Annotated in this window: 45 protein-coding genes, 1 pseudogene and 2 riboswitches (1 of these 48 cut by a window edge); of the genes and pseudogenes, 29 read left to right on the plus strand and 17 right to left on the minus strand. The window is 56.7% G+C overall.

The features are described 5' to 3' along the window. The first annotated feature begins 99 nt into the window (after positions 1–99). The 12 genes and pseudogenes from CUC55_RS11020 to CUC55_RS11075 all read left to right on the plus strand — a co-directional run bounded on the left by CUC55_RS11020 (position 100) and on the right by CUC55_RS11075 (position 11,426). Entirely contained in the window at positions 100–732 is a 633-nt protein-coding gene (locus CUC55_RS11020) for a GNAT family N-acetyltransferase (protein ID WP_067645827.1), read from the plus strand. Continuing rightward, positions 729–1,310, plus strand: a complete 582-nt coding sequence (locus CUC55_RS11025; protein WP_103087859.1) for a GNAT family N-acetyltransferase — start codon at positions 729–731, stop codon at positions 1,308–1,310. The genes CUC55_RS11020 and CUC55_RS11025 overlap by 4 nt, the downstream gene beginning before the upstream one ends. A gap of 178 nt (positions 1,311–1,488) precedes the next feature. Further along, a complete protein-coding gene (obgE, locus tag CUC55_RS11030) occupies positions 1,489–2,556 on the plus strand; it encodes a GTPase ObgE (protein WP_103087860.1) in 1,068 nt (355 codons plus the stop codon). After that, a complete protein-coding gene (proB, locus tag CUC55_RS11035; RefSeq protein WP_103087861.1) occupies positions 2,553–3,722 on the plus strand; it encodes a glutamate 5-kinase in 1,170 nt (389 codons plus the stop codon). The genes obgE and proB overlap by 4 nt, the downstream gene beginning before the upstream one ends. Beyond that, the gene (locus tag CUC55_RS11040; RefSeq protein WP_170063867.1) at positions 3,715–5,001 is read left to right on the plus strand and encodes a glutamate-5-semialdehyde dehydrogenase; all 1,287 of its coding nucleotides are present in this window, start codon (positions 3,715–3,717) and stop codon (positions 4,999–5,001) included. The genes proB and CUC55_RS11040 overlap by 8 nt, the downstream gene beginning before the upstream one ends. Positions 5,002–5,043: 42 nt before the next feature. Further along, positions 5,044–5,628 (plus strand): nicotinate-nucleotide adenylyltransferase, encoded by a 585-nt coding sequence (locus CUC55_RS11045; protein ID WP_082760182.1) that lies wholly within the window; start codon positions 5,044–5,046, stop codon positions 5,626–5,628. A gap of 49 nt (positions 5,629–5,677) precedes the next feature. Then, positions 5,678–6,165: pseudogene (gene rsfS / locus CUC55_RS11050) on the plus strand (ribosome silencing factor). A gap of 102 nt (positions 6,166–6,267) precedes the next feature. Next, on the plus strand, positions 6,268–6,750 hold the full coding sequence (gene rlmH, locus CUC55_RS11055) for a 23S rRNA (pseudouridine(1915)-N(3))-methyltransferase RlmH (RefSeq protein WP_103087863.1): 483 nt from the start codon (positions 6,268–6,270) through the stop codon (positions 6,748–6,750). Positions 6,751–6,881: 131 nt separating this feature from the next. Beyond that, positions 6,882–8,282, plus strand: coding sequence for a murein hydrolase activator EnvC family protein (locus tag CUC55_RS11060; RefSeq protein WP_170063868.1), 1,401 nt, complete (start codon positions 6,882–6,884; stop codon positions 8,280–8,282). Further along, entirely contained in the window at positions 8,272–9,603 is a 1,332-nt protein-coding gene (locus tag CUC55_RS11065; RefSeq protein ID WP_103087865.1) for a S41 family peptidase, read from the plus strand. The genes CUC55_RS11060 and CUC55_RS11065 overlap by 11 nt, the downstream gene beginning before the upstream one ends. Before the next feature lie 66 nt (positions 9,604–9,669). Beyond that, positions 9,670–10,863 carry a divergent polysaccharide deacetylase family protein gene (locus tag CUC55_RS11070; protein WP_103087866.1) on the plus strand — a complete coding sequence of 398 codons (1,194 nt, stop codon included), beginning with the start codon at positions 9,670–9,672 and terminating at the stop codon, positions 10,861–10,863. Between the two features lie 50 nt (positions 10,864–10,913). After that, a complete protein-coding gene (locus tag CUC55_RS11075) occupies positions 10,914–11,426 on the plus strand; it encodes an RNA pyrophosphohydrolase (protein WP_067645845.1) in 513 nt (170 codons plus the stop codon). A 55-nt stretch (positions 11,427–11,481) separates the two neighbouring features. Here CUC55_RS11075 and bfr read toward each other — a convergent pair whose 3' ends face one another. After that, positions 11,482–11,973 (minus strand): bacterioferritin, encoded by a 492-nt coding sequence (gene bfr, locus CUC55_RS11080; RefSeq protein ID WP_157940947.1) that lies wholly within the window; start codon positions 11,971–11,973, stop codon positions 11,482–11,484. A 22-nt stretch (positions 11,974–11,995) separates the two neighbouring features. Here bfr and CUC55_RS22980 point away from each other — a divergent pair, with 22 nt between their 5' ends. Beyond that, positions 11,996–12,343 carry a hypothetical protein gene (locus CUC55_RS22980; RefSeq protein WP_173645924.1) on the plus strand — a complete coding sequence of 116 codons (348 nt, stop codon included), beginning with the start codon at positions 11,996–11,998 and terminating at the stop codon, positions 12,341–12,343. 149 nt (positions 12,344–12,492) lie between these two features. Here the strand turns inward: CUC55_RS22980 and phbB are convergent, their stop codons facing one another. Both phbB and CUC55_RS11095 read right to left on the minus strand, forming a co-directional pair. Next, positions 12,493–13,218, minus strand: coding sequence for an acetoacetyl-CoA reductase (phbB, locus tag CUC55_RS11090; RefSeq protein ID WP_067645847.1), 726 nt, complete (start codon positions 13,216–13,218; stop codon positions 12,493–12,495). Between the two features lie 75 nt (positions 13,219–13,293). Beyond that, on the minus strand, positions 13,294–14,475 hold the full coding sequence (locus CUC55_RS11095) for an acetyl-CoA C-acetyltransferase (RefSeq protein WP_067645848.1): 1,182 nt from the start codon (positions 14,473–14,475) through the stop codon (positions 13,294–13,296). Positions 14,476–14,705: 230 nt separating this feature from the next. On the opposite strand from CUC55_RS11095, the gene phaR reads away from it, so the two are divergent. Then, a complete protein-coding gene (gene phaR, locus CUC55_RS11100) occupies positions 14,706–15,281 on the plus strand; it encodes a polyhydroxyalkanoate synthesis repressor PhaR (protein ID WP_067645850.1) in 576 nt (191 codons plus the stop codon). Here phaR and CUC55_RS11105 read toward each other — a convergent pair. Beyond that, complete coding sequence (locus CUC55_RS11105) at positions 15,272–16,657, minus strand: MFS transporter (protein WP_103087868.1); 1,386 nt, start codon at positions 16,655–16,657, stop codon at positions 15,272–15,274. The genes phaR and CUC55_RS11105 overlap by 10 nt on opposite strands. Positions 16,658–16,733: 76 nt before the next feature. Next, positions 16,734–21,497: an NAD-glutamate dehydrogenase gene (locus CUC55_RS11110; protein WP_210200677.1), complete on the minus strand. Its 4,764-nt coding sequence runs from the start codon at positions 21,495–21,497 to the stop codon at positions 16,734–16,736. A 543-nt stretch (positions 21,498–22,040) separates the two neighbouring features. On the opposite strand from CUC55_RS11110, the gene CUC55_RS11115 reads away from it, so the two are divergent. After that, on the plus strand, positions 22,041–22,613 hold the full coding sequence (locus CUC55_RS11115) for a CarD family transcriptional regulator (RefSeq protein WP_103087869.1): 573 nt from the start codon (positions 22,041–22,043) through the stop codon (positions 22,611–22,613). A gap of 92 nt (positions 22,614–22,705) precedes the next feature. Here CUC55_RS11115 and CUC55_RS11120 read toward each other — a convergent pair whose 3' ends face one another. From CUC55_RS11120 to CUC55_RS11145, 6 genes are all read right to left on the minus strand, one after another. Then, complete coding sequence (locus tag CUC55_RS11120) at positions 22,706–24,229, minus strand: M48 family metalloprotease (RefSeq protein WP_425352821.1); 1,524 nt, start codon at positions 24,227–24,229, stop codon at positions 22,706–22,708. Positions 24,230–24,504: 275 nt separating this feature from the next. Then, on the minus strand, positions 24,505–25,221 hold the full coding sequence (locus CUC55_RS11125; protein WP_103087870.1) for a thiamine ABC transporter ATP-binding protein: 717 nt from the start codon (positions 25,219–25,221) through the stop codon (positions 24,505–24,507). Beyond that, complete coding sequence (gene thiP, locus CUC55_RS11130; protein ID WP_103087871.1) at positions 25,218–26,843, minus strand: thiamine/thiamine pyrophosphate ABC transporter permease ThiP; 1,626 nt, start codon at positions 26,841–26,843, stop codon at positions 25,218–25,220. Before thiP ends, CUC55_RS11125 begins: the two co-directional genes overlap by 4 nt. A gap of 9 nt (positions 26,844–26,852) precedes the next feature. Further along, on the minus strand, positions 26,853–27,866 hold the full coding sequence (gene thiB / locus CUC55_RS11135) for a thiamine ABC transporter substrate binding subunit (RefSeq protein WP_103087872.1): 1,014 nt from the start codon (positions 27,864–27,866) through the stop codon (positions 26,853–26,855). Between the two features lie 42 nt (positions 27,867–27,908). Then, positions 27,909–28,018, minus strand: a riboswitch (TPP riboswitch). Positions 28,019–28,075: 57 nt separating this feature from the next. Next, complete coding sequence (locus tag CUC55_RS11140; RefSeq protein ID WP_103087873.1) at positions 28,076–29,896, minus strand: ABC-F family ATP-binding cassette domain-containing protein; 1,821 nt, start codon at positions 29,894–29,896, stop codon at positions 28,076–28,078. 4 nt (positions 29,897–29,900) lie between these two features. Continuing rightward, positions 29,901–30,551 carry a thiamine diphosphokinase gene (locus CUC55_RS11145; RefSeq protein WP_067646228.1) on the minus strand — a complete coding sequence of 217 codons (651 nt, stop codon included), beginning with the start codon at positions 30,549–30,551 and terminating at the stop codon, positions 29,901–29,903. An 89-nt stretch (positions 30,552–30,640) separates the two neighbouring features. Further along, positions 30,641–30,717: riboswitch (SAM riboswitch) on the plus strand. Positions 30,718–30,795: 78 nt separating this feature from the next. Here CUC55_RS11145 and metA point away from each other — a divergent pair. Both metA and CUC55_RS11155 read left to right on the plus strand, forming a co-directional pair. After that, a complete protein-coding gene (gene metA / locus CUC55_RS11150) occupies positions 30,796–31,722 on the plus strand; it encodes a homoserine O-acetyltransferase MetA (RefSeq protein ID WP_103087874.1) in 927 nt (308 codons plus the stop codon). Positions 31,723–31,793: 71 nt separating this feature from the next. Next, on the plus strand, positions 31,794–32,819 hold the full coding sequence (locus CUC55_RS11155) for an aldose epimerase family protein (protein ID WP_103087875.1): 1,026 nt from the start codon (positions 31,794–31,796) through the stop codon (positions 32,817–32,819). 308 nt (positions 32,820–33,127) lie between these two features. Here CUC55_RS11155 and mtgA read toward each other — a convergent pair whose 3' ends face one another. Next, a complete protein-coding gene (mtgA, locus tag CUC55_RS11160) occupies positions 33,128–33,874 on the minus strand; it encodes a monofunctional biosynthetic peptidoglycan transglycosylase (protein WP_103087876.1) in 747 nt (248 codons plus the stop codon). 155 nt (positions 33,875–34,029) lie between these two features. Here mtgA and CUC55_RS11165 point away from each other — a divergent pair, with 155 nt between their 5' ends. The 5 genes from CUC55_RS11165 (at position 34,030) to CUC55_RS11185 (ending at position 39,194) form a co-directional block, all read left to right on the plus strand. Beyond that, positions 34,030–34,929: a polyprenyl synthetase family protein gene (locus CUC55_RS11165; protein ID WP_067645872.1), complete on the plus strand. Its 900-nt coding sequence runs from the start codon at positions 34,030–34,032 to the stop codon at positions 34,927–34,929. Positions 34,930–35,042: 113 nt separating this feature from the next. After that, positions 35,043–35,867: a DeoR/GlpR family DNA-binding transcription regulator gene (locus tag CUC55_RS11170; protein WP_082760190.1), complete on the plus strand. Its 825-nt coding sequence runs from the start codon at positions 35,043–35,045 to the stop codon at positions 35,865–35,867. After that, complete coding sequence (locus tag CUC55_RS11175) at positions 35,864–37,054, plus strand: MFS transporter (protein WP_103087877.1); 1,191 nt, start codon at positions 35,864–35,866, stop codon at positions 37,052–37,054. The genes CUC55_RS11170 and CUC55_RS11175 overlap by 4 nt, the downstream gene beginning before the upstream one ends. A 155-nt stretch (positions 37,055–37,209) precedes the next feature. Continuing rightward, positions 37,210–38,460, plus strand: coding sequence for a flavodoxin-dependent (E)-4-hydroxy-3-methylbut-2-enyl-diphosphate synthase (gene ispG, locus CUC55_RS11180; RefSeq protein WP_103087878.1), 1,251 nt, complete (start codon positions 37,210–37,212; stop codon positions 38,458–38,460). 68 nt (positions 38,461–38,528) lie between these two features. Next, entirely contained in the window at positions 38,529–39,194 is a 666-nt protein-coding gene (locus CUC55_RS11185) for a YiaD family glycine zipper/OmpA-like lipoprotein (protein WP_067645877.1), read from the plus strand. Positions 39,195–39,277: 83 nt separating this feature from the next. Here CUC55_RS11185 and pyc read toward each other — a convergent pair whose 3' ends face one another. Together pyc and CUC55_RS11195 are read right to left on the minus strand one after the other, a co-directional pair. Further along, positions 39,278–42,739: a pyruvate carboxylase gene (gene pyc / locus CUC55_RS11190; RefSeq protein ID WP_103087879.1), complete on the minus strand. Its 3,462-nt coding sequence runs from the start codon at positions 42,737–42,739 to the stop codon at positions 39,278–39,280. 116 nt (positions 42,740–42,855) lie between these two features. After that, positions 42,856–43,593 carry a helix-turn-helix transcriptional regulator gene (locus CUC55_RS11195; protein WP_103087995.1) on the minus strand — a complete coding sequence of 246 codons (738 nt, stop codon included), beginning with the start codon at positions 43,591–43,593 and terminating at the stop codon, positions 42,856–42,858. A gap of 372 nt (positions 43,594–43,965) precedes the next feature. Between CUC55_RS11195 and CUC55_RS11200 the strand changes: the two genes are divergently transcribed. Continuing rightward, positions 43,966–45,750, plus strand: a complete 1,785-nt coding sequence (locus CUC55_RS11200; protein ID WP_103087880.1) for a glucan ABC transporter ATP-binding protein/ permease — start codon at positions 43,966–43,968, stop codon at positions 45,748–45,750. 87 nt (positions 45,751–45,837) lie between these two features. Here the strand turns inward: CUC55_RS11200 and CUC55_RS11205 are convergent, their stop codons facing one another. After that, on the minus strand, positions 45,838–46,539 hold the full coding sequence (locus CUC55_RS11205; protein ID WP_103087881.1) for a DUF1013 domain-containing protein: 702 nt from the start codon (positions 46,537–46,539) through the stop codon (positions 45,838–45,840). 230 nt (positions 46,540–46,769) lie between these two features. Here CUC55_RS11205 and acs point away from each other — a divergent pair, with 230 nt between their 5' ends. The 4 genes from acs to CUC55_RS11225 all read left to right on the plus strand — a co-directional run bounded on the left by acs (position 46,770) and on the right by CUC55_RS11225 (position 52,497). Beyond that, positions 46,770–48,728, plus strand: coding sequence for an acetate--CoA ligase (gene acs / locus CUC55_RS11210; protein WP_103087882.1), 1,959 nt, complete (start codon positions 46,770–46,772; stop codon positions 48,726–48,728). A gap of 140 nt (positions 48,729–48,868) precedes the next feature. After that, on the plus strand, positions 48,869–49,759 hold the full coding sequence (locus tag CUC55_RS11215) for an NAD(P)-dependent oxidoreductase (protein WP_067645888.1): 891 nt from the start codon (positions 48,869–48,871) through the stop codon (positions 49,757–49,759). A 215-nt stretch (positions 49,760–49,974) separates the two neighbouring features. Then, positions 49,975–51,408, plus strand: coding sequence for an aldehyde dehydrogenase family protein (locus CUC55_RS11220; protein ID WP_103087996.1), 1,434 nt, complete (start codon positions 49,975–49,977; stop codon positions 51,406–51,408). 117 nt (positions 51,409–51,525) lie between these two features. Beyond that, positions 51,526–52,497: a threonine ammonia-lyase gene (locus CUC55_RS11225; protein ID WP_067645890.1), complete on the plus strand. Its 972-nt coding sequence runs from the start codon at positions 51,526–51,528 to the stop codon at positions 52,495–52,497. Here CUC55_RS11225 and CUC55_RS11230 read toward each other — a convergent pair. Then, a complete protein-coding gene (locus tag CUC55_RS11230) occupies positions 52,494–53,600 on the minus strand; it encodes an NAD(P)/FAD-dependent oxidoreductase (RefSeq protein ID WP_103087883.1) in 1,107 nt (368 codons plus the stop codon). The two genes, CUC55_RS11225 and CUC55_RS11230, sit on opposite strands and share 4 nt — an antisense overlap. A gap of 228 nt (positions 53,601–53,828) precedes the next feature. Between CUC55_RS11230 and CUC55_RS22880 the strand changes: the two genes are divergently transcribed. Beyond that, positions 53,829–53,972: a hypothetical protein gene (locus tag CUC55_RS22880; protein ID WP_170063869.1), complete on the plus strand. Its 144-nt coding sequence runs from the start codon at positions 53,829–53,831 to the stop codon at positions 53,970–53,972. A 21-nt stretch (positions 53,973–53,993) separates the two neighbouring features. On the opposite strand, the gene CUC55_RS11235 is transcribed toward CUC55_RS22880, so the two are convergent. Next, entirely contained in the window at positions 53,994–55,133 is a 1,140-nt protein-coding gene (locus CUC55_RS11235; RefSeq protein ID WP_103087997.1) for a M20 aminoacylase family protein, read from the minus strand. Between the two features lie 614 nt (positions 55,134–55,747). On the opposite strand from CUC55_RS11235, the gene CUC55_RS11240 reads away from it, so the two are divergent. Then, positions 55,748–57,671 carry the beginning of a glycoside hydrolase family 94 protein gene (locus CUC55_RS11240; protein WP_103087884.1) on the plus strand. Its footprint extends 6,569 nt past the window's final position, so only the first 1,924 of its 8,493 coding nucleotides appear in the window; its start codon is at positions 55,748–55,750; its stop codon lies off the right edge, out of view.

Raw genomic sequence — 57,671 nt, forward strand, 5'->3', positions numbered from 1 at the left:
TGACCCGGCTGACGACGTAACAGGTTCAGTCTTTAAAAAAGGGGAGTTGGGGCATCACCCAACTCCCCNTTTTTCTTAACCTCATGGAGGGACTGAACCATGCAAGCTGAATTGTTAAGGGAAGACCAATCACGGTCACCCGAAGAACGGCCGAGACCTGACCGGTCAAGGAGCGATTGCCCCGTCTTATTATCGCAAAGGCTCGTTTTGCGCGCGCCTCACGAAGAAGACATTGACGCCCTTGCCCATCTTGCCAACAACGCCAATATCGCGACCATGGTGTCGCGTATGCCGCACCCTTACACGGCCAAAGATGCCGCGGATTTCGTGCGACGTGCAAAAGTGGGCGAGATTGGCAAGTGCGTCTATGCGATTACCCGCATGGAGAACGGCGAGTTTATGGGCTGCTGCGGGCTGGAACCGCAGGAAGACCGCAAGACCCTGGAGATGGGGTACTGGCTGGGCGAGCGCTATTGGAATAACGGCTATACGACGGAGGCTGCCCACGCCCTGATCGACATGGCGTTTCGCACCCGCGACATCGAGCAGATCGATGCGCGCTGCCGGGTCACCAACATCGCCTCACGCCGGGTCATACAAAAGTGCGGTTTCCAGCTTCAGGGTTCCGGCATGGTCGGTTCGTTGGCACTCGGCGGCATGGTACCCGTCGAATGGTACAGGCTGGATCGCAAGACTTGGGTCTCGCTGAGAAGCTGGGGAGATACACGATGAGAACGGCTCACGCGATAACTCAACAGCGGGCAAAGACGGGCGATGTTTGCCCGACGCTGCAAACCAGCCGTCTGGTGCTGCGCCCGCAGCGCCTTTCGGATGCTGGAAGCATCGCAAAATCTCTCAGCGACTTTCAGGTCACGCGCATGCTCGCGCGTGTTCCGGCTCCCTATTATAAGCAGGATGCATTGGAGTGGCTCATCCTGCGAACATCCGGAACGTTACCGGATTGGGANTTTGCCATCACCTGCGGCGATGACACGTTGATCGGGGTTGTCTCGATCGAAAAGCTTCATGACGAGTGGCGTCTCGGATATTGGCTAGACCGCGTCCACTGGGGCAAGGGCTACATGACCGAGGCGGTGGCTGGCGTGGTCGAGCACTTCTTTAAGCAGATGCCCGCAGATGTGCTTTATTCCGGCGTGTTTGCAGATAACCCTGCATCGCTGCGGGTACAGGACAAGCTCGGTTTTCAGATCATCGGATGCCATGAAATCTACGCTGTTGCGCGGGCAAGCATGGTGACGCATCTGGATACCGCATTGACGGCAAAGGCTTTTCAAAAGCCGCGACCGTAAACAGCATGAAACAAGGCCGGTTGCATCAAACCGGCCTTGTCCCAATCGGCACCTGCACCACGATAATCTTTGACCTTGAGAGCCTGCACCTATATTTGGAGCAACAGATCCTTTTTTAAAAAGCAAGTCCGCAAACCTTTGCTGGAATTGCCACTAAGCTGACAGAACGGCCAAGACGATGAAATTTCTCGATGAAGCNAAAGTTTACATTCGCTCCGGTGATGGCGGCGCAGGTGCCGTGTCTTTCCGGCGCGAAAAATTTATCGAGTTTGGCGGCCCCGATGGCGGTGACGGAGGGCGCGGCGGCGATGTGTGGGTAGAGGTCGTCAATGGCCTCAACACGCTGATCGATTTCCGCTTCCAGCAGCACTTCAAGGCCACAATTGGCCAGCACGGTATGGGTCAGGGCCGCACTGGCGCGAAAGGTGCCAGCGTGGTGTTGCGCGTCCCCGTTGGCACGCAGATTTTTGAAGAAGACAATGAAACACTGATTATCGATCTGACCAAGGAAGGCCAGCGATTCCGTCTGGCTGCCGGCGGTAATGGCGGCTTCGGTAATGCCTATTTCAAGTCCTCCACCAACCAGGCCCCGACGCACGCCAACCCCGGCCTTGTCGGTGAGGNAAAGATGATCTGGCTTCGCCTGAAGCTGATTGCCGACGCAGGTCTGGTCGGTCTTCCAAATGCGGGCAAATCTACGTTCCTCGCGACCGTTACGCGCGCGCGCCCAAAAATCGCCAACTATCCCTTCACCACGCTGCATCCAAATCTGGGTGTTGCCACGATTGACGGGCGCGAATTCGTTCTGGCCGATATTCCGGGCCTGATCGAAGGGGCGCATGAAGGCGTTGGTATTGGCGACCGTTTCCTTGGTCACGTTGAGCGCACCCGTGTTCTGCTGCACCTCGTTTCGGCGCAGGAAGAAAATGTCGGCAAAGCTTATAAAACCGTCAAACGGGAACTTGCTGCCTATGGCGGCGGGTTGACGGACAAACCTGAAATCGTAGCACTTTCGCAGATCGACGTGCTGGACGAAAAGGAATTGAAGAAGAAGGCAAAGGAACTGGAAAAAGCTTGTGGTCGCCCGCCGCTTCTTCTCTCTGCTGCTGCCCATATCGGAATGCTCGAAACCCTTCGTCAGCTTCGTGATATCATCGTGGCTGACAGCCATGGCGGCGATACCGCTATGCCTGATCGCTCCATGCCGGTAGACGACGAGATCGAGGATGGAGACGACCGCCTATGACAACGGCGCGAAAGCCCCTCGGTCGCCACCACCGCATCGTTATCAAGATCGGCTCTGCCCTTCTGGTTGATCGTGCAAGCGGCCTCAAAAAGGAATGGCTGGATGCGATCTGTGACGATATCGCGGCGCTGAAAGCCAATGGTGCGGACGTGCAGGTCGTCTCATCAGGGGCCATCGCGCTTGGTCGCACCGTTCTGGGCCTGCCCTCCGGCGCGCTGAAACTTGAGGAAAGCCAGGCAGCAGCGGCGGTCGGCCAGATTGCGCTGGCGCGGGCGTGGTCTGAAAGCCTCTCCAAGCACAATATAATTGCCGGGCAAATCCTGCTGACATTGTCGGATACGGAAGAACGCCGCCGTTATCTCAATGCGCGCGNCACCATCAACCAGCTCTTGAACATCGGCGCCATCCCGATCATCAACGAGAACGATACGGTTGCGACGACTGAAATCCGCTACGGCGACAATGACCGTCTCGCGGCGCGCGTGGCGACGATGACCGGCGCTGACCTTCTCGTCCTGCTGTCGGACATCGACGGTCTCTACACCGCACCGCCGCATCTTGATCCCGATGCTCGTTTTCTGGACACGATTGCCGAAATCACGCCCGAGATCGAGGCCATGGCGGGCNGGGCAGCATCTGAACTGTCACGCGGCGGTATGCGCACCAAGATCGATGCGGGCAAGATCGCAACTGCTGCCGGTTGCGGCATGATCATCGCGTCGGGAAAAACGCTTCATCCGCTGAGAGCAATCGAGAACGGCACGCGCTCTTCCTGGTTCGTACCGTCAGGCACGCCCATTACGGCGCGCAAGACGTGGATCGCTGGCCAGCTACAGCCCGCTGGGGAATTGCATGTGGATGCTGGCGCGGAAAGAGCGCTTTATGCCGGCAAAAGTCTGCTGCCTGCCGGTGTAAAGCTCGTGAAGGGCAATTTCGGTCGCGGCGATGCCGTTGCTATTATCGGTTCGGAAGGTCGGGAAATTGCCCGAGGTCTGGCCGGTTATGATGCCGATGAGGCTAGACAGATCAACGGCCACAAGTCCAATGAGATCGAAGCGATCCTCGGTTACGTCGGTCGCGCCGCGATGATCCATCGCGACGATCTGGTAATGACGGGCGCGTCCGTCAAAGTNAAAAATGCAGNAAAGGATGATGTCGATGCCTGAACAGGCCGTAAAGCAGAGCCATGATATTGAAGCGCTGATGATGACCATCGGCGCTCAGGCAAAAACTGCTTCGCGACCGTTGTCCATCGCCAATGCTGATCAGAAAAACCGCGCTCTGCTGGCCATGGCCTCAGCCATCGAGGCATCGACAAGCAAAATCCTCGACTCCAATGCCAGGGATGTCGCGGCGGCTGAAACTGCAGGTGTTGCCGCATCCTTCATCGACCGTTTGAAGCTGGACAATGCCCGGATCTCAGGTATCGCCGAGGGCATCCGCTCCATCGCGGCACTTGCAGATCCAGTCGGAGAGGTCATCGCCGCCTGGGATCGTCCCAATGGCCTGNAAATCGAACGCGTCCGCACGCCGCTCGGTGTCATCGGCGTCATCTATGAAAGCCGCCCGAATGTAACAGCGGATGCCGGGGCACTGTGCCTGAAAGCAGGAAATGCCGTAATTCTGCGCGGCGGTTCAGACTCGCAATATTCATCGCGTGCTATCCATGCCTGCCTCGTAGAAGGGCTGAAGATGGCCGGACTTCCAGAGCATGCCATTCAACTCGTGCCGTTAACAGATCGCGCTGCGGTAGGCAGTCTGCTGGGCGGGCTAGGTGGCACGGTGGACGTCATCGTGCCACGCGGCGGCAAAAGCCTCGTCGCGCGCGTTCAGTCAGAAGCCCGCGTTCCTGTCTTTGCGCATCTGGAAGGCATCTGCCACATCTATGTCGATAAATCTGCTGACATCGACATGGCACGGGCGATCGTTCTGAATTCCAAGATGCGCCGCACCGGCATTTGCGGCTCGGCTGAAACACTGCTCGTTGATGCCGCCGCTGTCTCCACGCACCTGCATCCCTTGGTCAAAATACTCATTGACGGCGGTTGCGAAGTGCGCGGGTCGCAAGCTGTTCTTGATGCCGTTGACGGCGTAAGAGCAGCCACGGAAGAGGACTGGCGCACGGAATATCTCGATGCCATCATTTCGGTCTCTGTGGTGGACGGCATCGATGGTGCCATAGGACATATTGGCAAATATTCCTCCAATCACACGGAGGCAGTCATCGCTGAAGACACAGAGGTAGTCGAACGTTTCTTCAACGAGATTGATTCGGCCATTCTGCTGCACAATGCCTCTACCCAATTTGCCGATGGTGGAGAATTCGGCATGGGGGCTGAAATTGGCATCGCCACTGGAAAGATGCATGCGCGTGGGCCTGTCGGCGTCGAGCAACTGACCTCGTTCAAATACCGTGTGCATGGCACCGGCCAGACCCGGGCCTGATATTTGACCGCGGATCATGGATTAGACAAGCGCTACTTGACCATGCCGCACACCGAGCGCGGCATGGTAATTGGCTTGTTCGGCGGCTCGTTCAATCCGCCCCATGCCGGCCATGCGTTGGTTGCCGAAATTGCGCTGCGACGTCTGGGGCTTGATCAGCTCTGGTGGATGGTAACGCCCGGTAATCCTCTAAAAAACAAAGCCGATCTGGCGCCTTTGAAATCGCGGATAGACGCGTGTGAGACATTGATCTCCGACCCGCGGATCAAGGTCACCGCGTTCGAACAAACGTTCGGCTTGACCTATACCGCCAACACGCTTCGGCTGATCAAGGCGAAGAACCCCCATGTCCGGTTCATCTGGATCATGGGTGCCGATAATCTGCGCAGCTTTCATCGCTGGCAGAAATGGCGCAAGATTGCCGAAACCTTCCCCATCGCCGTCATTGACAGGCCGGGCGCTACGCTTGCCTATCTCTCATCCACCATGGCGCAGGCCTACAGCCATGCCCGAGTGGATGAGGACGACGCCGGTATTCTTTGGACNAAGACCGCACCGGCCTGGATCTTCATTCACGGGCCTCGCTCGACTCTCAGTTCCACGGCGCTTCGCAACGAGCATAGATGAAGTATGCTGGGTGCATCCTTCGCCCACATCTTGAAAAGTTAACGCTTTGATGCCAACTTTATCCTGTGGCGTACAGAATCGCGTCGCGCAGTATCTGGTTTGTCATTTCGGAAAGGNAAACCACTGACAACAGTACACACCAAGGGAAGAGCTTTCAGCGCTATCCCAAAGAGCATGGAGAGTGGCGTTGATGCTGCCCGTCGTGCCCTCGGAACCGTCCTCGCAAGTGTCGAGGACTCCAAAGCAGAAGACATCGTTTACCTGAATATTGCCGGAAAATCGGCGCTTGCAGACTATATGGTTGTGGTCTCCGGGCGCTCCAACAGACATGTCTCGGCAATCTGCGAACATCTCATGTCCGACATGAAGGATGAGGGCTTCGGCCATTCGCGCATTGAAGGCCTCGAAAACGGCGATTGGGTCGTAATCGATGCTGGTGATGTCATCATTCACGTGTTCCGTCCCGAAGTCCGAGCGTTCTACAACATCGAAAAGATGTGGGCCGCTCCCGATATCGAGGAAGAAACGCTGCACTGATGCGGCTTCTCAGGTGATGCTTGCATTACCCTGCATAGGAATCCGCAGCCTGTCCTGATAAGAGCGCAACTGGCAACATTTGCGATATGGATGGATGTGTGAATGCGGATTTCAANTTTTGCGGTGGGACGGCTCAAATCCGGCCCTGAAAAGGAACTGGCATCCCGCTATCTCGACCGNTTTGCCAAAACCGGCCCGGCAATCGGGCTGGAATTCGCCCGCATTATCGAGGTCGCAGAAAGCCGTGCATCGAATGCTGAAACGCGAAAGCGTGAAGAAGCCGCCATGCTGGAAAAGCATTTGGCCGATGGTGCCGCTCTCATTCTTCTGGACGAACGGGGCAAGGCGCTCGATAGTCCAGCTTTTGCCGAGCNTTTCGGAAATCTTCGTGATGGCGGCAAGCGTGATCTGGTCATCGCTATCGGTGGAGCAGACGGACTTGATCCCTCGCTTCATGAAAAAGCAACTGTCATCTTGTGCCTTGGAAAACTGACATGGCCGCACCAGCTGGTGCGCATCCTGATTGCCGAACAGCTGTATCGCGCCGTTACCATTCTGTCGGGTCATCCATACCACCGCGTCTGACGCGCCTAAGTTTTCGGGCAACACCACCAGACGTAAAATTTGCCATCATCTGGACAAGCGAAGGGTGCCTATTGGCGCGAAGAGGCGAAGCAGCGTATGGTCGCCAATCTTTTCGACGGNTTTAACGTTCAATGGCAAATAGAGATGGCAGACACAGATGGGTGGTCCTAACGGGCTTGCTCCTTGCTGCCTGTATCATCACCCGTCCGAGTGACCGCGCCATGGCGCTGGAGGACGCGCCACCAACTCTGGCACACGAGACCCTTCCGCCCGACGAACTGGGTGCACTGGAAAAGCGCCGGGACCAGAACCGCGAAGATCTTCAGGCACTTGTCGATAGTATTGGCCTTTCCGAAGACAAGGCTCGCCAGCTTGCGGACAGCATTGCTGCTCTCAACCAGGATACGGCCCGGATTAAGGATGAACTGATTGCCTCGGCCGGGCGCCGCAAGGACCTCGAAGGCAAGATCAGCGATGGCGAAGACCGGCTTGCCAAGCTCAGTGTTCGTGAAGATGCGGTCAAAACATCCCTGAGGGAAAGACGCGGCGTGTTGGCCGAAGTGCTCGCTGCCCTTCAACGCATGGGCCGCAACCCACCTCCCGCTCTTCTCGTTTCACCCGAAGATGCATTGGCATCGGTGCGAAGCGCCATTCTCCTGGGCGCAGTTGTTCCGGGCATTCGCGGCGAAACCGACAAGCTGATCTCCGCTCTCAAAGAGTTGACCGATCTGCGTCAGGCGATTGCGCTTGAGAAAGAGCAACTGACAGGCACCATGACGGCAAGCCTCGAAGAGGAAAAGCGGCTGGATCTGCTGCGTCTGGNAAACGAGAAACGCAACAGCCAGACGGCCAGCGAACTGGACGCAGAACGCAAGCGTTCTGAAGAGCTTGCGGGCAAGGCCACTAGTCTTGAAGGACTGGTTTCATCTCTCGAAAGCGAGATTTCCTCAGTACGGGAGGCCAAGGAAAAAGAGCGCCTGGAGCAGGAGCGGATAGCCTCTCTACCANCCGCGGAACGGGACAAATTGCAGGCTCAGACCGAGGCCGGAATGCCCGATNAAAACCGCATTGCGCCCGCATATCCATTTTCAAGTCTGAAGGGTAAATTGGCGCTGCCGGTTTCCGGAGATGTGCTGAGGCGGTTCGGCGATGCTGACGGAACCGGGCATTTTTCCAAGGGAATGGTCATGGCGACTGGCCCCGAGGCGCTGGTAACAGCGCCCGCCGATGGTTTCGTGGTTTTTGCCGGTGAATTTCGCAGTTACGGCCGGATGATTATTCTCAACGCAGGCGACGGTTATCATCTGGTGCTGACAGGCATGGATAATGTGAGGACAAGGCAGGGCATGTTTGTGTTCTCCGGCGAGCCTATTGCCTCCATGGGTACGAAAAGAGTAGCCAGTGCCGCTGCATTGGCGCTGGAAACTGACAGACCGACACTTTACATTGAATTCAGGAAAGACGGTGTACCGGTTGATTCTCAACCGTGGTGGACCGCGAAAAATACTGGAAGGGCGCGCAATGATTCGTAAGGCTTCGCTTCTCATCATCGGTGGACTTATGGGTGCCACAGCGATGAGCGTTATCTATTCGGCAAGCATGCCGGCACAGGCTGCCGGTCCTTCGACCTACAAGGAGCTGTCGATTTTTGGTGACGTGTTTGAGCGTGTGCGTGCCCAGTATGTAACGCCGCCCGATGACAAGAAGCTTGTTGAGAACGCCATCAACGGCATGCTGAGCTCGCTCGATCCCCATTCGAGCTTCCTGAATGCTCAGGATGCAACCGACATGCGCACCCAGACCAAGGGTGAATTCGGTGGCCTCGGCATCGAAGTTACGATGGAAAACGAGCTGGTCAAAGTCATCTCGCCAATGGACGACACGCCCGCTGCCAAAGCAGGCATTCTTGCTGGCGACTATATCTCCGAAATCGACGGTGCCCCTGTGCGCGGCCTGAAGCTTGAAGAGGCCGTTGAAAAGATGCGCGGTGCGGTCAAGACGCCGATCAAGCTGACCATCATCCGCCAAGGCGCGGATAAGCCGCTCGACATTACCGTCATGCGCGAAATCATAGCCGTCCGCGCCGTCAAATCGCGTGTCNAAGGTGGCGACATCGGTTATCTGCGCGTTATTTCCTTCACGGNAAAAACCTATGACGATCTCGAAAAAGCGATCAAAAAGATTAAGGAAGACGTTCCAGCCGACAAGCTGAAGGGCTACGTCCTTGATCTGCGTCTCAACCCCGGCGGATTGCTCGATCAGGCGATCAACGTTTCAGACGCATTTCTGGAGCGCGGCGAGGTGGTTTCCACCCGCGGCCGCAACCCCGAGGAAACCCGTCGTTTCAACGCCACCGCTGGCGATTTGACGGACGGAAAGCCGGTTATCGTTCTCGTCAATGGCGGCTCCGCATCTGCGTCGGAAATCGTGGCTGGCGCGCTTCAGGATCTTCGCCGCGCAACGGTTGTCGGCACGCGTTCCTTCGGCAAGGGATCCGTCCAGACGATCATTCCGCTCGGCGACACCGGCGCGCTTCGTCTAACGACGGCGCTCTATTACACGCCGTCTGGCAAGTCGATCCAGGGCACAGGCATCACGCCTGACATCAAGGTCGATCAGCCTCTGCCGGAAGAGCTTCAGGGACGTGTCCGCGCAGAAGGTGAATCCAGCCTGCGCGGCCATATTCAGGGCCAGAGCGAGACGGATGAAGGTTCAGGTTCCGCGGCTTACGTTCCGCCGGAAGCCAAGGACGATATCCAGCTCAACTACGCGATGGATCTGCTCCACGGCACCAAAACGGACCCATCCTTCCCGCCAAACCCTGATAAGGCTGTGGTCAACAACAAGCAGTAAGCTTGAAGCACATGGGGCTTGCCCCATGTCTGNTTTCCCAGCGATCAGTCAGTCACGGATAGATCATTGTCTTCAGACCTGCGCAAACCGCTCATGGGTCGACAGAGAAAGAAAAGCGCCGGATCAGTTCGGCGCTTTTCTGCGCTTGGCGCGATGATTGTCGCAGCCTTGGGCCTTGGTGGCTTATCCGTTTATACTGCCATGTCCCCGGGCAATCTTGAGGGCAGCTCCACTGCCCCGGATGTCGCGCTGAAAGATGCAGAACCGACCGTCAATGAAACGGGTCAGACCTCTGCGAAGGTCGATAGTGGCCTTTCACCTCAGAGCGGCCGCTCGGGTGCAAACGTCCAGAAAAACACCATGCCGGACGGTAATGTCGTATCGGTCTTCTCACCGCGCACCCGCGACAGCGACGACCCGGTTCTGATGACCGGACAGACTTACGGGCAGGATTTGCGCATTGCGGCGCAGCCCAATGAGGATTTGCTGGAAGATACCGCATTTGGTCGGCTTCCAAAGGTCGGCACCGATGGGCTTCGCCCCATGGAGCAATATGCCCGGCCATGGTCCGGCGCCCGAGGCACACGCATTGCCATTGTCGTCGGCGGCCTAGGGCTCAGCCAGACAGGAACGCAAAAGGCCATCCGCGATCTACCTCCGGAAATAACGCTTGGNTTTGCCGCCAGTGGCAACAGCCTGCAGCGCTGGATGCAGGAAAGCCGCCGCGAGGGCCACGAAATTCTGCTTCAGGTCCCGTTCGAACCCTTTGGCTACCCCGGCACTAATCCTGGGGCAGATACGTTGCTTATTGCCGATCCGCCCAAGATCAATCTCGAACGCCTGCACCGGTCCATGGCAAAGATCACCAACTACACCGGCGTCATGAATTATCTCGGTGGTCGCCTTATGGCGGATGAAAAGACGCTGGAGCCGGTTATGCATGACATCGGAAAGCGTGGTCTGCTGTTCCTCGATGATGGCTCCTCTGCTCAATCCAAGACAGCCTCCATCGCCAAGGCGCTGTCNGCGNCGACAGGCTTTGCTGACATGCAGCTGGACGATCAGGTGAATGAAGCATCGATATTGCGCAAGCTCGATGATCTCGAGCGAATAGCTCGCCGCAATGGCTCGGCTATCGGCGTTGCCTCCGCTTTCGATGAGAGCATTGCCGCCATTTCCAAATGGTCGGTTGAGGCAGCAGGGCGTGGCATCGAGATCGTCGGCGTTTCCGCGCTTGTGTCCGATAAGGCTGAACAGTAAATCTCTCCCACCCTTTCCAAGGCCCCCTTTCATTCAGGAGCAGGTTCACGATGACGATCAAAGCCGACGACCTTCCATACCGCCCCTGTGCGGGCATCATGGTTCTCAATGCCGAGGGGCTGGTCTGGGCCGGTCGGCGAATTGCTCAAGGCAACTCCGAATTCGACGGCTCGCCTCAGCTTTGGCAGATGCCACAAGGGGGCATAGACGATGGTGAGAAGCCGTTGCTGGCCGCCATTCGCGAACTCTACGAGGAAACGGGTATGAAGACCGTCTCGCTTCTTGCTGAAGCGAAAGACTGGATTCATTACGACCTTCCGACACAGTTGATCGGCGTCGGCCTCAGAGGCAAATATCGCGGTCAGGCGCAACGCTGGTTCGCGTTTCGCTTTGAAGGCGATGAAAGCGAAATCCAGATCAATCCACCACCGACGGGTCACGAGGCCGAATTTGATGAATGGGCGTGGAAGCCGATGGAAAGCCTGCCGGAGTTGATCGTGCCCTTCAAGCGCGGCGTCTACGAGCAGGTCGTTGCGGAATTCCGGCATTTGGCCGGCAAATGATCTCAACAAAAAAGGCGGCAAGAGTGCCGCCNTTTTCAATTCTACAACGAGTAGCTCACTCAGACTCAGCGGCATCCGCAGAGTCAGCATTGAGCTGACCGTATTTGGCTTCGCCAATCTTGTTGAGAAGATCGAGCTGTGTTTCAAGAAAGTCGATGTGACCTTCTTCGTCGATCATCAGCGTTTCAAACAGCTTCATCGAAACATAGTCGCCGGCGTCATGACAGATATCGCGGGACTTCTTGTAAGCCGCACGTGCGTCATATTCGCCTGCAAGATCCGCTTCCAGCACTTCCTTGACGTTCTGACCAATGCGCAGGGGCGCAACGGTCTGGAGGTTAGGATGACCTTCGAGGAAGATGATACGGTCGATAATCTTGTCGGCGTGCTGCATCTCTTCGATGGATTCGGCACGCTCNTTTTTGGCGAGCTTTGTGTAGCCCCAGTCGTTCAGCAGTCGGTAATGCAGCCAGTACTGGTTGACCGCACCGAGTTCGAGGAACAATGCCTCGTTAAGCTGCTCGATGACTCTTGTGTCGCCTTTCAATGTCCGCTCTCCTGTTGTCTTCATGCAATTGTCTCAGGCGGGACATAAAATCAAAAACATCGGCCTCCGTCGAGTGCCGACGGGCATGATATTCTTCTGTTGTCTTGATAATCAGCTCGACAACGGTCGGGAAACAACCACAACAACGACCGCGTTTGGCCATTGCGTGGTAAACCTTGGACGGCACGATAAGCTGCCAACAGTCGTCATCAAGCATCTCGTTGATGACATCGCGGATGTCGTTATCGGTGATGTAATTACAGCTGCAGACGAGCATGGTTCATTGCCTGTGTGGCGCAACACGTTGTTTTCATTCTTAAACCAAAACAGGATAGTGAGTGTCAAGAAAAAGATGAGCAGCATGTACTGAACAAGTATTAGACTCGTTCTAAACTTAACNAAAACTGTCGTGATATCATTTGGTTAGCATCTGCTTGCAGACGTTTTTATCCATTCAAGTTTTTGTCAACGTAGCGAAATCCATATACGAGATCACGGAAAGTTTACTGATTTATAGCGTTACGCAAAATACTGTCCGCCATTTGCGGTCAAGGTTGAACCGGTGATGAAGCCAGCATTATCGGCAGCGAGAAACAGCGCACAGCGCGCAATCTCGTCCGGTTCGCCCAGCCTTCCGACAGGGATTTGCGGCAATATGCGCTCATTCAGCACGTTTTCAGGCACGGCTCGCACCATCTCCGTCCCTATATAGCCGGGGCAAATTGCGTTGACGGTGATGTTTCGGGAAGCACCTTCCTGCGCTAGCGCCTTGGTAAACCCAATGTCGCCTGCCTTGGCAGCCGAGTAGTTGACCTGGCCCGCCTGGCCCTTCTGGCCGTTGATCGAGGAGATGTTGACGATACGCCCAAAGCCACGCTCACGCATGCCGGGCCATATCGGATGCGTCATGTTGAAGACACCGGTGAGATTGGTATCGATCACCTCACGCCACTGCTGCGGCGACATTTTATGAAACATCGCATCACGGGTAATCCCGGCATTGTTGACCAGAATTTCAATCGGACCGAGATCACTTTCGACCTGCGCGATACCCTTCACGCAGGCATCATAATCCCGGATGTCCCAGCAATAGGCCGGGATGCCGGTTTCGCGGCGAAACTGCTCTGCGCGATCTTCCGTGAAAGCGTAATTGACCGCGACCCTATAGCCTCCGGCGTGAAATACCTTGGCAATGGCCGCACCAATACCGCTCGTACCGCCCGTTATCAACGCAACCCGGCTCATCTCAAGGCCTCCTGTGTTCAACTTCGTCAGCCTTTAGATGTCTCAAAGTGGCATTTCAATGATCAGCCCTCGCGTTTAGAGGCCTTCGATACACATGGCTACCCCCATGCCGCCGCCGATGCACAATGTCACCAATCCCTTTTTGGCGCTGCGGCGCTTCATTTCAAACAGCAGCGTGTTGAGAACACGCGCACCCGATGCACCGATGGGATGGCCAATGGCAATGGCGCCACCGTTGACGTTGACGATTTCAGGATTGAGCTCCAGTTCTCGCACGACTGCATAGGATTGGGCCGCAAAGGCCTCGTTCGCCTCAACGAGATCGAGGTCGGAAACGGACCAGCCCGCTTTGGCCAGCGCCTTGCGCGAAGCGGGAATGGGGCCTGTTCCCATGATCTGCGGATCGACACCTGCCGTCGCCCAGGATGCGATACGTCCCAGAGGCTGAAGTCCCCGTTTTGCAGCCTCGGCTTCGGTCATCAACAGCACGGCCGCCGCGCCGTCGTTGAGACCAGATGCGTTGCCCGCAGTGACCGTGCCGTCCTTGTCGAAGGCGGGGCGCAGCTTCGACATGGTATCGAGCGAGGCACCGGCGCGGATATATTCATCGGCATCGACGGTGACATCGCCCTTGCGTCCGTTGATGATAAAGGGAACGATTTCATCGACAAAGCGACCTGCGCTTTGCGCTGCCTCGGCGCGGTTTTGGGAGGTTACGGCAAACTGGTCCTGTTCATCACGCGACAGCTGCCATTTTTCAGCGATATTTTCGGCGGTGATGCCCATGTGATATCCGTAAAAGGCATCGGTCAAACCGTCCTTCAGCATGGTGTCCACCATCTTGAAATCACCCATCTTAACGCCACCGCGCAAATGAGCGCAGTGCGGCGCCATCGACATGGATTCCTGGCCGCCAGCAACAATGATCGAAGCATCGCCGGTCACGATTTGCTGCATACCGAGCGCCACCGCACGCAAGCCTGAACCGCAAAGCTGATTGATGCCAAACGCAGTCGCTTCCTGCGGAACGCCCGCCTTCATCGCGGCCTGACGGGCTGGATTTTGGCCTTCGCCTGCGGTGAGAACCTGACCGAGAATAACCTCATCGATGTCATCGGCAGCAACGCCTGCGCGCTCCAAAACGGCCTTGATCACTGCCGCTCCCAGTTCGTGGGCGGGGGTATTGGCAAAGCCGCCGTTGAAAGAGCCCACCGCCGTGCGCGCCGCGCTAACAATGACGATTGAAGACGAAGTCATTTATTAATCTCCCATTTCACGGGCGCGAGAGTGTCAAAGCTTAAAGCGCGAGTCAAACAATCTCCCACCTTACAGTTTGCAGGCGTTCTGACAGCAGAATGCTGCGCNAAAAAAGACTGTTGCAATGCACAAAACATTTGTCATGTCGCTTCAGTTGAGCATAAACTTAAAGACGGGAAGAGCAAAAACACCTGATAAAAAGAAAATACCATCATCGCGAGGAGGCGAGCATGGCAAAGCACAGTGGCGAAACTATCATCAAGAAATATGCCAACCGGCGGCTGTATAACACCGGCACCAGCACATATGTGACGCTGGAAGACCTTGCGAAGATGGTCAAGCGCGGCGAAGAGTTCAAGGTTCAGGATGCCAAGACATCCGAAGACATCACACATGCGGTCCTGACGCAGATCATCATGGAACAGGAAGGCAAGACCGGCAATACATTGATGCCGACGGCATTCTTGAGACAGCTGATTTCCTATTACGGCGACCACATGCAAATGGTCGTGCCGACCTTTCTCGAGCACTCCATGAAGACCTTCTCCGAGCAGCATAGCCAGATGCAGGAGCATATGGGCAAAGCCTTCGGCGACACGTCGGAAACGAAGAATTTTTCCTCACCATTCGGTTTCATGGAAGAGCAGGTCAAGCGGAATACGGAGCTTTTTCGCCAAGCTATGCAGGTGTTCACACCCTTTCCGGTGTCGCCTGCGCCGAAAGAGACAAAAAAGCCAGACGCTTCCGAACTTGACGACCTGAGGGCGCAATTGCGTACGCTTCAGACCAAGCTCGATCAGCTCTGAGGCGGGCGCACACCTTCGGGAACGCGCAGCAACAGCAGAAAGCCCGCGCCGAGAAAGATCGTCAGCATGGCCATGCCCACATGCGCTGAGCCAGTGGCGTAAGTTGCTATTGNAAAAGATAGCGTGGCCATGAAGCTGGTGGCGCGGCCAGACAAGGCGTAAATGCCGAAATATCTGCCTGCTTCCGCAACGGTGATGTTGCGGGACAGGTAGGAGCGTGATGAAGCCTGCACCGGACCGAAGGCAAGTCCGATCAAGATTCCGTACAGCAGATAGGCCTTTTCCGCCGATGTGGAAAACAGTCCGGTACCCTCAGAGGCTTGCAGTTGAACAAGGCCAAACAAGGTTGAATCGGTTTGTGTGGAAACAATGCCGATGGTCGCTAGCAGCAGCAGGGTCAGGCTGATCAGCACCGTCGACCGCGANCCCAGACGTTGATCCACATAGCCCGCGGCAATGCAGCCGCCGATGGCGACAATATTCAAGATGATGCCGTAGATGCCGATTTCCATCGTACCCCAACCAAACATGCCGGCTGCGAAAGTCCCGCCAAGGATCAGAACACCATTCACACCATCCTGATACAGCATGCGGGCAATCAGAAATCGGGTGATGGCGGGGCGATGCCTGAGTTCTCTCAGTGTTGTCTTCAGTTCCGACAGGCCGGAATGAACTGCCTTGCCGAACGGCAGTCCTTTTTTGACGTCAGGTGTGAAGAAGAACATCGGCAAGATGAAAACGAAATACCACAGTGCCGAAATCGGACCGGTTATGCGCGCATCTTCGCCTGCTGCGGTATCGAGCCCGAACAGAGGCGGTATTCCGAGGATCGTTACACCCTTGTCGGGAGCAGCGGCCAGAAACAACACAACGAAGATCAGAACCACCATACCGCCCAGATAGCCGAGACCCCAGGCGGTATTGGAGATGCGCCCGACATTTTCCGGTGTGGTCAGTCGCGGCATCATCGAATCATTGAAGACGATGGAGAATTCTGCCGCAATCGAAGCCAGGATCATGAAAGTCACGGGCCAGAGAATGGCGGAACCGGGTGCTGCAAACCACAACATGGCGAGGCTTGCGATCTTCAGTGTCGCGAAAAACGCGATCCATGGNTTTCTGGAACCGGATTGATCGGCGATGGAACCGAGGATCGGAGAGAAAATGGCAATGATGATCGATGAGATCGTCGCCATGTTGCTCCATGTGGTCTGTGCGGCAATCGGGTCTGCCGTCAGGCGTGCAACGAAATAAGGACCAAAAATGNAAGTGGTAACGACAGTNAAAAAGGGCTGGGCTGCCCAGTCGAACAGCATCCAGCCCCAGATACCGCGTCTGGTGACGGTTTCTCCGGTCGCNGGGGTAGATGAGGTCATCGGAGACCCTTTCGGCCGGTCTTGGCAATCCGCGTGGACATTGCCCGGCTATGTCGGGCAATGCCTCATTATTCGATCAAAGGTTTCGGGACTGAACTATATCGGAAAGCAATCCAGCGGCAACAGTCAGACGCGCTAGGTTGGTTTCGCCCGTGTCGCTCAGTCCTGCCAGCTCTGAAACAATGCGGTTAACCCTCACACGATCGGCTGCGTACCAGGCTTGCACCGGGTTCTTTTCCTTCGCATGCTCCGTCAGCGCCAGAATGACGAGCCTGCGCCGTGACGACGAAATCTGGTCCTGGCTGCGCAGCAAAGCAAGGCTCTCGTAATGATCGGCGGTCGTAACGCGTCGGCCCGCATCCAGCAATTTCGCAACACGGAAGGTGACAGAAACCGCCGCATAACTTTCCGCAGCACGCGCAAGCGTGGTTTTCGCCTGTTCCGCGATCAGCATGATTTCCGGCACGTAGATCAGAAGTGAAAGAGTCTCCAGTTCCCGTATCAGAGAAGGTGCCACACCATCGATTTCGGTGAACCCGATCTCTTCCTGATAACGGGCAGCTCCCGGCGAAAGCGTCTTGATGGCCGTTGTCAGCCGTTCGATTTCATCCACCATCGATGCGGACGCCGCACCGGTTGTCTGTAGATAAAGCCGCGTCGCATCGGTAAAAATGTGATTGATTGTGGCGTAGAGACCGTTCTGCACATCTCCGGAAATCTGACCATCCAGCTTGTCGACCTCGTTCCACAGACGCTTCAGACCAAAGCCGTCCTCCACGATCATCGCGCCCCTGACCACTGCCGGGGCCAACAAACCACTGGCATCCACCAGTTTCTGGACAAAGCCTGGACCACCTCGATTGACGACCTGATTGGCAAGCGAGGTCGCAACGATTTCGCGGTGCAGACGATGGTTTGTGATGTCAGCCGCATAGGTCTTCTGCATCTTGCTCGGGAAATAATCTGTCNAAAGATGCTGGAGATAGGGCTCGTCGGGCAGCGGGCTCGCCACCAGCGCGTCGAACAGTGTGAGTTTCGCGTAGGACAGGAGAACGCCGATTTCAGGCCGTGTCAGCGGCTTTCCAGCGGCATAGCGCTCACCGAATTCCACATCATTCGGTAAGGTTTCTACCCTGCGGTTCAACTGCCCGGCAGCTTCCATCGCGCCCATCAGCCGGCCAAGCTCTTCGCGGTTTTCCGTGCCGCGACGCTCGGCGAGCGATATAGCCAGGGATTGCAGATAATTGTTACGCAGCACCAAGTGCGCCACCTCCGTCGTCATGGACGACAAAAGCTGGTTGCGCTTGGGTAATGTCAGGCGACCATCATTGACCGGCGATGCCAACGCGATCTTGATATTGACCTCGACGTCNGACGAGTTGACACCAGCCGAATTGTCGATGGCGTCGGAGTTGCATCGTCCGCCGGACAGGGCGTAGGCGATACGCGCCTTCTGGGTGATACCGAGATTGGCCCCTTCGCCAATCACTTTTGCACGAACTTCGGTCGCATTGATGCGGATTGGATCGTTGGCGCGGTCCCCCACCTCGGCATTGGTTTCCACCGCAGCTTTGACATAGGTGCCGATGCCGCCGAACCACAGAAGATCGGCGGAGGATTTCAAGATCGCCGTCATGATTTCGAACGGCGTCGCCACCGCCTTGTCGATACCGATGGCTGCAACGGCTTCCGGCGTGAGCGTAACCGATTTCTCCGACCGGGAGATAATCATCGCCCCCTTGGATAGCGTCGACCGATCGTAATCCTGCCAACTGGAGCGCGGCAGGTCGAACAGGCGCTGGCGCTCGGCAAAGGAGATGGCGGTATCCGGCGTCGGATCGATGAAGATGTCGCGGTGGTCGAAAGCCGCTATCAGCTCGATCTTTTCGGACAGCAGCATGCCATTTCCGAACACGTCGCCAGACATGTCACCAACGCCGACAACCTTGAACGGCGTCGTCTGAATGTCGGTATCCATCTCACGGAAATGCCGCTTGACGGTTTCCCACGCGCCGCGTGCGGTAATACCCATCTTCTTGTGATCATAGCCCGCAGAACCACCAGACGCAAAAGCGTCATCCAGCCAGAACCCCGCCTCACGGGCCAGTCCGTTTGCGGTGTCAGAGAAAGTCGCCGTACCCTTGTCGGCTGCGACGACGAAGTAGGGATCGTCCCCGTCCAGCCTCAATGTATCGGCGGGTGCAACGATATCATCGCCGACGATATTGTCTGTGATCGACAGCAACGTGCGGATATAGGNTTTGTAGGCATCCTTACCAGCATTGAATATTTCGTCACGGCTGCCGCCGGCNGGCAGCGTTTTGGGGAAAAAGCCCCCCTTGGCGCCAACAGGGACGATAACGGCATTCTTAACCTGCTGGGCTTTGACCAGCCCCAGCACTTCAGTGCGGTAATCCTGCCCGCGATCCGACCAGCGAAGCCCACCACGCGCGACCTTCCCGAACCGCAGGTGAACACCTTCGACTTCCGTTCCATAAACGAAAATTTCGCGGAACGGACGCGGGTCTGGTAAACCATCCAGAAGTTTCGGATCGAACTTGAAAGCCAGCATCGCTTTCGGCAATCCATCTTCGCTGCGCTGGAAATAGTTGGTGCGCAGTGTGGAATCCACGGCGTTGACGTACCGGCGCAGGGTGCGATCCTCATCCAGATTGGGAACGCCAGATAGTGCCGCCTCGATTGATTTGTGGAGATCGGACAGTTTGCGAAGGCGCGGTTTCTCCCCGATCTTCGGATCAAAGCCATGGGCGAACAGCTGGAAAATACTGGCCGCGATCGCCGGGTATTTGAACAGGGTTTCGGAAATATGCTCTTGTGAATAGACGATGCCGGTCTGGCGCAAGTAGCGTGCATAGGCACGCAAAACGGAAATTTCACGAACGCTGAGGCCAGCAGCGAGGATCAGCCGGTTGAAATTGTCGTTGTCTACGGTGCCATNGAACACCGCAAGAAACGCCTCTTCAAGACGCGGGCCGTAAGTTGCAAGATCGAGCGGCTCCTCCTGCTGAACCTTCAGCTCCATATCATGCAGAACAATGGTGGCGGTTTCGTCACCGGACACCACACCAATATCGAAGGTCCGTTCGCTGATAACGCTGAAACCGAGATTTTCCAGCAACGGCACGCGGCGAGACAGCGGCAAATGACCGTCGCGGTGGAAGATCTTTAGTGACAGCACGTCACTGGCTTGATCGTCACGGCGATAAAATTCGATACGAACCGGTTCACCGCTGGCGGTCGCCGCGATGTCGGCCATATCGCCAATGGCTTCCTCAGGCGTAAAGGCTTCTTGATAGGCCTGATCAACATCCAGCACAGGTGTGCCAGACGGAGAAAGCGCCACGAAATGGTCTATCCAGCGCGCAGCGATATCGCCGACAGCATCTTCGAGCTTGTCCTGTGCGATACGCGGTGTCTTGTCGTTGGTACGACCAACGATGAAGTGAACACGGGCAACCGAACCTTCCGGGAAAGCCGGATAATAGGCCGAGATGTGTCCGTCATAGACACGGGCCAGATAATCGCCAATCTTCTCGCGCACATAGGAATTATACTCTTCACGCGGCACGAAAATAATCACCGNAACAAAGCGATCGAACCGGTCGATACGCGGCAGAACACGCACACGTGGCCGGTCGCTCAGTTCCATGATCTGCTCGATGAAGCGGATAAGAAGATCGGCGTCGATCTGGNAAAGATCGTCACGCGGGTAGGACTCCAACGTATTGTGCAAGATGCGCCCGGAGTGGCTGTTGGGATCGAAGCCGAAATGATGCTCGACCTCAGTGACTTTGGCGCGCAACAGCGGAATATGCCTGACGGAATGCGTATAGGCCGTGGCGGTGAACAGGCCGACGATACGCAATTCGCCGATCACATTGCCATTCGCATCGAAACGCTTGATGCCGATGTAATCCATGTAAGCGCGGCGATGGACGATGGATTTCACATTGGCCTTGGTCACGATGAGAAAATCTGGACCGTCGAGGAACGCCAAAATCTCAGGCGTCGTCGTCACCGCATCCTTGCCCAGGCGCAAAACCCGGACATTCGGATCCGTGAGAGTACCGAGACCACTGCCCTCCCCACGTTCGACCCTGGCATTCTTGCCCTTGCCCGAATAGCTGTAATCGCGCATGCCGAGGAAGGTGAAATTATCGTTGCGCAACCATTCCAGAAAAGCGGCCGCCTCGCTGCGTTCGGATTTGCGGCGGGCCGAACCACGCTCCTTCAACTCGCCCAGAGCTTCATCGAGCTTGGCGAGCATAGGCTTCCAATCGCTATAGGCGGACTGAACCTGCGACAAAACGAAGCGGAGCTTTTCCTGGAGCGCTTCAGCGCCCTGCTCCGTTACCGGTGCGATATGAATCTGGATAACACTGATATTGTCTTTTGGTGCATCCGTTTCAGGATCGGACAGTCGGTATCCACCAACGGCATTGTCATCGGCAACCAGGATGGGGTGAACGGCAACAAAAAGACTGCGATAGCTGCTCGTCACTTCCGCCATGACGGAATCGTACAGAAACGGCATGTTGGGGGCGATGACGGTCAGAACAGAAACTGCGACATCCCGCGGCTGGACGCCATCTACTTGGGAAACTCCAATATAAGGCGCATCNTTTTTCCAGTGGGAAAGTTCTTGTGCGACATGTTGCGCGGCACATGCCAGCATTTCCGGAGAATAATATTGAATATCGTCAATGCTTGCACGACCGAAGATTGCGGAGGGGTCAATGAATGGCTTTCCGGATGCTTCCGCCAANTTTCTGGATTTTTCGAGTTGTTTGTCGCGTTTTGGATTGTTCCGGTAGCCCANTTTGCCNTTTTCCTCCCGAAGGATGAGGGGTTATGAAAGAAAATCGAAAAATCTCGGCCTTTTCCTTCAAATTCGAATCGGATATTGGCGTGGAATTGTGAATAGTTTAAGTGGCAATCGTTGCTTTAGATGCTTCATCAAAATTTTATTCGATTGAAAGACAACCTATTGGAACGCAGGCTGCGTTCAAAAGTATCAATTGCCCATTTTCTGTTAACGGTAAGTCGGTCCTATTGTGACGCCTAAGTCACGGTTGAAGCAAATTATTGATTTCCACGTATTTTTGTGGTAGACAGATAAAACTGATCCACAGCGTGGCATTTGCGTGCCCNAAACCACCACGAAAGCAACTCATCACTTGCACGCGGTTTCCGTGACATATCATTCGTTTGTGTTGTCAACCTTCCGGTTGCGAGGTGATTTATTTTTGAGCGCACGTCTGTACCAGTACGAAGTCACCTGACGGTTTCCCCCGTCTCTTCCGGGCCTTACCGACCCGACCCCGGNCCCCCGGGTGCATGTAACAGGGAGTTTTTAGAACGAATGACTATCCAGCAGAAGAAATCCCCAGCGCGTCACGGCTTCAAGATCGGCGAAGCGATCGTTTATCCCGCTCATGGTGTCGGTACCATTTCGTCCATTGAAGAGCAGGAAGTCGCGGGCATGAAGCTCGAACTGTTCGTCATCGATTTCGNAAAAGACAAGATGCGCCTCAAGGTTCCTGTGGCAAAGGCTGTCACCATCGGTATGCGTAAGCTTTCCGAAGGAGATTTCGTCGAGCGTGCACTGAAAGTTGTTCAGGGCAAGGCGCGCGTCAAGCGGACCATGTGGTCGCGTCGCGCACAGGAATATGATGCGAAGATCAACTCCGGCGACCTGATCGCGATTGCTGAGGTCGTTCGCGATCTCTATCGCGCCGAAAACCAGCCAGAGCAGTCCTATTCCGAGCGTCAGCTTTACGAAGCTGCTCTTGACCGCATGGCTCGCGAAATCGCCGCCGTAAACAAGATGTCGGAAACCGAAGCCGTTCGCCTCGTTGAGATCAATCTCAACAAGGGACCAAAGCGCGGCAAGACCGTTGAAGAAGACGAAGCGCAGGAAGAAGAAGCCGCGTAAGCTTTTTCTTTCTGACAAAACGATAAAGCCGACCCTCGAACTGCCTCAAGATGTTGAAGATCAACACCTTNGGGCACTTCGAGGGTCGTTTTTTATTCAGAGATGATTTTGACGCGCTGACCCGGCTGGATCGTCGCGGTGGCGCTCATGGCGTTGATAACGCGGAAAAGCTCAAGCTTGCGATCCGTTCCCATCATACGCGCGGCAAGAGAGGCAACCGTATCGTCCGGCTTTGTCGTAACGACACGGACGCGGAGCGGCTTGAGCGCTGAGATTTCCTGCGGGGTCATCTTGCGGAAGCTGGTGCGTAGCACATTGGCGACGCTATCAAGCTGCGCGCTTCCTTTCGGAACTGCTGTAAGAAACCGAAATATCTGCTGGCCGACACGGATGACCGTAACGTCNAAATCCCATTTATCGGCTGTTGCGCGCGCGGTCGCGGCCGGCAGCCCATTGATCTCGGTCTCGCGCACGGTCTCAGGCACCAGACCCGCAACCCAGCCACTGGTGAGATAATTCGCAAGGCTGGTTTGCTTGGGGTCGGCTACGCCATCGAAACGGATTGCCATTTCGCCAGGACCGGTCGCCAGAACAGCTTCCACCTTATTGTCGATCTGGAAACCCTCAGGTACGTCGAAACGAATGCCCAGAGTGCCGTGCAGAAACGTATTGCCTCTCACATAGCCTTCCTGCGGGCTGTCACCGTAAAGCAGGCCATCAATACCATTGAGGAACCAGTCGCGCCCCTTGTCTCCTACCTGCCCTTCCTGACCGAAGGCACGAGCATGACGCTTGGCAAGTTCGATGCGCTGCGGCGTATTAGGGTGGCTGGACAGGAAGTCGAGGCTCTGGTCGCTGTCAGGATCGGCAGATGTGAATCGCGCATAGGCCGCCATGGAATCGAGAAAGCGCGGCGATGCATAAGGGTCATATCCCGCTTCGCCAAGCATGCGCACACCGATGACATCGGCCTGCAATTCCTGTTGACGAGAAAACGCAGCCAGGCGCAGTTTGCCGCGCGCCAAAGCCTGNTTTCCAGCCAGATCGCTTGATAGCACTTCTGCAACGACACGGCTGGCAATGACTTCTGCCTCTTCACGCCGCTGCCGCTCGATACCGTGATTGGCGGTGACGTGACCCATTTCATGCGACAGAACCGCCGCCACTTCAGAAGCGTCATTGGCCAACGCCAGCAGACCACGGGTCACATAGAGATAACCGCCCGGCAAGGCAAAAGCATTGATGGCGGGTGAATTGAGGATTGTGATGCGATAGGACTGCTGCGGATTTTCAGAAACCGCCGTCAACGCCCCCGCGATCCGCGCCACCAGACGCTCGGTCTTGTCATCATGATATTCGCCGCCGTAGCTAGCGACGATGCGGGGATGCTCGCGGGCGCCCATCTGCGCGCGCGGGTCGTTCTTCTGGACTTCCTCGACGGTTTGTGGATTGTCCGAGGGCTTCAGGCTTGATTGGTAGGATGGGCTGAACAGCGACTGGCACGACGACAAAACAAGGCCAGCGGTGACCAGCGCCAGAACACGCTTCACCGATTTGCCCCTCTGCCATACGTTCTGACCGGAGGTGTGGCTCTGCGGAGCCTTCACACACGTCATCATTCTGCTTGTCTGCTCCAAACGTTCCTGATCATCCGTCAATTGCAGACCAGAATACCCTATCANCCCTAGGGGCATGTGAATGCGCGAACACCGAAAACGATCCGTCATGCAGCAATATTTCAGCTGGAGGATTGTTCTTATAGTTTTCAAGCAGTTGTTATAAATCCGCAAGTGCNAAAATGGCGCATCGCCTGTGTGATTTCGCTAGGACTTGACAGTCCACCGCGTCCAAATTGTGACGCGACCTTCCCAACCCGGCATCCCGACCTGTCTCACAGTGCAAGAAAGGTTCTGATCTCTTCGACACGCGTTGCCGCAAAGAAGTCTTCGACTTCACCCTCATAAACGACGTGACCGTTTGATAGGAATACGACTTTATGCGCGAGACGGCGAATGTCATCANGGTGATGCGTCACAAGAAGAACCGTATTTTTCAGTTCATCATGCAACTCTTTCAACAGAGTAGCCATGCCGGAACGAAGGCCGGGATCAAGCGCTGCAAAAGGCTCGTCCAACAACATGACCGACCGCTGGCGAACCAGCGCTCTGGCAAGCGCCGCCCTTTGACGCTCCCCGCCAGACAGGGTGGAAGGCAGACGCCTTTCGAAACCGCCAAGACCGACCCGCGCCAGCGCATCACCGATTGCCATCTTGTCATCAGCGGAAAGTCTGAGCGAAGGGCTGACACCCAGCCCGACATTGGTGAAAATATCGAGATACGAAAAAAGATTATTGTCCTGAAAAATAAGCGATACCGGCCTCTCGGAGGGATCGAGACCCGCCATATCGCACCTACCGATCAGCACCCTCCCGGCATCCGGCATCTCAAAACCGGCAACGAGGTTGAGAAGCGTTGATTTTCCAGAGCCGGAAGGTCCAACGACAGCCGTGANTTTGCCGCTCTCGAACCCGCATTTCAACGCMAAANTTTGCTGACCAAGTTTCAGCGAGACGTTATCGAAGCTGACGCCGCAATCGGGAACACTCATGCGACCGCCTTCACTGCCGTGGTTGGTTTCAATGCACCGCCCGCCGCCAGAACAAGGCAGATCACACCCAGAATGAAGGCATAACCAGCCGCGTCATTGGTCCTGTAGCTGCCCATATTGCTGTAGACCAGCCATGGCAATGTGACGAAANTTTCAGATCCGAACAGCGCAACTGCACCGAGATCGCCAAGCGAAAGCGCCATGGCGAAGGNAAATGCCATCGCGATTGGCGCCCATAGAACCGGCCAATCGACAAGGCGAAACCGTGAGAAGCCGGAGATGCCGAGACTTGCGGCAAGACGTCCGGTTCGGGCCTGATGGGTCAGGAATGCCGGTTCCAGAACGCGCATGACGAAAGGCAGCGCCATCAGCATATTGATAACAGCGACCAGCACCGGGGCAGATAAAGAAACATCGCCAAAAGATCGCAGCAGCNAAAACCAGCCACTGCCCAGCACCACCGGCGGCACCAGCAGCACCAGAGATGAACCGGAACCCAACACCGTTGAAAAAACCGCCAACGGAAAGCTCACATCCCTGCGGACTGCAATGGCCTGGCGCGCGCGGATAATGGCGACGGATACGACAATCGCCAGCGACGCCGAAAAGACGGCTACCGTCATGCTCGTTCCAAACGCCTTCCAGAACGAGCGCTCGCTTAAAAGCCGGACTATATCCGCGGAAAGGCCNGATGATGCCATCGCAACCAGAGGCAATCCGACCAGCAGAAGCGCCAAGAGAATAATAGTCCCATCCCATATCCGAGCTGAAACATTCATTCCATCGAACCGGCGCACCGCGCGACCATGCGTCTGAACCTCCGCATCAGCAGAGGGCAAAAGTGCCAATAAAGCCAGCAGAACGCCCGTTATACCGATCTGCATCAACGACAGCGCAATGGCGCGGGGCGGGTCAAAATCGAAACGCAGGGCCTGATAAATCGCCACTTCGATTGTCGTTGCGGACGGTCCGCCGCCCAGCAGCAGAACGAGGGTAAAACTCGTCGCGCACAGCATGAAGATAAGCCCCGCCATACCCGGAACGAGTTTCGCAATTGCTGGCCATTCGATGAAGCGAAAAGTTGAGACGGGTCCAAGACCAAGGCTTGCACTCATGCGCCAATATTCATCCGGCACGCGTTCGAGGCCCGCTAGAAAAAAGCGCACGGCCAATGGAAGATTGNAAAAGACATGGGCAATGAGGATGCCAGAAAGACCATAGATGCTGAAGGGCTGGTCTGCCCCCAAAGTCAACAGGGCAGTGTTGAGAACGCCCTGCCTGCCCCATATTGCGATGATACCGAGCGCGCCTACGATAACGGGCAGACCCATCGGCACCGCCATCAGCCTGACGATCCAGATACGGCCGGGAAAATCCCGCTGGCGGGCGAGAGCTAGCGCCACCGGCAGCCCGAGAACGAGGGAAATCATCGTGGATAGGGATGCTTGCCAGAGCGTAAACCTTAGAATGCGCAACGTGTAGGTATCGAACAATGCGGCCGATGACGCCCCGGCATCGAAAGACAGCAAGGCCGCAACAGCAAGGCCCATGAACAGCAGAACCGCAGCAAATGCCACCGCTCCGCTATAGATGAACCTGCGACTGTCGCGACGCTGTATCATGGCGGATGATTACTTCACGCTCATGGCCGTAAGCCATTCGTCGATCCATGCCTTGCGGTTTTTCGCCACCACTTCCGGGTCCATCAGGAATGTCTTCGTAGGCTGGACCAGCTTGGAGAAAGCGTCCGGCAGCGGCGCAGAGGTTGCGGCTACCGGCATCATCCAGTTGNTTTCCGGAATGGCATCCTGNAAACCTGTGGTCAGCATGAAAGCGAGAAACTGCTTTGCCAGTTCCTTTTCAGGCGCATTCTTCAAGATACCGGCCACTTCGATCTGGATATAATGACCCTCCTCGAAACTGGCCGCCTGATAGCGATCCGTCTTTTCCGCAACCATATGATAGGCAGGCGACGTGGTGTAGGATAGCACCATCGGCACTTCGCCCTTGGTGAACAGGCCGTAGGATTCCGACCAGCCGGGAGTGACGGTCGGCACGCGGTTCTTGAGTTTAGCCCAGGCTTCCGGTGCCGTGTCGCCATAGACGGATTTCACCCACAGCAACAGTCCGAGGCCCGGCGTCGATGTGCGCGGGTCCTGGATCGCAATTTTCTGCGATGGATCGCCCTCGACCAGTTCCTTGAGGCTTTTCGGTGGANTTTTCAGCGTCTGCGTGTCGTAGACGACGGCGAAGTGGCCATAATCATAGGGCACGAAGACGTCATCCTTGAAGTCACCCGGCACCTTGGCTGCGGACGGATCGACACCAGATACCTCGAAAATACCGGTCTGCTTGGCTTCCGCGATGAGATTGGTATCAAGGCCGACGACGACATCCGCCTTGGAGCCGGGGCCTTCCAGTTTCAGCCGGTTCAACAGCGCAACACCATCGGCAACGCCCACGAAATTGACGGTGCAGTTGCACGTTTCTTCAAAAGCAGCCTTCACCTTGGGACCTGGACCCCATTCGGAAACGAAGCTTTCGTAGGTATAGACCGTCAGCGTCTTTTTATCTTGCGCCACGGCAATAGCGGGCAGCAAAACGGACGCAGCGACAAGCGAATGCAGGAAAAAACGACGATACATCAAGAGCACCTCCTCGAAATGGGCAACGGGGAACAGGCGTCTGAATGGAAGCCGTCTAATCCCTCCGCCGGTGTTAACCGGATCAGGTTCTTCGGGTTGGCCAAACCTCTCAGCCTTGTCCCGGATAGGACAAAGCACCCCGTTAGATCTAGGCAAATGTGTAATCGGTGATCAGTGAATTGGCAAGATGGCGTTGACACCACCGGCCTTTAGTTTTCCAGTTGCTCCCGCAACATTTCCAGCTCCAGCCACTCTTCTTCCATGGTCTCAAGCTTTTCGCGCAGCTTCGACATCTCATTTGCCAGCGTATTGAAAACGGTCGGGTTCTTGGCAAACAAATTGGGATCAGCCATGCGCTCTTCTCGCTGGGCGATCTCCAACTGGGTCNTTTCCATCTCCCTGGGCAGATTTTCGAGCGCGAATTTCTGCTTGAAGGACATCTTGCCTTTGGCTTTAGCGGGTTCGGCGCCTGCATTCGAAACAGATTTTGCCTTTTCCTGCNTTTCAGCTCTTTTCTTTTCGTCCGAGGCACCTTTGCGCTGCGCCATCATATCCGAATAACCACCAGCATATTCGATCCATCGGCCATCCGGTGCATCCGGGTTTACGGGTGCAATGGTGGAGGTGACGGTCCGGTCCAGAAAGTCACGGTCATGGCTGACGAGAATGACAGTGCCGGAAAAGCCGGAGACGATCTCCTGCAACAGATCGAGCGTTTCAATATCGAGATCATTGGTCGGCTCATCGAGGATCAGAAGGTTCGTCGGGCGGGCCAGAATGCGCGCCAGCATCAGGCGCGCGCGCTCCCCACCGGACAGATTGCGGATCGGTGTGCGGGCCTGCTCCGGCTGGAACAGAAAGTCCTTCATGTATCCGGTTACGTGTTTCAACTCGCCATTGACCAGAAGGTTTTCACCGCGCCCGTCGGTCAGGTAATGCGCCAGCGTATCGTTCGGGTTCAAATCCTCACGCTTCTGGTCCAGCGTCGCAACTTCCAGATTGGTACCGAGCTTGACCTTCCCCGTGTCAGGCTCGAGCTGCCCGGTCAGCATCTTCAAAAGCGTCGTCTTGCCGGCACCGTTCGGCCCAACGAAGCCGATGCAATCGCCGCGATGAACACGCAGCGAAAACGGTGCAACGATGGTACGCTCCCCATAAGCCTTGGTAATCTGATCCGCTTCGATGACGAGTTTGCCGGACTCACGGCCCTCAGCCGCCGTCGCCTGCACGGAACCCGTCGGCCCCTTATGGCCGCGGTAGTCGGCGCGCATCGCCTGAAGTTCGCCCACGCGGCGCATGTTGCGCTTGCGGCGCGCGGTCACGCCATAGCGCATCCAGTGCTCTTCACGCTCGATGGCCTTGCCGAGTTTGTGCTGTTCCAGCTCTTCCTCTTCCAGAACCTTATCGCGCCACTCTTCGAAATGGCCAAAACCACGACTGAGGCGGCGCGCCTGGCCGCGATCCAGCCAGACGGTGGAATTGGACACTTTCTCCAGAAAGCGACGGTCATGCGAAATCAAGACGAGCGCGCTGCGCGTCTGCTGCAATTCACCTTCCAGCCATTCGATTGTCGGCAGGTCGAGATGGTTGGTCGGCTCGTCCAGCATCAGAATATCGGGTTCCGGTGCCATCACGCGAACGAGTGCGGCGCGACGTGCCTCACCGCCCGAAAGGCTCGACGGATGCTCCTGCCCAGTCAGCCCCAGATGTTCAAGCAGATAGGTTACGCGGTAAGCGTCATCTCCCGGTCCCAGACCCGCTTCGGCATAGGCCTGAACCGTCTCGTAACCTGCNAAATCCGGTGCCTGATCAAGATACCGAATGGTGGCCGAAGGATGCCGAAAAATCTCCCCCGATTGCGCCTCGACCAGACCGGCGGCGATCTTCATCAGCGTCGATTTACCGGAGCCGTTGCGGCCGACAAGGCAGATGCGATCCCCCGGCTCCACTTGCAGGTTTGCACCATTGAGCAGCGGTGTAACGCCGAAGGTCAGCATGATGTCGTCGAGNTTTAGAATAGGGGGTGCCAAGGGTTCAGGCTCCGGTCAAATCATAAGGACGGGCAAGCACTATGGCTTTGCCGCTTTGAAGGCGAAGGCGCAACGGCCCTTCCGCCACGTTGGAAATAGTGCGCGACGAGCCGAAAGCAAGCGCGAAATTGGCGAGCGGATAGCGGGCATTGTCGATATCGAGCCCTTCCAGCGCCGTAAAACCGGCAACTGAGAACAGTGATCCCGAGGGAAGATCGAGTTCGGATGTGCCTTCCATCAGCGGATAGGCCTCCTCATCACCCGATGTCAGCACCACCTCGAAACCGCGCTCGGCCAGTGACACCGCGTAGAGCAGATGAAACAGCGCATGATCCGAACGCTCGCCCGCCAGCGCGCCCACCAGTGTCAGCCGCGTTGCGCCGCGTGACAACGCTTCCGATACGGCAATCTCACCATCCGTCACACCTTTGGCAGCCGGGAACGGTTGCTGCTCGACATCCGGCCAGCGCTCTCTCAGGGCTGTGTCGGAGGAGTCGAAATCACCCACCCACAGTTCCGGCGCAAGGCCAAGCGGCTGCGCATGGCGCATGCCGCTATCTGCCGCAATCACACGCGTCTCCGCCACCGCCTTTTGCAGGCGATCTGTCACGGTAATGTTTCCGCCGAGGAGAATGGTGAAGTGGCTGGTCGTCATGCCCTGCCATAGCCCGGAACGGTAGCTGATGGAAAGGCCGAAACGCCGCATGCGCTCCGATATTGANTTTCCGAATCAAGAGGATTATGACACCTGCCAGTGGTGATTTGCCGACCGGCTTGCAGCCACTTTAAAGAAGTCGCTAAATGGTCGAGGAAACACGTCATTTCCGAGGACCGGCTGCGATTTCGTTGCCGGNTTTTTTTGTGTTTATGGCCCTCGCCACCACGGAAGTGAGTTCGACATGCCGATTAAAATTCCCGATACGCTGCCTGCCTTCGAAACCCTCATCCATGAGGGCGTGCGGGTACTGACAGAGACGGCGGCCATCCGGCAGGATATTCGCCCGCTTCAGATCGGGCTTCTCAATCTTATGCCGAACAAGATCAAGACCGAGGTACAGATGGCGCGGCTCGTCGGCGCATCTCCGCTACAGGTCGAGCTATCGCTGGTTCGCATTGGCGGTCATCGCGCCAAGAACACGCCGGAAGAACATCTGCTGTCCTTCTACGAGACATGGGAAGAGGTCCGCCATCGCAAGTTCGATGGCTTCATCATCACCGGCGCGCCTGTCGAAAAGCTCACCTATGAGGACGTGACCTATTGGGATGAGATGCAGAAGATTTTCGAATGGACGGAAACGAATGTCCATTCCACATTGAATGTCTGCTNGGGCGCAATGGCCGCTATCTACCANTTTCATGATGTTCCCAAGCATGAGCTAAAGGAAAAGGCTTTTGGCGTCTACCGCCACCGCAATCTTAGCCCCGCTTCCATCTATCTCAATGGTTTCTCGGATGACTTTCAGGTGCCTGTCTCGCGCTGGACGGAGGTGCGACGCGCCGACATCGAAAAGCATCCCGATCTGGAAATCCTGATGGAGTCAGAAGAAATGGGCGTGTGTTTGGTGCAGGAGAAGCGCGGAAAGCGGCTCTATATGTTCAACCATGTGGAATATGACTCCACCTCATTGTCAGAAGAATATTTCCGCGATGCAAATGCCGGTGTGCCGATCAAGCTGCCACATGATTANTTTCCGCACAACGACCCATCACTAACGCCACTCAACCGTTGGCGCAGCCACGCGCATCTGTTTTTCGGCAACTGGATCAACGAAATCTACCAGACGACGCCATACGAGCTGGACGCCATCGGCAAGCAGGCTACGTAATTCAAACATTGCACGGCGCTGAAAAATGAAGCAACGTCCGGCCCGATTGCATTGATTGGGAGACTGACAAGATGAACGAAAGCGGCGCACGGGAAAATTTTGGTCTGACGTCGACGGGTGAGAAAGTCGAGCGCGTCACGATTTCAGCCGGTGGTTTGACGGCACATGTCATGACCTNGGGCGCGGTCATTCAGGACCTGCGCCTCGAAGGCCACCAGCCGCCGCTGGTCCTCGGTTTCGACAAGTTCGATGATTATCCGAAATATTCATCCTACTTTGGCGCGACACCCGGGCGCAATGCCAACCGCATCGGCGACGGCAAGTTCGCCATCGATGGCAAAGACTACCAGCTCGAACTGAACGAGAAGGGCGTCACCCATCTCCACGGCGGCAGCGACAACATCGGCAAACGCAACTGGATGATCATGGAACATGGCCCAAGCCATGTGGTGTTGCAGATCGTCGATCCCGATGGTCGTGCCGGTTATCCCGGCAATTGCACAGTGCGGGCGACTTATACGATCCGCGAAGGCGGCGTCCTGTCGGTGGTTTACGAAACCACCACCGACCAGCCGACGATCGCCAATATCTGCCAGCATTCCTATTTCAATCTGGATGGCGCGGAAACGGCACTCGGTCACGAGATCGAAATCGCGGCCGACCATTATTTGCCGACAACCGAGCGACAAATTCCGACCGGAGAAATCCGCCCTGTGGACGGCACAGTATTCGACCTTCGCACCTCCATCCCGATGCGGCGCGAAGAAAACGGCCAGCAGGTGACTTTCGATCATAATTTCTGCCTCTCGCCGCAGCGCGTGGCAAAACGAAAGGTCGCCCGCGTCTACGCCCCGGCCTCGGACATCGCGCTTGAAGTCCACACCACCGAGCCCGGCGTGCAGTTCTACTCCGCCTTCAAATTGAACACGGGCGCACCGGGTCTCGACGGACGAACCTATGGACCGTTTGCAGGCTTTTGCCTCGAAACCCAGATATGGCCGGATGCGATCAATCACGAAGGCTTCCCCGACGCCATTCTGCGCCCCGGCGAGACCCTGCGTCAGGAAACCGACTATATCTTCACGACAGAATCGTAATAGAAATTCTGCAGGCCGATAGCCGTGTCAGACAAGCTGTTTCATTTTAAGTCGCGCTGGAAAGAAGAGTTGACGGTTTCAGGGAGCGGCGGTTGTTTCGTCCTCGAAATGCCAATAGGCGTACTATCCGTCTACCTTCCCACCGAAGAAGAATGGGTGCGGCGCGGACCGGATTGGGCGCGATCACTTTGGCCACTTTTGAAACAGGAATTGGAAGATTTGTGTCACGAGTGCAATGCTGAACTCCGAGTTGATCCCACCGCCGAAGTCTTTCCGATATGACCACAACTGGCTAGCAGTCAGGAGCTTTAGTCAAGCACGCAACCGACGTAAGCGCCTGAACCCCGGGCTCGTCTTTCGATGAGCCCGGCCAGACGCTGCATGCCACGGCCGGGCTTGCCGGCAACGCGGTCGATCGGGTTGGGCAAGGCAACCGCCAAAAGCGCCGCCTGTCGGGAACTCAGTTTCGAGGCCGATACCTTGAAATGATATTGCGAAGCCGCTTCGATGCCATAGATGCCNGGGCCCCATTCGGCGACGTTGAGGTAAATCTCCATCATCCGCTTCTTCGACCAGATGAAGTCGGAGACGACGGCCAGCGGCAACTCCAGACCCTTGCGTATGAAAGACCGTCCGTTCCATNAAAACAGGTTTTTGGCCGTCTGCATCGGAATGGTGCTTGCACCACGGGTGGATTCCCCCTCCAACGCACTGCTGACCACCGTCTGCATCTGGTTCCAGTCCACGCCGCCATGGGAACAGAATTGACCATCCTCCGACATCATTACCGATTGAATGAGACGCGGCGAAATGTTTTCCAGCGGCACCCAGCGGCGATCATAGCCCTGAAACGTCACCAGTTCGGCCAGCATCAGCGTCGAGACCGGACGCATGAAGGGAAGCGCATAGATGGGGATCAACAGATAAGGTAAAACCAGCAGAGCCAGAATGATCAGGAGGACACGTCTCACGAGGCTTCGAACATCCAATTTCGGTTTGCCCTCGCTCTCGGCAAGCGTTTCATAGTCAGTCTCGCTGTCCGGCGTGCTGCTCAAGTCCTGTCCCCACTGGCTCCAGATCGGAGCCTTTCATATTCCGCCCGAGGCATCAAGGCGAGTCTCGATACCGAAGTTCCCCAACAGCCTCACNAAAACCATTGCAAGCCCATTTTCCCCATGCGAAACAGCGCTCATTATAAGGAACGGGCCCTATGACATTCGAAACGCAGTTCCGTGGCAACGCCGCACGGACGGAAGCCTTGCTGACCAAGCTTCTGTCCAGCGAAACGCGCGCAGACGAGATCACCCGACCTGAAAATCTGGCAGAGGCCATGCGCCATGGCGTCTTGAATGGTGGAAAACGTCTGCGTCCTTTTCTGGTCATCGAAACTGCATCCCTTCTGAACGGCGATGCCGAGGTAGCCCTTCGCGTCGGCGCGGCCCTCGAATGCCTGCATTGTTACTCCCTGGTCCACGACGACCTGCCCGCCATGGACAATGACGATCTGCGTCGTGGTCAGCCGACCGTTCACAGGAAATTCGATGAAGCCACAGCCATTCTGGCGGGCGACAGTCTGCTGACGCTCGCCTTCGATATTATTGCCGCCCCGGAAACGCACTTGCCCGATGACCGCAAGGCAGCGCTCGTTCTGGCCTTGGCACGGGCCGCAGGCATCGGCGGCATGGCCGGTGGTCAGGCGCTTGATCTGGCCGCCGAAAAAACTGCGCCCGATGAAGCAGGCATCATCACCTTGCAAGCTATGAAAACCGGCGCGCTGATCCGTTTTGCCTGCGAAGCCGGCGCAATCATTGCCGGAAGCGACGATGTGGAGCGGCATCGCCTGCGCAACTTCGGCGAAAAGATCGGCCTCGCTTTCCAACTGGCCGACGATCTTCTCGACCTCACCTCCGACGCCGCCACAATGGGCAAGGCAACCGGCAAGGATGCGGGACGCAGCAAAGGCACGCTGGTTGCTCTGCGCGGCGCGGAATGGGCAACCGCCCGCCTGCGTGAACTGGTGAAAGAAGCTACGGATTTGCTGGCACTCTATGGTGACCGTGCGGATATTCTGATCGAGACAGCAAAGTTCGTCGCAGAACGGAAGAACTAAAACCTGCGTCAATCATCAAGCGCAACTGCCTGCTGAATTCTACGGTTTCCGCTTGAGAAAACAATCGCGCCGGGTTATGCATGTTTATGCACGATTCCTCCGATTGATTCATGATGTCNAAAACCGATCACTTCGTCAGCGAGCGACGGGCTCTGATTTACGCGCAACTGCTCCGGCATGGCCGTGTGCTGGCGCAGGAGCTTGCGCAGACGTTCGACGTATCGGAAGACACGGTACGCCGCGATCTGCGGGAGATGGCCGCACGTGGCGAATGCGAACGGGTCTATGGCGGCGCGTTGCTGGCATCCGGCACCACCGTTCCCCTTAAAACCCGCATGGGCGAAATGCCGGATCGCAAGGCGACACTCGGACAAGCCGCAACGTCGTTCGTGCAGGACGGCATGATCGTTTTTCTCGATGCCGGTTCCACCAATCTGGCCATCGCNAAAAATCTGGCTGTTGGCCTGAAACTCACCATCGTCACAAACACGCCAGCGATTGCCGCAGAACTCGCCGGTAACGCCGACATCGAACTCATTCTGATTGGTGGCAGGGTCGATCCGGCGGTGGGTGCGGCCATCGATACGACCGCGATTCGTCAGCTGGAGCTAATCCGGCCCGATCTCTGCATTGTCGGCGTCTGCGGCCTGACGTTGGATCGGGGTCTGTGCGCCGATATCTATGAGGATGCCGTGTTCAAACGGTTGGCCTGCGAGACCAGCGCAAAAACGCTCGCCGCCGTTACCTCCGAAAAGCTGGGTGCCGCTGCCGCTTTTCAGGTCGCATCGCTTTCCTCCACGCTCACCCTCGTTCTGGAAGAGGATGCCGACCGCGATATGATCGGCACTCTGGCGGACACCGGCGCCACTATTCATCAGGCTGTATCGTTGTCCGGCATCTCATCTCACATGCAAGTATCGAAGGACCAGTCCCTATGACCGGCACCGCCACGCAAGCACCTACAACCGCGCGCCTTCCCTATATGACGAGAACACGGCTCGGCGTTTCGTTGCTGTTTCTGATGAACGGATTCATGATGGGCTCGTGGGCTCCGATGATACCGGAATTCGCCAAACGCTTTTCTCTCAGCGAAAGCGCACTGGGCCTCGTCATCCTTGTATACGGTCTAGGGTCACTGTCCTTCATGCCTATTGCAGGCTCACAAATCGGCCGTCTCGGTTCGCGAACCGTAACCTTGGCGGTCGCTCTGATCATGGTGCCGACGCTGCTGCTGATCACCATGGCGAATGCATTGTGGGCTGCTGTCATCGCCGTCTTTCTGTTCGGCGGACTGACGGGAGCCATGGATGTTGCCATGAATGCCAATGCCGTGGTCGTGGAACGCAGTATGCGCCGGGCCATCATGTCGTCGTGCCACGCATTCTGGAGCCTGGGCGGACTTATCGGTGCTGGCCTGGGTGGTTTGCTGATCACCAAAATCGGCATCTACGGACATGCCATCGCGCTGACGATCATCGCAGCTGCCCTGCTTGCTGTGGCTTGGCCGCGGGTGCAGGTTGATCGTCCTCACCCGGAAGAAGAGCGCCCAAAGGGTGGCCTACCCATGACGCCGCTGCCATGGATCATCGGCATCATGGCACTGNTTTCGATGATCCCGGAAGGTGCCATTCTCGATTGGGGCGCGCTCTATTTGCGCAATGAACTCAGCGCATCCGTGACGCTGTCCGGATTCGGATTTGCAGCCTTCTCGCTGACCATGGCCATTATGCGCTTTGCCGGTGATCTGGTACGTGATCGGTTCGGGGCCGTCCGCACGCTGCAATTTTGTTCGGCCATATCGATTGTCGGCCTGCTGATTGCGGGTTTCGCGCCGAATGCCTTTGTTGCCATTGCAGGCTTTGCCATTGCCGGCATCGGCATTTCCAATATGGTGCCGATTGCCTTTTCGGCGGCCGGCAATATGCCGGGAATGGCACCGGGCATCGCTTTGTCAGTGGTCACCACCATGGGCTACTCCGGCATTCTGGTCGCACCGTCGGCCATCGGCTTCATCGCCGAACATACCGGGCTTGCCGCCGTGTTCATCGGCCTGCCGCTTCTGCACGTGGTCGTTCTCATGCTGTCCAAGCTTGCACGCCACGCCGATGGCGCAAGTGGACACTGACTGCTCAATTTCGCAAAGATGATAGCCCCTCAACGGCCAAGTCTCGAATTTCGCCATGATTGCAGTNAAATAGGAGTTGATCGCTTCGATGTTGACAAGGCCCGCGCCTTGTTCCACCTGAATGATCAGATTTACCGCAATTGTTCGAGAACACCATGACGTCACACGCCGATTTTGATCCCAAGCCGCGCCGGTCCTCGGTCGCTGTCGATGTCGGTGGCGTTATCGTCGGTGGCNGGGCGCCGGTCGTGGTTCAATCCATGACCAACACGGATACCGCCGATATCGACGCCACCGTGCAGCAGGTCGCAGCCCTTTTTCGCGCTGGCTCTGAAATCGTGCGCATCACCGTCGATCGCGATGAAAGCGCCGCCGCCGTTCCGAAAATCCGTGACCGGCTGATGCGGCTTGGCCTTGATGTACCGCTGGTGGGGGATTTCCACTATATCGGCCACAAGTTGCTGGCAGATCACCCTGCCTGCGCCGAAGCGCTGGCGAAATATCGAATCAATCCAGGCAATGTCGGCTTCAAGGACAAGAAAGACAAGCAGTTCGGCGACATCGTCGAAATGGCGATCCGCTATGACAAGCCCGTGCGCATTGGCGTCAACTGGGGCTCGCTGGATCAGGAATTGCTGACCACCTTGATGGACAAGAACAAGGATCAGGGCTTCCCGCTGTCTGCCCGTCAGGTCACGCGCGAAGCCATCGTCCAGTCCGCCTTGATTTCCGCTGAGCTTGCCGAAGAAATCGGCCTGCCACGCAACCGCATCATCCTGTCGGCAAAAGTCAGCCAGGTGCAGGATCTGATCGCCGTCTATTCCATGCTGTCGGAACGGTCCGACCATGTGCTGCATCTTGGCCTCACCGAAGCGGGCATGGGCTCGAAGGGCATCGTCGCATCCTCTGCCGCCATGGGTTACGTCCTGCAACACGGCATTGGCGATACGATCCGTGTGTCGCTGACGCCGGAGCCGAACGGTGACCGCACCCGTGAAGTGCAGGTCGCGCAGGAAATCCTGCAGGTCATGGGTTTCCGCCAGTTCGTTCCCGTGGTCGCGGCCTGTCCCGGCTGCGGGCGCACCACGTCAACAGTGTTTCAGGAACTGGCCCAGAACATTCAGAACGATCTTCGCAAGAACATGCCGGTCTGGCGCGAAAAATATCCAGGCGTAGAAGCGCTGAACGTCGCCGTCATGGGCTGCATCGTCAACGGCCCTGGTGAAAGCAAGCATGCCGATATCGGTATCTCTCTACCCGGCACCGGCGAAAATCCGGCCGCGCCCGTCTTCATAGACNGCGAAAAAGCGCTGACCCTGCGCGGGCCTGACATCGCCAGGGATTTCGAGGGATTGGTCATTGACTACATCGAGAAACGTTTCGGTCGAAAGGACGCGGCGGAGTAAGTTTCGACCGTGNAAATGCCAAAATTCATCTGTCTTACCTCACGTGAACTCACGGAGCACTGGAATTCATGATCAAGAAGTTTGTCGTTCTTGCGCTTGCCGCAACCTACCTTTCCGCCTGCACCACCACCGATCCCTACACAGGTGAGCAGAAGGTTTCAAACATGGCGGGCGGCGCGGGCATCGGCGCTCTTGCAGGCGCTGTCGGGGGTCTGGCCATCGGTGGCGGCAACAAGGGTCGCAATGCCTTGATCGGCGCCGGTATCGGCGCTTTGGCTGGCGGTGCCATCGGCGGTTACATGGACAATCAGGAATCCGAGCTTCGCCAGCAGCTTCAGGGTACCGGCGTCTCGGTGACCCGTCGTGGCGACAGCATCGTGCTCAACATGCCATCCAACGTCACCTTCGCGACGGATCAGGATCAGGTCATTCCGCCATTCTATCCGACGCTGAATTCGGTCGCGATCGTTCTCAACAAGTTCAACAAGACCTATATCGACATCAACGGCCATACCGATTCCACCGGCAGCCTTGCCCACAACCAGGGCCTTTCGGAGCGTCGCGCCGCATCGGTCGCGAACTACCTCGGTGAGCGTGGCGGTGTCGACCAGCGCCGTATCTCCACCATGGGCTTCGGTCCATCCCAGCCGATTGCATCCAACGCGACAGCCGATGGCCGCGCTCAGAACCGCCGCGTCGAAGTGCTGATTTCACCGCTCACGCAGAACGGATGATCTGAAAGCACAGACGAGCATCAAAACACCCCGCATAAAAAAGCCCACCTTTCGGTGGGCTTTTCGTTTCTCTGCTTTCCACATCACTCGCCGTAAGCGATCAGTAGATCCTTGGCATCGATCTGGTCACCGGGTTTGACGAGCACTTCGGCCATCTTGCCATCACGCTCCGCATGAAGAGCGGTTTCCATCTTCATCGCTTCGATTGACACGAGCACGTCGCCAGCCTTCACATCCTGTCCCTGATTGATGAAGACGCGCGAGATGACGCCCGGCATCGGTGCGCCGACATGGGCAGCGTTGCCGGGTTCCGACTTGCGGCGCACGGCAGAACCGGATGCGCCGTGCGCACGGTCAGGCACCTTGATGCGACGCGGTTGGCCGTTGATCTCGAAGAACACCGTCACCATGCCCTTGTCATCAATGCCGGATGAGGCCTGATTGACGATCACAAGCGTCTTGCCACGCTCGATATCCGCAAACAATTCTTCGCCATCTTCCATGCCGTAGAAATAGGCGTGTGTCGGCAGAACCGAAACCGGACCATAGGTTTCCGATGCCAAGGCGAAGTCGGTAAAGACCTTCGGATACATCAGGTAGGAGGCAAACTCGAAGTCATCGACCGAACGCTCCAGCTTGGTTTCGATCTCTTTCCGCTCGGCATCGAGATCGGCATCGTCAAGAAGCGAACCGGGACGAGCCGTGTAGGGCTGATCACCCTTCAGCGCTTTTTTCTGCAACGCCTGCGGCCAACCGCCCGGCGACTGGCCGAGATCGCCCTTCAGCATGGAAACGACCGAATCAGGGAAGGAGACTTCCNTTTCGGGGTTTTCGACATCGGCGACCGTGAGGTCCTGAGAGACCATCATCAGCGCCATATCGCCGACGACCTTGGAAGACGGTGTCACCTTGACGATATCGCCGAACATCTGGTTGACGTCCGCATAGGTCTGCGCCACCTCGTGCCAGCGGCTTTCAAGACCCAGCGAACGGGCCTGTTCCTTGAGGTTGGTGAACTGGCCACCCGGCATTTCGTGCAGATAGACTTCCGATGCCGGTCCCTTGAGATCGCTCTCAAAGGCGGCATATTGGCCACGCACCGCTTCCCAATAAAACGAGATGCGGCGGATCCATTCGGGATCAAGCCCGGTGTCGCGGTCTGTGCCCTTCAGCGCCTCCACAATGGAACCGAGACACGGCTGCGATGTGTTGCCCGAAAGCGCATCCATGGCCGCATCCACCGCATCCACGCCCGCTTCCACCGCCGCCAGCACCGTGGCAGCCGAGATCCCGGATGTATCATGGGTGTGGAAATGGATTGGCAGGCTGGTCGCTTCACGCAAGGCCTTGAACAGGACCCGGGCGGCGGCGGGCTTCAACAGCCCGGCCATGTCCTTGACGGCTATGATATGCGCGCCAGCCTTTTCGAGTTCAGCAGCAAGGTTGGTGTAATATTTGAGGTCGTATTTCGGACGAGCGGAATTCAGAAGATCGCCCGTATAGCAGATCGTGGCTTCGCACAGCTTGTTCTCTTCCGCAATCGCATCCATCGATACGCGCATATTATCGACCCAGTTGAGGCAATCGNAAACACGGAACAGATCGACGCCGCCCTTTGCGGCCTGGCGGACGAAATATTTGACGACATTGTCGGGGTAGTTCTTGTAGCCAACGCCATTTGCACCGCGCAGAAGCATCTGCAGCAGCAGGTTTGGCGCACCCTCGCGGATGAGCCCAAGGCGCTCCCACGGGTCTTCGGTGAGGAAGCGCATCGACACATCGAAGGTCGCACCGCCCCAGCATTCCAGCGATAGGAGCTGCGGCAACGCCTTGGCATAAGCGCTTGAAACGCGAGCGATATCATGGGTGCGGACACGGGTTGCCAGCAACGACTGGTGGCCATCGCGCATGGTCGTATCTGTCACCAGCACGCGCTTTTCGTTGCGCATCCATTCGGCAAAGCCCTTTGGCCCCAACTTGTCGAGAAGCTGCTTGGTACCGTCAGGTGTCGGTTTGTCGATATAGGGAACAACCGGCACAGGCGCGTTGGCGGCAGGTTGAACGCGGCCCTTCGTTTCGGGATGTCCGTTGACGGTCACATCGGCCAGATAGGTCAAAAGCTTGGTCGCACGGTCCTGCCGTTTGACCTGCTCGAACAGTTCAGGCGTCGAATCGATGAAGCGCGTCGTGTAGGTGNTTTCGACAAAGCTCGGATGGCTGATGATGGCTTCCAGAAAGGTGAGGTTGGTTGCCACGCCGCGAATACGGAATTCGCGCAGCGCACGATGCATGCGGGCGATGGCTTCGTCCGGCTGTGGCGCCCAGGCCGTGACCTTCACCAGCAGCGGATCGTAATAGCGCGTGATGATCGCGCCCGAATAGGACGTGCCGCCATCCAGACGAATGCCGAAACCCGACGCCGAACGGTAAGCGGTGATGCGGCCGTAATCGGGAATGAAATTATGCTCTGGGTCCTCAGTGGTGATGCGGCACTGAAGCGCATGGCCGTTGAGGCGAATGTCTTTTTGCGCAGGCACGCCTGATTCCGGCGTACCGATGGTCTCGCCTTCAAGAATATGGATCTGCGCNTTTACGATATCGATGCCGGTGACGACTTCGGTCACCGTGTGCTCGACCTGAATACGCGGATTGACCTCGATGAAGTAGAATTTGCCGCTATCGGCATCCATCAGATACTCGACCGTGCCAGCACCGACATAATTGGTGGCGCCTGCGATCTTCAGCGAATAATTCGCCAGTTCCTGACGGCGTTCGTCGGAAAGATACGGCGCTGGTGCGCGTTCGACCACCTTTTGATTGCGACGCTGGATGGAGCAGTCACGCTCAAACAGATGCACGACATTGCCGTGTGTATCGCCAAGGATTTGGCTCTCGACGTGGCGGGCGCGCTCCAGAAGTTTTTCCAGATAGACCTCATCCTTGCCGAAAGCAGCCTTTGCCTCGCGCTTGGCTTCCGTCACCTCGCGGGCAAGATCTTCCTTTTTACGGATGGCGCGCATGCCGCGACCGCCGCCGCCCCAGGATGCCTTCAGCATCACGGGGTAACCGATCTCCTCGGCCATGCGCTCTACCTCGGCCATATCATCCGGCAGCGGTTCGGTTGCCGGAACAACCGGCACACCAACGGAAATGGCGAGATTGCGCGCAGCAACCTTGTTGCCCAGCCGGCGCATGGTATCGGCAGTGGGTCCGATGAAGATCAGCCCGGCCTCGTTGCAGGCCTCCACGAATTCAGGGCTTTCCGACAGGAGGCCGTAACCGGGGTGAATGGCGTCTGCGCCTGAAAGCTTGGCAACGCGGATCACCTCCTCGATCGACAGATAGCTCTCGATCGGCCCCATATCCTTGGCCAGATGCGGGCCACGACCGACCTGATAACTCTCGTCCGCCTTGAAGCGATGCAGCGAAAGCTTGTCCTCCTCCGCCCAGATCGCGACCGTTTTTATGCCAAGCTCGTTGGCAGCACGGAATACACGGATCGCAATCTCTGAACGATTGGCGACAAGAATTTTCGATATCTTCAACACGGCCTCCCAAAACCTCGCAGGCAAATGTATTTGCTGCACCGCGAAATTAAGCAGTAAATGCGGCAGTTGGAAAGGGCGTTTTTGTCGATGACTGTCTGGATGAGCAGAAGGTTTTAGCAGATAATTCCGTGGCGTAGGGCAAGCGCCACCACATGCTGGCGATTTCTCGCGTCAAGCTTGCGTTGGATGCCGTTTATGTACCAGTCAACGGTGTGGCTGGAAATCGAAAGGCTCTTGCCTATTTCCGGCGACGTCTTGCCTTGAGCGAGCAGTGTCAGCACATCCAGCTCTCGCTTTGTAAACTGCGTGGAGGACATATCGGGGATGGACAAAACGGCTTCAGATTGACCGGTAAATTCCAGCAGCCGCCAGAACGCGACACGCATGGCCGTATCTATGATGAACAGATCGGATGTTGAAAGCATCCGCCCGTCACCAAAGATGTAAACGCCGCCCAGCAAGCCGCTACGCCCGTGGATCGGAAAGGCATAACCTTCGCGCAGACCATACCGCGCGGCATCCTGAAACAACTTGGCGGCGCGTTTGCGTTGCGTGGCTTGAGGCAGCATCGCCACTACATCACGACAACGGAATGGTTGATGCAAAAGGCCAAGCGTCCGCTTAACCGGATCGCTGTTTCCATANTTTTTGGCGTGATAGACTTCCTTCCAGCCGTCGGGCAAATGCTCCGCCAGCACAGTCCCTGTAAACGTCAAATCTTCCGCATCACGGCGAATCACGCGATAAAAATCGAATCCGAGCCGACACGTCAGATCATGAAAAGCCGACAGAAAACGCTCTTCTGTTTTTGCCTCGTTGCACTGAGTCAAAAACTGAAAAACATTGTGCATTGAAACGAATACCCTGGAAGGAAATGAGACGATATCGATGGTTTCGGAAGCGCGATGCTCGAATCGAGGACCGATCAAAGCCGATATCACCAATGGCAAGTTGTGCCATATAATGTAATTAAATTATTAAAACCATACCGCGAAATTTTGCAACATGCTTTGTTGTGAGACACGCCGAAAGCAGACCTCTTGCATCATTCTTACTAATTTTTTCAGCACCCAAAGGTTTAAGCGATGACCGTTAAGCGGCCATTCATGTGGAAAAAGCGATAACATACTGACCAACTGGCATAAGCCGCCGTTTCGTCGGCTCGCCACGCTCCAAGCGTAACAATCGCGCTACTAGACTGACATGAATACGGGATTTGGCAATTGACACTGTTTCAGGTTTACACTCGCGCTCTGCGCTACCTCGCCGACAACAAGTTGCGTGTCACCGTCGTCGTCGTCGCGAACGTCATTCTGGCTGCAATCACGATTGCCGAGCCGGTGCTGTTCGGCCGCATCATCGATGGACTTTCATCTGGCACTATCCCAGTCAACATCCTCATCCTTTGGGGAGCTTTTGCCCTGTTCAATACGGTCGCCTATGTTGCTGTAGCGCGTGAGGCGGACCGGTTGGCACATGGGCGCCGTGCGTCCTTGCTCACGGAAGCCTTCGGCCGAATCATCTCCATGCCGCTCTCATGGCACCACCAGCGCGGTACATCCAACGCGCTGCATACGCTTCTGCGCGCAAGTGAAACACTGTTCGGCCTGTGGCTGGAATTCATGCGAACCCATCTTGCGACATTTGTTGCGCTGATTCTTCTCATCCCGACTGCCATCTCCATGGACCTGCGCCTCAGCTTTGTTTTGATGGGACTGGGTATCGTCTATTGGTTCATCGGCAAATGGGTGATGGAGCGCACCAAAGAAGGTCAGGCATCCGTAGAAGAGCATTACCACACGGTTTTCGCCCACGTCAGCGATTCGATCAGTAACGTTTCTGTATTGCACAGCTACAACCGCATCGAAGCTGAAACAAAAGCGCTTAAGTCATTTACGGAGCGACTTCTCAGCGCGCAATATCCGGTTCTGGACTGGTGGGCATTTGCAAGTGCATTGAACCGGACCGCCTCTTCGGTTTCGATGATGATCATTCTCGTCGTCGGTGCCATCCTGGTGAAGAACGGCGAGTTGCGGGTTGGTGACATCATCGCCTTCATCGGCTTTGCAAACCTGCTGATCGGGCGCCTGGACCAAGTGCGCGCTTTCGCGACCCAGATTTTCGAGGCACGGGCCAAGCTCGTAGACTTCTTCAAGCTCGAAGATTCCGTGCAGGAGCGTGAGGAGCCAAGCGGCGCCATCGAACTCGGCCAAGTCTCGGGCAAGGTGGAATTCCGTAACGTCAATTTCGGNTTTGCCAACACCAAGCAGGGCGTTCACGACGTGTCGTTTACCGCCAACGCCGGAGAAACCATTGCAATCGTCGGACCGACCGGTGCAGGCAAGACGACCCTCATCAACCTGTTGCAGCGGGTCTACGATCCCAATGGTGGCCAGATCCTTGTGGACGGAACCGACATTTCGACGGTAACGCGGCAGTCGCTGCGGCACTCCATTGCCACGGNTTTCCAGGATGCGGGCCTTCTCAACCGGTCGATCCGCGATAACATCCGCCTTGGTCGCGATAGTGCCACCGATGACGAGATCGTCCAGGCCGCAGCTGCAGCCGCTGCGACCGACTTTATCGACAGCAGAAACACCGGCTACATGACGCAGGTCGGCGAACGCGGCAACCGTCTTTCCGGCGGCGAGCGCCAGCGCATCGCCATTGCGCGCGCTGTGTTGAAAAACGCGCCGATCCTCGTTCTCGACGAAGCGACCAGTGCGCTCGATGTCGAAACCGAGGCGCGCGTGAAGGACGCTGTCGATGCGCTTCGCAAGGACAGAACGACCTTCATCATCGCCCACCGCCTGTCGACCGTGCGCGACGCCGACCAGGTCCTGTTCATGGACAATGGCCGGATCGTTGAAAAAGGCACCTTCGATGAGCTGAGCATGCGCGGCGGTCGCTTCTCGTCGCTGTTGCGAGCCAGCGGCCTGCTGAACGACGATGAGAAAACCGGTGCTCCGGTACTGTCAATGCCTGCAAAGTCAGCCCTGACGGGATGAAGACGTGCTAAGGAAGAGATCCTACCCGCTCAACAAAAAGCCCCGGTCGATGCCGGGGCTTTTTCGTATGCTGACTGNAAACTGAAATCAGAAATTATCGTCTTCGTCGTCATCCTTGCGGGTAGACTTGAGCGAGCTGAGCTTGGCGAAAACGGCATTGGCGTCGATTGCNTTTTCTTCTTCGCGCTCATACTTGTAGCCAAGAACTTCCGTAGCTGCAGCAGGCTGCAACGTCGCGTCCAGTTCTTCCTGCGTTGGAAGGGGACGGCCACGCGATGCGCGTTCAACTTCAAGATCGAGATCGATCTGGCTGCACAGGCCAAGTGTCACCGGGTCCATCGGTGTCAGGTTGGCCGAATTCCAGTGCGAACGGTCGCGAATCTGTTCNATGGTGGACTTCGTAGTGCCGACGAGACGCGAAATCTGCGCGTCCTTCAATTCGGCATGGTTGCGCACCAGCCACAAAATGGCGTTCGGGCGATCCTGACGCTTCGAAACAGGCGTGTAGCGCGGTCCACGACGCTTCGATTCCGGTACACGAACCTTTGGCTCGGAAAGCTTGATCTTGTGGTTAGGATTGGCAACCGCACGCTCGATTTCGTCACGGGACAGCTGTCCGGTCGAGATAGGGTCGAGACCCTTGATTCCCTGCGCCGCTTCGCCGTCGGCGATAGCCTTGACTTCCAGTGGATGCAGTTTGCNAAATGTCGCGATCTGCTCGAACGACAATGCGGTATTATCCACCAGCCAGACGGCCGTCGCTTTCGGCATGAGCAATGTTTGAGCCATAGATACAGTCCTTCTGTCCGTCCGCTCCGGTGGCGCGGGACGTGGATGTTAACCACTAATTTCCGGGATATTAGCGCTCTATAACCGGATTGCATCAGAATTGCAATTCTTTGCGCAACAAATGACCTTTGTCTAATTGCCGGATGTCACCGAACTGCTATGAATCTGGCACATGACTGAAAAATGGAGTTTCCGGTCATTACAAGACGAATCGGCCTGAGGAGGAATTCATGTCTGCCAAAGTCTACCCGGTCCTAAAATCTGCTACAAAGCACACGTTGATCGATAATGACCGTTATCTGNAATGGTACGAGCAGAGCGTTGAGGACCCTGAAAAGTTCTGGGGCAAGCATGGCAAGCGGATAGATTGGTTCAAGCCCTACACCAAGGTCAAGAACACCTCTTTCAAGGGCAAAGTACCGATCAAGTGGTTCGAGGACGGGCTGACGAATGTTTCGTACAATTGCATCGACCGCCACCTGAAGACCCATGGCGAGCGCACCGCGATCATCTGGGAAGGCGACAATCCCTATATCGACAAGAAGATCACCTATAACCAGCTTTACGATGCGGTGTGTCGTCTCGCCAATGTGATGAAGAAACACGGCGTCAAAAAGGGCGACCGTGTCACCATCTACATGCCGATGATCCCCGAGGCCACCTATGCGATGCTCGCCTGCGCCCGCATCGGTGCGGTGCACTCCGTTGTGTTTGGTGGCTTCTCGCCCGATGCGCTGGCAGGCCGTATCGTTGACTGCGAGTCAACATTCGTCATCACTTGCGATGAAGGCGTGCGGGGCGGCAAGCCCATTCCGCTCAAGGACAACACCGACAAGGCCATCGACATTGCCGCCAGACAGCATGTGAGGGTGGACAAGGTGCTGGTGGTGCGCCGCACCGGCGGCAAGACCACTTGGGCACCGGGCCGCGACCTCTGGTACCATCAGGAAATCGCATCCGTTAAACCCCATTGCGAACCGGCCAAGATGAAGGCGGAAGACCCGCTGTTCATTCTCTACACCTCAGGGTCCACCGGCAAACCGAAGGGGGTGCTGCACACGACGGGTGGTTATCTCGTCTATGTGTCGATGACCCATGAATATGTCTTCGATTATCACGATGGCGATATCTACTGGTGCANCGCCGATGTCGGCTGGGTGACGGGCCACTCCTATATCGTCTATGGGCCACTCGCCAATTGCGCCACCACCGTCATGTTCGAAGGCGTCCCCAACTTNCCTGATCANGGACGCTTCTGGGAGGTCATCGACAAGCATCAGGTCAACATCTTCTACACGGCCCCGACGGCACTTCGTTCGCTGATGGGTGCCGGCAATGACTTCGTCAAGCGCTCCTCGCGCTCCAGCCTGCGGCTGCTCGGCACCGTGGGTGAGCCGATCAATCCGGAAGCATGGGAATGGTATTACCACGTGGTGGGTGAGGATAAGAGCCCGATCGTTGACACCTGGTGGCAGACGGAAACCGGCGGCATTCTGATTACGCCGCTTCCGGGCGCGACCGACCTCAAGCCAGGCTCGGCCACGCGGCCTTTCTTCGGCGTTCAGCCACAGCTGGTCGATGCCGAGGGCAAGGTGCTGGAAGGCGCAGCAGACGGCAACCTCTGCATTGCCGATAGCTGGCCGGGACAATCGCGCACCGTCTATGGCGATCACAAGCGCTTTATTGAAACCTACTTCTCGACCTACAAGGGCAAATACTTCACCGGCGATGGCTGCCGCCGCGATGAGGATGGCTATTACTGGATTACCGGTCGCGTCGATGACGTGCTTAATGTGTCCGGCCATCGTCTGGGAACTGCGGAAGTGGAATCGGCGCTCGTCTCGCACAATCTCGTCTCGGAAGCTGCCGTCGTCGGCTACCCGCATTCCATCAAGGGACAGGGCATCTATTGCTATGTCACGCTGATGGCGGGACAGACCGGGGACGATGCCCTACGCGCCGAACTGGTCAAGCATGTCCGCAACGAAATCGGCCCCGTCGCCACGCCCGACAAGATCCAGTTCTCGCCGGGCCTGCCCAAGACCCGCTCGGGCAAGATCATGCGCCGCATCCTGCGCAAGATCGCCGAGGATGATTTTGGCGCGCTGGGCGATACGTCAACGCTGGCTGATCCCGCCGTGGTCGATGACCTCATCGNAAACAGGCAGAACAAGACGGCAGTGGCTTGAACCGCACCGAGNAAAAATGAAAAAATATCCGGTAGCTTTGCGGCTGCCGGGTATTTTTATGATTGGGAACGTTTCTCGGCCCAAACGCGCTTTCTGCAATTGCATCAACATGCACATTGATGGAACGGGAGGAAACCGACATGCACAATTCTAAAAGCCGCGTCATCGCCTTTATCGGCACGGGATTGATGGGCGGGCCGATGGCGCGCAATCTGCTGAAGACCGGATTTGGCGTTCGGGTCTGGAACCGTAGCGCCGAGAAAGCGCAAGCGCTGGTAGCCGATGGCGCCGTGCTGGCCGCTTCACCGGCAGAGGCGGCAAACGGCGCCGATATCGTCATGACCATGTTGAGCGATGGCAATGCGGTCCAAGATGTGCTTTTCGATGCTGGCGTGGCAGGTGTGCTCGCGAAAGGCTCAATCGTCATCGACTGCAGTTCGATTGCGCCACCCATTGCGCGCGAACATGCCGGGAAACTCAAGGAATTTGGCATCCATCACATCGATGCACCGGTTTCCGGGGGCGTCGTCGGCGCGACGGCAGGCACCCTTGCCATCATGGCTGGCGGTGATGAAGCCGTGATCTCAAACCTTTCGGATGTCTTTGCTGCCATGGGCAGGTTGACCTATGTCGGCCCATCCGGTGCCGGGCAATTGTGCAAGCTGGCCAATCAGCAGATCGTTGCCATCACGATCGGCGCTGTCGCCGAGGCGATGATGCTGGTAGAGGCCGGTGGCGCATCGCGCGAAGGTTTTCGAAACGCCATCCGTGGCGGTTTTGCCGAAAGCCGGATCCTGGAACTGCATGGAGAGCGCATGGTGAAACGCGATTTTGTGCCTGGCGGGCCGTCCAAATTCCAGTTGAAAGACTTGAATGGCGTTCTGGCGACGGCACAAGACCTGTCGCTTACCCTTCCACTAACAGAGCAGATCACTCAGGAATTCGCTGATTTCGTCGGCGACGGTGGGGCAGATATCGATCACAGTGGAATTCTGCTCTATCTGGAAAAACTGAACAAGCAGACGCGTTAGATCAGCCGAAATCATTCGCGAATCAACACTTGCCAACCCTGTCGTATGGTGACTTTCGTTAAGGCATATTATAAGGTCGCCACCAGCTTCACAGCACCGCCCGGTGCCGTATCATCATCAATGACCTCAAGATCGTTTCACAACGAGCTCAAGGTCGTTTCATAACGCGACGTGGCGCGGGAACCGGCCGCTTCAGCGTCAAAGGGAGTATGTTCATGACCATCCATCAGAACCTGATCAATGGCGAGTGGATCGGAGCCGACACGTCGGCAAACATCAATCCATCCGACACCAACGAGGTTGTTGGCCTTTACGCGCAAGCGGGAGCCGAAGAAGCAAAGCAAGCCATTGCTGCCGCCAAGGCAGCCTTTCCGGCATGGTCGCGGTCCGGCATTCTGGAACGCCACGCAATCCTGAAAAAGACCGCAGACGAAATCCTCGCCCGCAAGGAAGAGCTCGGCGCGCTTCTGGCCCGTGAAGAGGGCAAGGTTCTGGCCGAAGGCATTGGCGAAACCATCCGCGCGGCACAAATCTTCGATTTCTTCGCAGGTGAAGCGCTGCGCCTCGCTGGCGAAGTCATTCCATCGGCCCGCCCGAATATCGGCGTCGAAGTTACCCGCGAGCCGCTTGGCGTCATCGGCATCATCACGCCCTGGAACTTCCCGATTGCCATTCCAGCCTGGAAAATTGCACCCGCGCTCTGCTACGGCAACACGATCGTCTTCAAGCCTGCCGATCTGGTACCGGGTTGCGCATGGGCGATTGTCGATATTCTGCACCGCGCTGGTCTGCCGAAGGGTGTCTTGAATCTCGTCATGGGCCGCGGCTCAGTCGTCGGCCAAGCCATGCTCGACAGCCCGCATCTGTCCGGCATCACCTTCACGGGCTCCACCGGCACCGGACAGCGCGTTGCAGCCTCTTCACTGCCGTTCAACCGCAAATTCCAGCTGGAAATGGGCGGCAAAAACCCTTTCGTGGTTCTCGATGACGCCGATCTCAGCGTCGCGGTAGAAGCAGCCGCCAATTCGGGTTTCTACTCCACCGGACAGCGTTGCACGGCATCCTCACGCCTCATCGTGACCGAAGGCATCCACGACAAGTTCGTGGCAGCACTGACCGAACGTCTTTCCAAAATCAATGTCGGTCATGCCATGGACAAGGAAACCCATGTCGGCCCGGTCGTTGATGNAAAGCAGCTGAAGCAGGACACCGATTACATCGAGATCGGCAAGAAGGAAGGTGCAAAGCTCGCCTTCGGCGGTGAGGTCATCAAGCGCGAAACACCCGGTTTCTTCCTCCAGCCTGCCCTGTTTACCGAAGCCACCAACAGCATGCGCATTTCGCAGGAAGAAATCTTCGGACCTGTGGTCGCCGTCATTCGGGTCAAGGACTATGATGAGGCTTTGGCTGCTGCCAATGACACGCCGTTTGGCCTGTCGTCCGGCATCGCCACCACCAGCCTGAAACATGCGACCCATTTCAAGCGCAATGCCGAAGCCGGTATGGTCATGGTCAACCTGCCCACAGCCGGCGTCGATTTCCATGTGCCATTCGGCGGTCGAAAGGCATCGTCCTTCGGTCCTCGCGAGCAGGGCAAATATGCAAGCGAATTCTTCACCACAGTAAAAACAGCTTACACGCTGGCATAAGCCGCTCTTTCNAAAAAAACAGATCCCCGGCACCGCCCCGGGGANTTTTTGTCTTTTTTACCGGAATTGTTTCCGACTATGCTGTGCGATCAACTGCGTCGGGNAAACAGGAACAGCATGACAGATATTACGATGATCGAGGCCGCGCGCAAGCGTATCGGGACTGAAGCCATCCGTACGCCTTTGCTGTCGTCACCTTTTCTGGACGAGATTGCCGGACGCAGGATTTTCGTGAAGGCGGAATGCCTGCAAAGGACCGGTTCGTTCAAGTTTCGTGGCGGCTGGTCAGCCGTATCAGCACTTGAGCCGGATGTTCGCAAGCGCGGCGTCATCGCATTTTCCTCGGGCAATCACGCGCAGGGCGTGGCGCTGGCCGCAGCGCTGCACGGCGTGCCCTCCGTCATCATCATGCCCCAGGACGCGCCAGCGATAAAAATCGAAAACACCAAAGCCTATGGTGCCGAAGTCGTTTTGTTCGACCGCGCCAATGACGACAGGGACGCCATCGGCGCTATGCTTTCGCAGGAACGCGGCCTGACATTGATCCGGCCCTTCGATGAACCATTGGTCATCGCGGGTCAGGGAACGGTGGGGCTGGAAATTGCCGAGCAGGGACTGGAACTGGGCATCACCACTGCCGACGTTCTCGTTCCCTGCGGCGGCGGTGGCCTTACCTCGGGTGTGGCGCTTGCGTTGCAGGCCAATGCACCTGGTTACACCGTCAGAACCTGCGAACCGGAGAAATTCGATGATGTCGCCCGCTCGCTGGCATCTGGCAAGATCGAGCGCAACGAGGCTTTGGCTGGCTCGATATGCGATGCGATCATCACGCCGCAGCCGGGCAATATCACATTCCCGATCATGATGAACCGATGCGGCAAAGGCATCGTGGTGTCGGAAGATGAAGCCCTGCGCGCCATGGTGTTGGCATTCCTGCGGCTGAAAGTCGTTGTCGAGCCAGGTGGTGCGGTAGCACTGGCCGCCGCCCTGTTTCATGGCGAGGAATTTGAAACGGACACGATCATCGCCATCGCTTCTGGCGGAAACGTCGATCCCGGCGTCATGGCATCGGCACTGTCACGTTTTTAAGATTTGGCGAGACGGCGAGACACCTCTTGCGCAATCGCCATCGATGCCGTCAGTCCCGGGCTTTCGATGCCGAAAAGATTGACGAGCCCGTTGATGCCATGGACCTCGGGACCATCGATGCGNAAATCCATCGCAGGATCATCAGGGCCTGAAATTTTCGGACGAATGCCGGAATAGGCTGGCGAAAGCGCGTTGTCTGGCATATCGGGCCAGTATTGCCGAATGGCCGCATTGAATCCTTTGGAGCGACCCGGATCGACGGCATAGTCGATCTCATCGACCCATTGCACGTCAGGGCCGAACCGTGCCTGACCACCGAGGTCGAGCGTCAGGTGAACGCCAAGGCCATGGCTATGGGGTGCCGGATAGATCAGCCGTGNAAACGGTGATTTTCCCGCTAGCGCGAAATAGGAACCCTTGGCAAAGCGGGCAACCGGTACATGGTCCACCGAAAGAGCCTCAATGCCCCTTGCGACCGCTGGCGCGTAAAGGCCCGCCGCATTGATCAGAAAACCGCAGCTCAGTTGCATGGGCTCGGCACCGCCAACGAAAACCTTAAAGCCGCTAACGTCCCTGTCTGCCCGTAGAAACGGAGCATGATAAGCGATCACGGCACCTGCGTCCTCGGCGTCCCCTAGAAGCGCCAGCATGTAGGCATGGCTGTCGATGATGCCGGTGGACGGAGAACACAGCGCCGCTTTGCAGGAAAGCGCAGGCTCGATGGTCCGTGCCGCTTGCCCGTCGATCATCACAAGGTCTTCGCAGCCGCTCTCCATGCCGCGTCGTTTCAGGTCTTCCAGAAGCGTGATTTCATTATCGGTGGCGGCAACAATAAGCTTGCCGCAGCGGCGGTGACCGACACCGTGCGTTTCGCAGNAATCGTAAAGCTGTCGTCTGCCCTCGACACACAGTTGCGCTTTCAGACTTCCCTTCAGATAGTAGAGACCGGCATGGATGACCTCGCTGTTGCGAGACGAGGTATGGGTGCCGAACTCACCTTCCNTTTCCAGAACAATGACGGATAGGCCTGTCATCGCCAGTTCCCGGGCCACGGCTATACCGATGACACCTGCACCGATGATCAAGACGTCTGTATCTGCCAAATCGTGTCGCCGTTAATTTTGTGTTGAACCGGAAAGGTCGCCGCGCGTTGAACGTTAACAAATCGGTAGATCGGTGCCTGTTGGGAGGCAAGTGGCGATCAGTATTTTCTCCGATTTCGGCAACTTATGGNAAATCCTCTCTCCAGAATGACCAGAAAATAGCGATACTCTGAGACTTATAGCCAAACAGCCGGTTTACCGGTTGACGTGTCAACAAGGGAGGGTTCGATGTCTTATTCCAAAGCCGGAAAAATCAGAGATTTTGCACCATCTTCTGCTGCCCCGAAGAGCTGGCAGATCGCGCTCCACACAGTCATGGTTACCCTGTGCTTCGCATTCGTCGGCGCAGTGATCTTCGGACTGTTGCCTTGACCATCCCACAGGTCTGACAGGTCACGCGACCTTCAGGTAATCTTCTGCAAGCTCCACCCAAAACGCTGTGCCGATGGGCAAAATCTCATCGTTGAAATCGAATTTCGGGTGATGAAGCGACGGGTCGTTTTCCGTGCGCTGGGTGCCAAGAAAGAAGTACGCTCCTGGGCGCTTCTCCAGCATATAGGCAAAATCCTCTGCGCCCATCGTCGGGCGAGGCATTTCACTTACTTTTTCCGCACCGGCAAATCGTGTTGCCAGACCCATGATATAGTCCGTTTCCGCCTTGTGATTGACGGTCGGGTTATAGCCGCGCTGATAATCCAGCGTTACGCTCATGCCATAACTCGCCGCCTGACCCTCGGCGATCATGCGAATACGCTTTTCGAGTTCGTCTCTTGCGTCCGCGTCGAAAGAGCGGATCGTCAGCAGCATTTCTGCCGTCTCGGGAATAACGTTGCTCGCCACACCCGCATGAAAAGCACCCACCGTCACCACGGTCGGAGTAAGAGGGTGAATGTTGCGCGACACGATGGTCTGCAGCGCCATGATGATGCTTGCCCCTGCAACGATCGGGTCGAGCGCGGTTTGTGGTTCCGCTCCGTGCCCGCCATGACCATGGATGGTGATCTTGCACTCATCCACCGCCGCCATGATCGGCCCATCGCGCAGCACGAAATGGCCGAAGGGAAGGCTGGGTTCGTTGTGAAGCGCAAATACGGCATCACAGGGAAAACGCTCGAACAGCCCGTCTTCGATCATGATGCGCGCACCGCCGAAATTCTCCTCGGCGGGCTGGAAAATCAGGTGAATCGTCCCGTCGAAATGACGGCGCTCCGCGATGATCTTGGCCGCACCCAACAGCATGGCCGTGTGACCATCATGGCCACAGGCATGCATGACACCCGGGTTTTCGCTGGCATATTCTGCCCCGGTTTCCTCGTGAATGGGCAAGGCATCGATATCGGCGCGGATGCCGATCGATCTTTCGCTGCTGCCGTTGCGCAAAGTCGCCACAACACCGGTGCCGGCCAAGCCACGCGTGACATCGTAACCCATCGCCTCCAGCTGGGCTGCAACGAAATCGGACGTCTTGAACTCCGAAAGTCCAATCTCGGGGTTGCGATGAAGGTGGTGACGGATCGCCACGACATCCGGCATGTGATTGGCAAATGCGGCGGCAGCGTCAGGCTTGATCGTCATTTTCTTACGTCCGGCAGGTTTGCTTGTGTGAAGCGTTTTCAGGTGGCTGTCGTTTAGCAGCATAACGGCGCTTTGATAAGTGCGCACGCAATGGCCGTGCGGCGTTGTATCGTGCGCCATTCGGCGCTTGCGTGGAAGCAAAACAGGTGGCATGGAACTGATAGCGCCTTTAATCATTCCGTCCATGGGGTCATGTCACGTCTTCCTGGTGGGCAGACAGAACCAAAGGGTTCAGCGACAAGATGAGGACAGGTGCAACATGACGTGTTTTCGCTTTGGGGGAGCGTGCAAAATGTTTCATGAACGACGTAGCGCGGCACCGCGCTTGTTTGCCTTTACACCATCCATCAGTTGATTTTCTTGCGACGTGAAATCGTTCGCCCAAAATGCCATGTCAACGGGCAAGCAGATTTTACGAGAGTACCATCGTTCGCTGGTTCGCGATGGTTCAGCAAAGGTTCAGGATCAGCACGAGATAAAGCTGCCACAGTTGTTTCAATTTCCTAACGCAATCTGAAACAAGTTCCGGTTACACGAGACCAGACCCTTAGCAGAGTGCAGAATACGAGCCGATGTCATTTCATATTACGCCGACCGCCGCCGCCCGTGATTCAGAAACAAAGCAGATCGATCACAATGATTCGATCCGCTCGGTCTACTTCACAATCGAGGAATTGAGGGACTGTGGAGCCGAGCTCTCCAAATCCGGGGCCGATGGCCTGCCGGGCTTCATGGAGTTCGATTTCTTCGCGCGCCATCGTGAGAACGAAAAAGAAATTCTGCGGGTCTATCGCACGACGGCGGTGGATGCTGAAAACGGCCAGAACATCACGCCAGCCGCCGAATGGCTGCTCGATAATCACTATGTGATCGAAGAAGCCATCCAGGAAGTACGCCGGGATTTTCCGCGCAAATTCTATCGCCAGCTGCCGACGGTAAAGATCGGCAACATCGAAATTCCGCGCGTCATGGCACTGGCGTGGATTTACGTCGCACACACACACAGCACCATTTCCCGCGAAAGCATGACGGCCCTGGTCGAGGGCTATCAGACGTCGAAGACATTGCAGATTGGCGAACTCTGGGCCCTGCCGTCGATCCTGCGTTTCGTCCTCATCGAAAATCTGCGTCGTATTTCCATTCGCGTCGAACGCTCCCGCCGCATGCGTCAGCGCGCAAACGAAGTAGTGGATGAAATCATCCGCCTCAACGATGCCGAGGCATCCGCCGGTCTTCTCAAGCAGATCGACGAACTGGTCGCAGATCCAACTTTCTCTACACAGTTTCTGTATCGCCTCAGAAATGGCTCACAGACCTCCGGTTTGGCGCTGAACTGGCTTGAGGAACGTCTGCATAAGTCCGGAACAGACGCCGNAAACATCATGATGGCGGAACATAACCGCCTCGCATCCGGGAATGTGACGATGGGCAACATCGTCAAGAGCCTGCGCGAAATCGACGATACCGAATGGTCCGTATGGTTTGAGGAAGTCAGCCACATCGACAAGGTGCTGCGCGAGCAGACGGATTATGAGACGCTCGATTTCGGATCACGCAACACCTATCGCAACACGATCGAACTTCTGGCGCGTCGTTCGCCCAAGACGGAAATCGAAGTGGCGCAGGTCGCCGTCGATATGGTCACGGAAACTGCCAATTCCGGTGAAACCCATCCGCATGCGCCGAATGTCGGCAGCTTCCTGATTGGTGAGCGTCGCCAGGAACTGGAAGATCGGATCGCCTACTCGCCGCTCTTTTCGCAGCGCGTCGTACGCTTCATGCGCAAGTTCAACTGGCTTTCCATCGCAGTTCCGGTCATGGCGTTCACAGCGCTGGCTATGGCAATCGTCGGCTGGTTCCTGGCGGAAGCCGGCATGCCTTGGTATGTCGTCACCGCATTCCTGCTGATGTTCGCCCTGCCCGCGTCGGAAGGTGCGACAGGCCTGTTCAACACGCTCGTGACGTTCTTCGTCAAGCCGTTCCGCCTGGTCGGCTACGAGTTCAAGGAAGGCATTCCGCAGGATGCCTGCACGCTTCTGGCCGTGCCCTGCATGCTGACCAGCCGCGACAGCGTCGATGAAATGGTCCGCAATATCGAGGTGCATTATCTCGCCAATCCACACGGCGAGATTTATTTCGCTTTGATCAGCGACTGGCGCGACGCCGCCTTTGAGCAATCTGCGGAAGACATCGAAATCCTCGAATATGCCAAGCGTGAAGTAGCGGAACTCAGCGCCCGCTACGCCTTCGACGGCAAGACACGGTTCTACCTGCTGCACCGCCGCCGGCTGTTCAATCCGGCGGAAGATTGCTGGATGGGCTGGGAACGCAAGCGCGGCAAACTGCATGAACTGAACATGCTGCTGCGTGGTGACAAGGACACGACGTTCCTCAACGGTGCCAATATGGTGCCGAAAAACGTCAAATATGTCATGACGCTGGATGCCGACACACGCCTGATGCGCGATGCCGTCACCAAACTCGTCGGCAAGATGC

Origin of the sequence: Agrobacterium bohemicum (assembly GCF_002896715.1) — a bacterium.
Classification (GTDB): domain Bacteria; phylum Pseudomonadota; class Alphaproteobacteria; order Rhizobiales; family Rhizobiaceae; genus Agrobacterium; species Agrobacterium bohemicum.

Bases quoted from the DNA above. Each gene is read 5' to 3' on its own strand.
- CUC55_RS11020 (WP_067645827.1), top strand. From the start codon at position 100: ATGCAAGCTGAATTGTTAAGGGAAGACCAATCACGGTCACCCGAAGAA.
- CUC55_RS11075 (WP_067645845.1), top strand. From the start codon at position 10,914: ATGACGATCAAAGCCGACGACCTTCCATACCGCCCCTGTGCGGGCATC.
- CUC55_RS22980 (WP_173645924.1), top strand. From the start codon at position 11,996: ATGCAATTGTCTCAGGCGGGACATAAAATCAAAAACATCGGCCTCCGT.
- phbB (WP_067645847.1), bottom strand. From the start codon at position 13,218: ATGAGCCGGGTTGCGTTGATAACGGGCGGTACGAGCGGTATTGGTGCG.
- CUC55_RS11095 (WP_067645848.1), bottom strand. From the start codon at position 14,475: ATGACTTCGTCTTCAATCGTCATTGTTAGCGCGGCGCGCACGGCGGTG.
- phaR (WP_067645850.1), top strand. From the start codon at position 14,706: ATGGCAAAGCACAGTGGCGAAACTATCATCAAGAAATATGCCAACCGG.
- CUC55_RS11145 (WP_067646228.1), bottom strand. From the start codon at position 30,551: ATGACGACCAGCCACTTCACCATTCTCCTCGGCGGAAACATTACCGTG.
- CUC55_RS11165 (WP_067645872.1), top strand. From the start codon at position 34,030: ATGACATTCGAAACGCAGTTCCGTGGCAACGCCGCACGGACGGAAGCC.
- CUC55_RS11185 (WP_067645877.1), top strand. From the start codon at position 38,529: ATGATCAAGAAGTTTGTCGTTCTTGCGCTTGCCGCAACCTACCTTTCC.
- CUC55_RS11215 (WP_067645888.1), top strand. From the start codon at position 48,869: ATGCACAATTCTAAAAGCCGCGTCATCGCCTTTATCGGCACGGGATTG.
- CUC55_RS11225 (WP_067645890.1), top strand. From the start codon at position 51,526: ATGACAGATATTACGATGATCGAGGCCGCGCGCAAGCGTATCGGGACT.
- CUC55_RS22880 (WP_170063869.1), top strand. From the start codon at position 53,829: ATGTCTTATTCCAAAGCCGGAAAAATCAGAGATTTTGCACCATCTTCT.
- CUC55_RS11235 (WP_103087997.1), bottom strand. From the start codon at position 55,133: ATGCCGGATGTCGTGGCGATCCGTCACCACCTTCATCGCAACCCCGAG.